We start from the raw sequence: 41,596 nt of genomic DNA, 5'->3' as shown, positions 1-41,596 counted from the left end.
GCGGAGCCTCTGCAGGCGAAGCTGACCAGCTCAAGCGAGACCTCGCTCAACTCAAAGAAGCTCACACTGCCGCAGAAAGAACTGCTGCTGAGCAAGCTGAACAAGACAGAGCTGCGATCGAAAAGCTCACCGCCGATCTTGCCGCTGCAAATAAAGCTGGCGAAACCTCTGCTGACGAAGCTGCACAGCTCAGAAACCAGATCGCAGAACTCCAAGCTGCTCAAACTGCCGCTGCTAGAAAAGCTGGCGAAGACCAAGTCAAAATCGAGCAGCTTACTGCTCAGCTGGACGATGCGAATCAAGCTAGCAAGAGAGCAACTGGCAGAGCCGAAGATCTCGAGAAAGAACTCACGCTGCTCAGGAAAACCCACGCTGCTGCTGCCGAGCAAGCCGATAAAGACAGAGTCGCAATTGCAGACCTTACAGCTAGGCTTGCCGCTGCTCAAAAAACTGCTACAGAGCAAGCTGAAAAAGACAAAGCTGCTATCGACAAACTCACAGCCGATCTTGCCGCTGCAAATAAAGCTGGCGAAACCTCTGCTAGTAGAATAGAGGAGCTCCAACGAGAGCTCGCTCAACTCAGAGAAGCCCAAGCAGCTGCTGCTGGGAGAGCTGGCGAAGACCAAGTCAGAATCGAGCAGCTTACTGCTCAGCTTGGTGAAGCTCAGACTGCCGCTGCTAGAAAAGCCGCAGAAGACAAAGCTGAGATTGAAAGATTGACTAAGGAAGCCAAAGATGCCGCAGAAAGTGAAGCATTTACGCAAAGATTCCTTTCAGATAGCACAAAACATGCAGAAAACCTTAAGGCAATCATAGAAGGCCAGGAAGAGAAGTTAAGACAGCTTGATGCTCTAAAACGAGCACTCGCAGAAAATTCAGACAAATTCACAAAACTCCAAACTGAAAGTGCTACTACTATCAATTCTCTTAGAAAGGAGCTGGATGAAGCAATGACCGCCTTGCTCCAGGCGGATGCAGCTAAGGAACAGAGCTCGCACACTGAGACAACTTTAAGAGCCACCATCATAACTCATGAAGGCGCACTAAAAATTCTGCAAGAAAAGTATAAAGCACTAGAGTTTGAAGCAGCACAAGCAAAGGCTAGAGCAAGAGCAGCGGAAGCCACCAAAGTAGAAGTAGATGCCCAAAACAAAGCATTAAGAGATGATGCACGTCCTCTCCTAGAAAGGGTAGCTAAAGCAGAAAAGAGAGCCCACGAGCTCGAACAAGCTGCCAGACCAGAAGTAGCCCAGCAACTTGCCGCAGCCGAAGAACGAGTCCGCGTACTAGAGAGAGCTCTGAGAGAAAGAGAGAACCGGATCGCAAGAGGGGAAAAGTGCAAAGATTGGGAAGCATATAAAACCTGGAGAAATGGAACGATTGGAAAGTTCACTCAGTGGCAAACTGAGGAAACCGATCATGATGAGTCTGAGGCGGGCGCAGCAGGCGCGGGCAACGGAGCTGGTGGCAAACCTGGTCCTCAACCAAAACAAGCATATGCGCCAAAGGGAGCGGCTCCAGCCAAAAAAGCTTAATCCCCTCTTTCTTTAACCGAGCAAAGAGAGCTTCTTTTTTGGAGTGCGGCGACTCGGCGCCGCTTTTTCTTAAAATCGACTTGTCGATTTTTCTCTAACAGAGCGCTACTCATCAAATTTGCTTTTGAAAAGGAGAGCTACTTTTAAAAAGCAATCTTGATGCTGGATTTAATTATTTTGTACACATTGCTAATTTAATTATTTTTATGTAAAACCTTCTCCTCAAAACATAAAAAGGATCGATTTATGACTTCTATCCCACAAATTACCCCCGTTGTCGTAGGCGAGAGCAACTGCACCTCATGCGTCGTCTCGCTTCTGCGCGCAGAAGATATGCACTGGGCAGTAAAAACTGCGCTCTACGCTATCGCGTTCTTTGTCGCTGCTGCGCTATTTGTCTCGGTCGTGGGCAACCTCCTTCTCTTCGATGTGGTAGAGGAGTTTAACACTCAAAAACTAAGAGATCAATTTGAGCGCGCTAACGCACCCAATCTCGAAGCGATCCGCACTCTTCAGGTTCAGCTAGATCAAGCTAGACAGCCTAAAGCACCTGTAGAAGACAGGGCAGCTCTTCAAGCAGCACAAGTCGATCGCGCCGCTCTCGAGAGACTTGAACTTGATAATCTCAATCTGCGGCAGCAGGTTGGCCGCCACCCCGCTGAGCTGGCAGGTTTACGTGAGCAACTACGCACACAAGAAGAAACAGCAGCAGATAGGATCTCTGCCTTAAGAGAAAAGCTTGTTGCCTCAAAAAGTGAACATGCAGATTTTGTTAGACAATCCTCTCCTCTCATCAGACGCCTCGAGAGTGCTTTAGAACAAGCAGAGATACATTCTTCTGGTATTCAAAGGAGGTATGAGTTTGCACTAAGCGACATTGAGCGTTTCAAAGGAGACATTAAGGCAGCTGCTGCAATTGAGAAGCAAAATGCTGAACAAATTCAAAATTTAAATGAACTGATAGAAGATCAAAGAAGGTGCACCCAAAGTTTTGAAGATCTTCACACAAATGCAAGATTAGAGCTTGAAACAACAAAAAAAACTCTCAGCGAATTGGAAGAGCGGTTTGCAGCAGTAAGTGAGAGCCTCCGAAAAAAAGAGACTGAAATCGAAGCTCTGTCCGGAGAGCTCAGCAGAACCCAAGAAAGCGAAAAAAGTCTTCAAGACATTATTAATGCACAAAAAAGAGAGCTCGATGCAACTGCTTCACTATCCGCTGATTGGCGCCTGAAATTTGAACAGGCCGACACTCTACGCATTGAGGCTGCCGCCTCAAGAGATTCATTCCAAGAACAGTTAAATGCTCTTCAGTCGTCCGCTCAGGGAGAGACTTCTGAGCTCTCACAGCGGCTTCTTTTAATAAGCTCTCAAAGGGATGATGCCCAAAGGCTAAACAGAACTTTGCAGACGGAGATTGATGGTCTGAAAAAGGAGCTTCTCGCGACAAAGCAAAGAGAAGATCAGCTACGCACCAAATGCGAAGATCTATCAAAAAGGCTCATAGAAGCAGCAGAAAGAGCTCAAAAGGTTGGAGAGGCCCATACTCAGCGAGTGCAAGATCTGGTAGCTCAACAGACGCTAAAAGCAGACCAGATTATGTCGTTAACAAACGATCTAATGAAGAAAACCAATGCAGCAGCATGGAACCGAGATCGCACACTTGCGCAAAATCTAGCGGCCGACAGAGCAATCAGTGCCGCTTCAGAACAATCTTCTTTTACCAGCCTTGGCTTAACTGCCTCTCTTCCACTCTTTCATACTGGCATGGCAGAGGCTGCAGAGCCTGCCGAAAGTGCAGCCAGCGCCACTCCATCTAGAAGGCTATCTGACGATCTAAAAGATGATCTATTAGAATTTGAAAGGGATTTCAACCCTCACCTTGGGCCAGCAGTTCAAGCTGTTTCAATGGATCTCCCAGCAGCAGGAGCAGGGGCTGGTGTAGGGGCAGGAGCGGGAGCTGGAGGTCAGTAAAAATTTTACAAGACAAAATGAATGAATTTATACCGATTGCTATTTTAAATATTTTTAAGTAGAATGTACGCATCAAAAAAATGAGAAAGGATTAACTTCTCATTCTCAACAAGAACAAGGAGCTTTTAACATGGCATCAGCAACACCAAGAATCGATCTAGCAGTAGCGCGTCTCGGACAAGCAAACTTCATGGAGCCGGTAGTGGATTTCATCCGCGCTGGCGAAAACATCGGCCTGAAAGCTGATGATCTCTTCGGCTTAGGCGAAGCGGCAAATACACTCGTAAAAGTAATCACCTACGTACTCACATTCTTCGTCATGGCAGCCCTCACACTCACAGGTGCTGGTATCGCCCTGAACGCTTACGGAATCCAAGAGTATGCACGTCAGAATGGAGTTGCCCTGCTCAAAACTGGAAACGACTTCTTAATACCTGCTGAGCAACAAGCACTGGCACAAGCGAACACAGCACATGCTGCCGCAATAGATCAACTCACTCAGCAGAAAGATGGTGAAATTGCAACACTTCGAGGTCAAGTGGGCACTCTCACTACACAGCTGGGTGCTGCTACACAAAAGAGAGATCAGTTGCAAGTATACGTTGACGCTGACATCGCAGCAAAAAGAAGAGCTGCCGAGCAGCATCAGAAAGATTTAGCAGCGGCTGCAGCACTCGGTAGCCCAGCTCCTCAAGACCCATAAGCACATACTGCTACTTTGTAGCTATAAGAGCACTTCGGCCTAGCCGAGGTGCTTTTTTTTGAATGCAAGGCATTTACGACAATTAAAAATTTTCATAGTTAAAAAGCATGAAATATTTTAATCATTGCTTCGCTAAATAGATTAGTTATAAAATAGATGCTCTTAACAAGAGAACTTAACATTAAGAAAACAAGAGGTTTTTATTATGTCATCAGCACCACTTCCACTTATTAACATTAATCCAGCTCAAGCTGTGCAGGAAGCTAATTGCACTGCAAGTATCGTGAGCTGCATCATCGCCCTGGAAGATTGTGGATGCGTCGGAACAGTAGCTGCATTTGCCCTCAAATTCTTCCTCGCTGTCGCTCTTACAGCGACCGGCGTTGGTTTCCTCCTCGTCCTTATGGGAGCAAGTGAATATGGCCGCCAGACCGAAGCCAAACTCATCGACACTAAAAACCGTGAAGTCACCGACCTTTCAGCTGAAGTTGTCCGCCTAAGAGCTCAAGTAGTTACTCTCACTGACGAGCGCAACGGAGCAGATGGCGTTGCAACTCTCAGAAATAGAATCGCAGATTTGGAAAGAGAGATCGATGGTCTTGAACTAATCCGCAGTCAAAACCAAGAGTTTATCGGTCAGATCCAACAACAAAAATCGGCATTTGAAGGTACAGCACAGCGTCTCGGCGCTGAACTCTCAGTTGCAGTCGCAAGAAACTCCGACCTGACAGCAGCAGCAGCTAGAACAGATGATACTATCGCGCAAGTTCAAGTTGAACTTGATAGGTTAAGGACTGAAAACACTCAATTTAGAGAGCGTAGCCAAGCTCTTCTGGCTGAACTCGAGGGGTTGAAAAAAACTATTGCTGAAGAGCCAGCTAGTCTTGCAGCTCGCGTGGTTGACCTCGAAGATAGATTGAAAGGTACGGAAACCAGATTGGCGCAATCTGATAAAGCTTCCAAGGCTATGATGGCCGCTTCACTTAAACAGGCAGCAGAAGCAAGTGCTGCCGGAGCTGCAAGCGAGCAGTCTAGCAAGCGTGTGGCTGAACTCGAAAGCCAGGTTGCCGCTTTAAGAGGCGAGATTGCTGCTATAAGAGCAGACTTGGAAGCCAGTGAAGAGACTGCTAGAAGCCAGGATGGTCTAATCACTGAGTTAAATAGCACGCTAGCTGAAAAAAATGTAACTCTTCAGAAGAGTGCAGCTTTTATCCAAGAACAAGCAGCTTCCATTAGAGAAAAAAAAGCTGAAATTGAAAGACTCGCAAGTAGAAATATTGATCTTTCAAAAGAACTTGAGATGCGCGAGACCGTATTTGACGATAGTTTTGCAGATCTAGAAGGCGATGATTCTAGCGCAAAACCAGCAGGCGCTGGTGCAGGCGCTGCAACTCCTAGCGGGCCGCTTACAGCTGCTCCTGTCGTTCAAAATGGCGACGATCATCACGAAACGTTCTAACCTCTAGTTAGATTTCTGGTTAAGCAGAGCGCTCTGGCCTTCGGGCCAGAGCGTTTTTCTTTTTTATAAAACTCTTTTTGAAGCTATCTTTTTTGGAGTGCGGCGACCTGGCGCCGCTTTTCTCGATATCGACCTGGCGATATCTTTCTATTCTCTCTGTCTAAGATCAAAAAGAGACGTCGCCGGGTCGACGTCGAAAAAAGCGGCGCCAGGTCGCCGCACTCCAAAAAAGAGATAGTACATGAGATCTTGGCCTCACGCCCCTCTTCACTCTTTCAATGAGAGCGGCACGTATATGGTAACTGGTGCAACTCTCAATAAAGCACCCTATTTTAAAGAGAGCCAAGAACTAGACCTTTTACACGATCTGCTGTTAGAACTTGCTCCGCAGTATGAGTGGAAACTTGAGGCGTGGGCAGTTTTTGCGAACCACTACCATTTTATCGCTCAATCTCCTGATAATTCCACTTCTCTAAGTAAGTTGATCTCGCACCTTCACGCCTCCTCTGCACGGCAATTAAATCTTTCGCACCAGACACCAGGTAGAAAAATTTGGTATCAATATTGGGATTCGAAAATCACTTTCCAAAACTCCTATTTGACAAGACTTAATTATGTGATGAAAAACCCTGAACGACACAAAGTTGCTATAGATTCAAAGCAGTACAAGTGGTGTTCAGCGAACTGGTTTGAAACGCACAGTTCTAAAGCCTACTATGACACTGTAACGAGCTTAAATAGCGATTCGATTAGCTTGCTGGACGATTTCTAGGAGTTTAGGGTGACGTCGCCAGGTCGCCGCACTCCAAAAAAGAAATTGTTTTTGCATGTTGAGATAATTGCGAATTTTGTTTTAAACTCTATGACAAAATTATTATTTCAAAGAGATTTATGACTGGTTATGTTCTTAGAGTTGTAGGGGAGCCGAACTTTTTGGAGCCGCTGGTGAGCCTGATACGCAGGGAAGCCGAGGCGGACACCTGCACAAAGATCATCACTTGGGCTTTGACCTTCTTTGCTATTCTGGTGCTGAGCCTTTCGGTGATTGGGATTCCTCTTGTGGTGATGGGCGTTATGGAGTACGCCCGCCAGGAGCACCAGAGAGCCTTTGATAGGCACACCGACGAGATAATTGGCGAAATCAATGCCGGTTTTGCACGGATAGAAGAACGAAGTAGAGTAGCACGCGAGCAGCTAGCGCTTCAGCCGCCGCCCCCTAGCCCACCCCCTACTGCCGAAGATCTGGAAATAGCAGAGATCATACGAGAGTTCACCTCTCCCCAAAAGTCCCCTGTCAAGCATCGGCCGGCTGGGACTCCTCTTTCTCTTCGGAAAGTTTGACATTTTGACCAGCTAGGACCTATATTCGCCTTCCAATCCAATTGGATGCCGCCATGCAAAATATGGTGCTGCCAAGCGGATCTCCACATACAAGGAAAAGGCGATGCTCGACATTAAACTACTGCGCAAAGATAGAGCCCACTGCGAGGCTAAACTTAAAACTAAAGACCCGTCTATTGATCTCTCGCCAACTTTAGCACTGGATGAACGCATCCGTGAAATCAAGGTGGAAGTTGAGGAGCTGAAATCGAAGCGCAACCAGCTCTCTCAAGAGATTGGAGAGAAGAAGCGAAAGAAAGAGGACGCCTCCGCCCTGATGCAAGAGGTCGCAGGCTTCGGGGAGAAGATCCGTCTGCTCGACCATGAGCTTGTGGAGATCGAAGCTGCCTTCATGCAGAAGTTCGCCTCTCTTCCCAATCTGCCGATGGATGATATCAAGGTCTCTTTAGAGCCGAAAGATAACGTCTGCATCAAGACTGTGGGTGAGAAAAAAACCTTCACCTTCCCATTTAAAAATCACGTAGAACTCAACGAGAAGCTGGGGTTATTCGACTTCAAGCGGAGCGCTAAAACCTCTGGAAGCGGCTGGACAGCCTATACCGGGATGGGAGCGAGGCTAGAGTGGGCGCTGATCAACTTTATGCTGGATACGCAGATTGAGAATGGCTTCAAGATGGTGATGCCGCCTCACCTTGTAAAGCCTGAGATCATGTTCGGCTCTGGGCAGCTTCCAAAATTTGAACAGCAGCTCTTTAAACTGCACGACGAGCAGTACAACCTCTACCTTATTCCGACTTCAGAGGTGGTACTAAACGGGATGCACTACGATGAGATCTTCCATGAGGAGGAGCTCCCACTTAAGTACTGCGCCTACACTCCCTGCTTTAGAAGGGAGGCGGGCTCTGCGGGCTCGCAAGAGCGCGGTCTGATTAGAACCCACCAGTTCAACAAGGTGGAGATGTTCTCTTTCACAACTCCCGAACAGAGCGAGCGCGTCTTCAATGAGATGCTCGCAAGCGCCGAGCAGGTGCTTCAGGGGTTAAATCTCCACTACAGACTAATGCTGCTTGTAACGGGCGACATGTCGTTTGCAGCAGCAAAGACGGTGGATATCGAGGTCTGGCTGCCTGGACAGAATCGCTACTACGAGGTCTCCTCGGTGTCGCACTGCACAGACTACCAGGCGCGTCGTTCAATGATCCGCTTTAAGAAGAACGAGGAGAAGCCAGAGCTCGTCCATACGTTGAACGGCTCTGGTCTTGCCACCTCTCGCCTCATGGTGGCTCTTCTTGAGAACAATCAGCAGCAGGATGGATCGGTTACGCTCCCTCTTGTGCTGCACAAGTATCTAAACGGGATGAAGGAATTAAAATAGATGGCTTACCTACTAGACGATTTATGCGCGTTTCTCGATAGTTCGCCCACAGCGTGGCATGCGACAGAGCAGATCGGCAACCGTCTAGCTCTACAGGATTTCACTCCACTTGCTGAAGACGAGCGCTGGAGCTTAGAGAAGGGAAAGAGCTACTTCGTGATCCGCGGCGGGTCGATCTGCGCCTTCTCTCTTCCTGCAAAAACGCCAAAAGAGGCGATGATCTTAGCATCGCATACCGACAGCCCTGCGCTGAAAATTAAGCCTAATCCTGAGGTGCAGAAAGAGAACATGACTCTTTTTGGAGTTGAGGTGTATGGCGCTCCTCTTCTCTCCTCTTGGCTCAATCGAGATCTTGCAATTGCAGGGCGCGTTGTGCTCTCTGACAATAAGGGGAAGCTAGAAGAGCGGCTTGTCTTCCTGGGAGATGTGCCTGTCTTTATTCCACAGCTCGCACTCCATCTTGATAGAGAAGTAAATGAGAAGGGGCTTCTTCTGAATAAACAGGATCACCTCTTTCCTGTAATTACGCTTCAAAATGTAGAAGAGAAGGAGAAGAAGACTTTAGAGCTTCTGTTAAGGCGCCACCTCTCCTTCCACTCTCTCCTCTCTTTCGATCTCTTCTTAGTGCCTATCGAGAAGAGCCGCTACATGGGAAGCGAGGGAGAGATGATCGCCTCCTACCGTCTAGACAATCTGTCGAGCGCGCACGCCTGCTTATCGGCACTTGCACTTGCAGATAAATCCCACTCGAAAGCGCTGCAGATGGCGATCTTCTACGATCATGAGGAGATCGGCTCGCGCTCATCCGAAGGCGCTGGCTCCCCTTTTCTCAGCGATGTGCTTAAGCGCATTGCACACTCCTACAAGATGGATGATGAAGATCTAGCGTGCATGAAGAGCCGCTCGCTCTGCGTGTCGGTGGACGTAGCGCACGCGCTCAACCCCAACTACTCAGGTAAACATGATGCGAGCCACGCACCGCTTCTGGGAAAGGGAGTTGTGCTTAAGTTCAATGCAGATCTTAAATACGCGACATCCGCCCTCTCTTCTGCAAGGCTGACACAGATCGCACAGAAGAACTCTCTGCACCTTCAATCCTTCGTCTCTCGCAATGATATCCCTTCAGGCGCAACGGTGGGGCCCCTCATTGCACAAGGCCTTGGAATTCCCGTGGTAGACATCGGCTGCCCAGAGCTCTCGATGCACTCTGCACGCGAGGTTATCGCCTGCCAGGATTATTTAGATCTCTGCTCTCTTCTCACACACCTGCTGCAGGATAAAAGCACATGAGTCCCACTCATACACCTGAAGACCACTTTCAAGGAAAGAGCGTGCCAGAGCACTTGAAGGAGGCGCGCAGAAAAGGAGCTCTCGCATCGAGTGAGATCCACGGCACAGAGATAGCCGGACACATCGGGGCGTTTGCAGATAGCGCAAAAGAGAGCGCCGTCTACCTGCTTCTTCTCTGGGTGGTACTGCACCAGATGCAGATGCCCTTCTCTCAAATGGTGGCGATTCTCTCTCTCTTCTCTTGCGGGCTGCTGATCTGGAAGGCTGGAAGGTCTGCGCTGCTGGGCTGGGCAAGGCTTGAGAGGCTCCACCGCGTGATCGAAGAGGAGCGCTGGGAGATCGAACACCACAGAGCACAGGAGAGAGAGGAGCTCTACGAGCTCTACCGCGCGAAGGGCTTCAGTGGAAAGCTTCTGGATGAGGTGATCGAAGTGCTGATGGCAGATGACAACCGCCTTCTAAATATCATGCTAGAAGAGGAGCTCGGTCTCACACTCGAGGTCTACGAACATCCTTTAAAACAGGGCGCGTTTGCAGCACTTGGCGTTTTAGGAGCTGCTGGCTCGCTTCTACTTCTACTCCTCGCTATCCCTTCGTTCGGCCTTCCACTTGGATCTCTCATCTGGATCTCACTTGCTGTTATCCTAGCTACAAGACAGGAGAAGAACCAGGCTTCGCCTGCACTGGTCTGGAATCTCGCTACAGTTGCGATGGTCGCGGCCTTCGCCTTTTTCCTCGTGAAAATACTATGAATACCCCCTATCTCTTTGATGAGTTCTTCGCCTCAGGTAGAGAAGAGAGCATCAGCCCCTTTTTAACACCGAGTTCGCGCAAGTGGGGAAGAAACCTTCCACTTAAAAGCGCAAGCCTATCAGCGCTGCTTCTCGCCCTCTCCTTTTCAGCCTCTTTTTTTAATCCTCTCCTCTCTTCACTCCTTCTCGTTGTCGTCTACTTTCTGGTGGGCACGCCCGCTCTTATCGGCACAGTAGATGACTTGAAGAACTTTGAGATCAATATCGATGTCTTGATGACGCTCGCAGCACTGCTCTCTGTGGTGATAGGCAGTGGAATGGAGGGAGCGCTCCTTCTCGTGCTCTTTGAATTCTCTGCTGCGATGGAAAGCGCAGTGACGCAGAAGACAAAAAGCGCGCTTGTCACGCTGAATCGTCTCTCACCTAGAACCGCTTGCGTAGTGCATGAAGATGGAAGCCTCTTCGAGCAGTCTGTGCGCGAAATCAGTAAAGGCGCAAAGCTTCTGGTAAAAGCCGGTGAGATCGTCCCGCTCGATGGGGTCGTGCTGCAGGGAAGGTCTTCGGTCAATCTCGCACACTTAACAGGAGAGAGCCAGCCCGTCTTCATGCAGCCAGGCGATGAGGTGGCAGCAGGAGCTCTCAATATCGAGGGGGCTCTTACTATCGAAGTCTCTCGAAGCTCTGCCGACTCGACTCTCAGCCGGATCATCAACCTCATCGCCCACGCGCAAGAGGCGAAGCCGCGCCTTGTCCGCCTCATCGACCGTTTTGGAAAAGGCTATGCGCTTATAGTGATGGGCCTCTTCTTCTTCTTTGCGCTTACACTTCCGTGGCTCCTCTCTATCCCCTATCTCGGAACAGAGGGGAGCATCTACCGCGCGCTCACCTTTCTTATTGCCGCGTCGCCCTGCGCACTAATCATCGCAACGCCAACCGCCTATTTAAGCGCGATCTCCTCGTGCGCCAAGCGCGGTATTCTGCTGAAGGGAGGCGTCATCTTTGATGGACTCGCCCGCTGCACGACGATGGCATTCGATAAGACGGGAACGCTGACAACGGGAACGCTGCAGTGCATCTCATTCTCGACTCTGTCTAAAAACTCACCCTACAGCGAAGAGCTCGCTCTCTCTGTGGCTGCTGCAATCGAGCGCAATGCGGTCCATCCGATTGCAGAGGCTATCTTGCGCCTTGCAGAAGAGAGAGGGGTCTCGCCTCATCAGATCGACCACTTTAAATCGACGCCCGGATCTGGTCTTGAGGCGGAGGTTACAACTCAGAAGGGAAAGGTCCACGCCTACATCGGAAATGCAGATTTTGTTCTATTCAGAGCTCCCGCATTTGAAACTCTTCTCTCTAACAAAAGTCTCGAAGGAGAGCTCTCTACTTTTCTCCTTCTTGGCGATGCGCTCTTTGTATTTAAATTTGTCGACGCGATCCGTCCTGGTGCACGCGAGGTTATGCGCACGTTGAAAGAGAAGCAGAAGCTCGACCTCATCATGCTAACAGGAGACCGCATTGAGAACGCGACATATGTAGCAAAGGCGCTTGGAATCGAAGAGGTTTTTGCAGCTCTTCGTCCCGAGCATAAACTTGAAAAGGTGGCCGAGCTTGCGCGCACGAAGGGGCTTGTGATGGTGGGAGATGGAATCAACGACGCTCCTGCTCTTACACGCGCAACGATCGGCATCTCGCTGGGGCGTGTGGCAAGTGCAACCGCGATGGATGCATCCGACGTGATCCTGCTGAGTGAAGAGCTCTCTCTTCTTCCCTGGCTCATCAATAAATCGCGCGATACCCTCTCGATCGTAAAGCAGAATCTATCCCTAGCGCTCGCCGTTATTCTCTTTGCAACCACACCTGCTCTTCTCGGCTTCATCCCTCTGTGGGCCGCTGTCCTCCTTCATGAGGGCGGTACCGTTCTTGTAGGTCTTAACAGCCTTCGCTTGAAAAAATAAATTGAATCGTGTCTAGTGTGGGAATGGCCGCACCACCACAAGACCGTCCCTTCTTAAGAGAACAGCTCAAACAGGCTCTTCAAAAGGAGAGTAAGCGTTTTGAGGAGTTCTACCTCTGGATCTGCGAGCACATGCCTCCCAGCTTTTTCGAGGAGGTTAGGGGCGATAATCTCCTGCTGATCACGCACAATCTGATGGGTCTTAACCTCCAGGAGTTCTTCTCCCACATCCACCTCAAAGGCGGCGCCATCTCCCTCTGCCTCGAGAGCACCGATGCAGACTTAAGAATTTTGAAACACTTCCGCCGTTTTGGCATTAAAGACTACCGCGCCTTTGTCTCTAATGCGGCGCCTCCGCTCCCCGGAACAAATAGCTTCCTCCGCATTGCAATCACAACCTTCACGGGCATGCCAAGCCAGCAGCCCGCTCCCGAGGAGATCATCTCGCAAGAGAGGCAGAAAGAGCTTTTAGAGCTTGTCAGAACGCGCAACCCTCAAGTGACCGATGCAGAGTTTAAAAAGCTGATCGAGGGGATGAATCCCCGCTTTCTAAAAGCGCTTGGGACCGAGAGGCTGATCGCAGCACTCGACATGTTCTTCCGCGCGGAGACGCGCGACCACTGCCAGTATGAGGTGAAGAGAGTTGAAGACTGGGAGAAGAGAAAAGACTCCCCTTCGCTCCAGATCGTGCTCGCCTGGCGCAATGTGCCCAAGCATGGCTTCCTCTACAGACTCGCTAAGATGATCCACAGGCACAGCCTTGCGATCAAACGCGTCAACACCACCTACATCGATCCCTACAGCAGCAAGAACGTTCTAATCATGTCCCTGGGACTCCATGGCATCAGCGGAAAAGCGGCATGGGAAGAGGCGGACGTCCTCGACTTCTTGCGCGAGCTCGTCACTCTAAAATATTTTGAAGGGATGGAGTCGATCGAATCGCTCTTTGTCGATTCGGGCCTCGTGCGCGGCAACATTGGCCATCTGATTAAGTCGATGATCTCCTTCGTCCACCAGGTGCTTGTGCATGAAGATGTGCACATGTACTCCCTCTCGCAAGTCGAAGAGGGGTTCAGCCGCCATCCCGAACTCATCGTGCAGATCTGCGAAGCCTTCGAATGGAAGTTCAATCCCGAGAAGCACAACCTCGTCAAATACGAGACGATCCGCGAGAGCCTTCTTAAGCTCGTTAACGAGCTAGATACTGGACAGGAGCTGAACGACAAGAGACGCAAAAACATCCTGAAACAGGCGCTCAACTTCGTCCACTTTACGCAGAAGACAAACTTCTATCGCAACAACAAGACGGCGCTCTCCTTCCGGCTAGATCCCAACTATCTTTCGCATGCGCCCTACGACTACAAAGAAAAATTCCCCGAGCTCCCCTACGCGATCTTCTTCATGAAAGGCATGTACTTCATCGGATTCCACGTCCGCTTTAAAGACCTCTCGCGCGGCGGACTTCGCACCGTCTTTCCAGAGAAGATGGAGCAGCTGCTCGTCGAGAGAAACAACGTCTTCGCAGAATGCTACGGCCTCGCCTACACGCAGCAGAAGAAGAACAAGGACATCCCAGAGGGCGGAGCCAAAGCGGTTATTCTGCTCGAGCCCTACGAGAGGCTCCTTGCCGAGGGAGAGATCTATGCAAAAGAGCTAGAAGAGGCGGGATTAAAACTCTCCGAGATTCAAGAGAGAACGCTCGCCTTCGATAAAGAGCATAAGCTCGAATACCTCCACCAGAGCCAGCGCGCCTACGTCGAGAGCTTCCTCACGCTCGTTAACTGCGAAGCAGATGGAACGTTAAAAGCTAAAGATGTCGTCGACTACTGGAAGAAGCCCGAGTATATCTATCTCGGACCAGATGAGAACATGCACAATGAGATGATCGTCTGGATCGCAAACTTCAGCAAGCGTCAAGGCTACAAGCCCGGAAGCTCCTTTATCAGCAGCAAGCCCGGCGCTGGCATCAATCACAAGGAGTATGGCGTCACCTCTCTAGGCGTTAACGTCTATGTAGAAGAGGTCTTACGCTATCTCGGCATCGACCCTACCAAAGACCCCTTCACCATTAAAATGTCGGGCGGACCCGATGGAGATGTCGCAGGAAATGAGATCTTAAACCTCGCGCGCTTCTATCCGAAGACTGCAAAACTCGTTGCCCTCACCGACGTCTCTGGAACGATCTTCGATCCTCAAGGACTCGACCTTCCTACCATGGAGAAGCTCTTTCACGAGGTGAAGGCGATTCGCTTCTATCCTCCAGAGAAGCTCTCAGAGGGGGGCTTTCTCCTCGACCTTCGCTCGAAGAGAGAGCAGACCGCTTATGCCCAGCAGACGCTCTGCTGGAGAAAGAAGGGAGGCAAACTGATTGAAGAGTGGCTCTCTGGAAATGAGATGAACCACCTCTTCCGCAGCAATGTGCACCAGACCAAGGCGGACATCTTTGTTCCGGGCGGAGGCCGCCCCCGCACACTTAACGATAATAACTACAAAGACTACCTCGATGCCGAAGAGCACCCCACCTCAAAAGCCGTTGTCGAAGGCGCCAACCTCTATATCACTCCATGGGCGCGCAAATCGCTTGAGAAATTGCAGCTGCTAATCATTAAGGATAGCTCTGCAAATAAAGGAGGCGTGATCTGCTCCTCATTTGAGGTCCTCTGCGGCCTCTGCCTCTCCGAAGAGGAGTTCATCAAGGAGAAGCCAGTCCTCATGAAGGAGATCCTCGAGATCATCCGCGGAAGAGCTAAAGATGAGGCGCAGCTCCTCCTTCGCACACACAAGCAGACCGGCTCCTTCTTAACCGATATCTCCGACTGGATCTCAGAGAAGATCAACTCGTTTACCTACGAACTTCTCGACTACCTGGTAACCCAGACCCTCAGTAACGACCCGGAAGACCCTCTTATCCGATGCCTCCTTAATTACTGCCCTCCGCTGCTTAGATCGCGCTATCAGAAGCGGATCCTACTGGAGATACCCGATATCCATAAGAAGGCGATAATCGCCTGCTATATCTCTTCCAGGCTGGTCTACAGTCGCGGGCTCGACTGGGCCCCCTCCGTGGTCGATGTCCTCCCCCTCATCGCACACGATCCTGCAATCATAGAGCCTTAATAATCAATACGATACAAAACAATCAAGCAGTCATCTTATCCGACTGCTAAATTTTTGTTGCGTTTACCTTTCACGCTTTGCTATAATCGGGGATAAATCAAAAAATCTCGGCAAAACAAGTGAAGAACATCACTCCTAAAAAGCCCCCTAAAGACCAGCGAGAGAAGCTCGTTCTTCTCGGGCTGGTCGAGCTCTATCTTAAAACGGGCTCCCCAATCGGCTCTAACACGCTTAGAGAGAACGGGTTTGAAAACATCAGCTCTGCCACCATCCGCAACTACTTCGTCCGGCTCGAGGAAGAGGGCTACTTGAAACAGCAGCACTCCTCTGGTGGACGCACTCCTACCTCCTTAGCATTAAAGCTTTACGCTCAATCCCACCTCGAATCTTCGGCCTCTCAAGATAAGGAGAACGAGCTCCTCTACGCCAAGCTGGTTAGACAGAGCCGAGGCATTGCCGCCTACCTGCAGGAAGCTGCCGAAATCATCAGCGAAAAGACGGGCTGTGCGGTCTTTCTGTCAGCTCCCCGTTTCGACCAGGACTTTGTTTTAGACATCAAACTGCTCAGCATCGACCAGAACCGCTGCCTCTGCGTCCTCGTTACAGACTTCGGGATGGTCCACACTGAGATCCTCCACACCGAGAAGAAGCTGAGCAACTTCAGCTTAAAACGCCTCGAAGCCTACTTCCACTGGCGCATTACTGGCATCGATAAGCCCGAGCTCTCTTCCGACGAGGAGAAGATCGCCACCCGCTTCTACCGCGAGATCATGCTGCGCCACATCGTCAGCTACAACAACTTCACCGCAGAAGACATCTACAAAACGGGCTTCTCAAAGCTCCTCAGCTATCCAGACTTTAATAACACGCTCTCTCTTGCAAGCGGCCTCTCCCTCTTTGAAAATCCAAACACGATGCGCACCATGCTCGGCGAGTGCTGCAAAGCAAACAGCCTGCTCTGCTGGATCGGCGACGATCTGCACGAGCACGCTCCGCAAGTCTCCTCCTGTTCTGTGATTGCGATCCCCTACCGCATCAACCAGACAGTAGTCGGCGCCCTTGCCATCTTAGGCCCGCTGCGCATCTCCTACCCTCGCCTCTTCAGCATCCTTAAAACAGCATCGGACGCGATCACAGAGACGCTAACGAGAAGCATGTACAAATTTAAAATCACATTCCGCCAACCAGAGGCGCCACACCTTGACTATAAAAAATCCGCTGGCCCGCGCGATACACCGCACGGCCTCCTTGTGGAAAATCAAACTGAAGAATTTGGAGCATTTCATGAGTGAAAACGAGACCCCAAAAGAAGAAAAAGAAGAGAGCTCCCCGGCGCCAGAACTAGATAAGACAGCGCAACTCGAAGCTGAGATTAAAGAGTGGAAAGACAAACATCTGCGCACGCTTGCAGAGATGGAGAATAGCCGCAAGCGCATGCAGAAAGAGAAGCAGGACTCTGTGCGTTACGCGATGGAGAACCTCTTTGCAGACCTGCTTGGACCTGTCGACAACTTGGAGAATGCTCTCGCATTCACAGACAAGATGTCGGACGAGACCAAGAAGTGGGCAGTAGGCTTTCAGATGATTCTTGGGCAGTTTAAAGAGCTGCTCACAGCAAACAACGTTCAGCCGTTTGAATCGATTGGCATGCAGTTTGATCCGCACAAACACCAAGCGATTGAGATGGAAGAGACAGAAGACAAACCCGAAGGAGTGATCCTTCAAGAGTTCGTTAAAGGATACAGATGCGGTGATCGCATCATCCGCCCAGCGCGTGTAAAAGTGGCGAAAAAGCCCTCTTCAGCGCCCGCGGAACCAAACTAAATTAAAAAAAAGGAGAAACACACTATGACCGAACAGAAAAGTTCTCAGAAAAAAGGCCGCATCATCGGTATCGACCTTGGAACCACAAACTCCTGCGTTGCGATCATGGAGGGCGGAGCCCCTGTGGTTATCGCGAGTGCAGAGGGCACACGTACAACACCTTCGATCGTCTCTTACAAAGGTGGAGAGCGCCTCGTTGGTATCCCTGCAAAAAGACAGGCAGTCACAAACCCAGAGAGAACGATCTACTCAGCTAAGCGCTTCATCGGCCGCAAGTTCTCTGAAGCACAGAGCGAGATCAAGACCGTTCCTTACAAAGTTACACAGAACGCCAACGGCGATGCGGTTTTTGAGATCGACGGCAAAGCTGTGAGCCCAGAAGAGGTTGCAGCACAAGTTCTGATCAAGATGAAAGAGACAGCAGAGGCCTACCTCGGCGAAAAAGTAACAGAAGCGGTTATTACCGTTCCTGCCTACTTTAACGACTCTCAGAGACAGTCGACAAAAGATGCGGGCCGCATTGCGGGCCTCGACGTTAAACGTATCATTCCAGAGCCGACAGCAGCAGCTCTCGCCTACGGACTCGATAAGCAGAGCGATAAGAAGATCGCTGTGTTCGACTTGGGCGGCGGTACATTCGATATCTCGATCCTAGAGATCGGCGATGGCGTCTTCGAAGTACTCTCAACCAACGGCGATACCCACCTTGGTGGAGACGACTTCGACAACGCAATTCTCCACTGGATTCTCGATGAGTTCAAGAGAGAGAATGGCATCGACCTCAGCAAAGATAAGATGGCGCTCCAGCGTCTTCGCGATGCTGCTGAGAAGGCGAAGATCGAACTCTCTGGCACACAGACAACAGAGATCAACCAGCCCTTTATCACAATGGATGCAACTGGTCCGAAGCACCTCGCCTTGACGCTGACACGCGCCAAGCTCGAGAGCCTCACTCACAACCTGATTGAGCGCACAAAAGAGCCCTGCTTAAAGGCTCTGAAAGATGCTGGCCTCACAGCTAGCCAGATCGACGAGGTCATTCTTGTCGGCGGTATGATCCGTATGCCAGCTGTAGAGAAGAAGGTCACTGAGATCTTCGGAAAAGAGCCTCATAAAGGCGTGAACCCCGACGAAGTTGTGGCCGTTGGCGCTGCAATTCAGGGCGGCGTTCTCGGTGGAGAAGTGAAAGACGTTCTCCTCCTCGACGTCATCCCCCTAACACTCGGTATCGAGACGATGGGCGGAGTGTTAACACCGCTTGTTGAGCGCAACACGACGATCCCAACTCAGAAGAAGCAGGTCTTTTCAACTGCCGCTGACAACCAGCCTGCAGTGACCATCGTGGTCCTCCAGGGTGAGAGAAAGATGGCAAAAGACAACAAAGAGATCGGTAGATTCGACCTCACCGACATCCCGCCAGCTCCGCGCGGCGTGCCTCAAATTGAGGTCGCCTTCGACATCGATGCCGATGGTATCCTTCACGTCTCTGCTAAGGACATGCAGTCTGGCAAGTCGCAGAAGATCCGCATCGAAGCTAAGTCGGGCTTAAGCGAAGCTGAAGTTAAGCGCATGCTCCGCGATGCAGAGGAGCACGCTGAAGAGGATAAGAAGGCCAAAGAGACGATTGAAGCGAGAAATGAGGCGGACTCACTCGCCTTCCGCGCTCAGAAGGCCCTCACCGACCATAAAGACCGCGTCCCACAAGATGTCGCAGCAAGCGTTCAGAGCAAGATCGACGCTGTGAAAAAAGCCCTTGAAGGCAGCGACATTGCGACCATTAAGGCCGCAACGGAAGAGCTGAATCAGATGATGCAGAAGATCGGTGGATCGATGCAGCAGCCTGATGCAGCAGCTGGTGCCGCGGCTGGCCCGCAAGCGGGCCCTTCTCAAGAGGCTCAAGGTAAGCAGGGCAAGCCTGATATCGAAGAGGCTGAAGTCGAGATCCTCGACGACGAGAAGAAGTAGTCCTTAACTAGACACTTTCTGAAAAGAGAGGGGAGGCCCAAAAGGCCTCCCTTTTTATTTATAATAATTAATTGACATTTAATTGCAAATTATATACAATTATCTTTAATTTTATTAAAAATAAGGATACAATGACTTCATTAAAGCCAGTTTCTTCTATTATTGCAGACTTTTGCGGCGATAATAACGGCTGGGACGCCGAAGGCCTAAGCCGCGCAGTTATCGGAGGAGTTCTTATCAATACGAACAGACCTCTACTTGAGATCGAAGGCAACCCCCTGCCCATACACCTCCAGCAGCTAGTCGTCTCTTTTCTCTTTTTTAAAAAAGATAAAGACAACGAGATGCTACGCATCTGGTGTAAATTCGACGTAGCGCCACCTTTTATTGAAGACTACTGCCTTAGAACCGGCCTCGCTTTTTCAAGGCATATGCAAGGGATCACCGGTTGCTGCATTGATGATAGCGACTCGCTCACCCTTTCCGGAAACTTCATAGAACTTGGAGGATTTCGAAAACGGTTTCCGGTTGTTGCTGCTTCTGCAGTTGAAGCATCTATCTCTCATGAATTTGCCCTCTCTCGTTGGCAAGATCAAGAGAAGCTCCATTTGAATAATCTTCCTGACCACACCGATGGGGATATCAGCAAACTACTCGCTCCTTGCGGCCAGATACGCAAACTCTCAATCAAGAACTCTCCTCGTCTTTTCTCATTGGGATTTTTGCCCGGCTTTCACCACTTAACCAGCTTAACGCTAGTACTTCCTCAGCTCAGAAATAAACAGCCCGCACATCTTGTTCCTTTGGAAGAGGTCGACCTCACGCCCGTTGATAAGACAGTTCCATCCTTTGATCTTTCAAAATTCCAGCTACCAGAATTAACAGATCTCACCGTCTCTTGCGGCCCCCACCTGTTTCAAGTTGATGCAAGACACTTCCCAAAATTAGATTGGGTGACCGTCACTCTAAATAGAATAAATGATGGAGATGAGTGTCCTACGGGCAGAAAGTTTCTCTTCCTCAACAAGGACCAGCAGTGCACGGTCGACTGGGTGCCTTCTAACATTACGATTAGCGGCAAGCCTGTCAGCGACTGGCTCACTGTTATCAGAGAAGAGCCCAAAAAAGAGGAGTCTAAAAACGACTCCGCAGCTCTCATACCTGCAGGCATGAGCCTCTCATAACAAGGAAAAATACTATGACTTCATTAAAGCCAGTTTCTTCGATCATTGCAGACTTTTGCGGCGATAATACCGACTTTAACGCAGCCGCAATGAGCTGCGAGCTGATGACCCAGTGCGTCATCGATGAGCATAGAAAGCCCCTGCTTGAGATCGAAGGCAACCCCCTGCCCATACATCTCCAACAGCTAGTTGTCTCTTTTCTCTACTCTGAACAGGAAAAGAGCAAGATAATGCGTCGCGTAATAAAACTAGAGATCGCACCACCCTTTATTGAAGATCTCTGCCGTCGAACCGGTCTTTCTTTCTCAAGGCATATGAGAGAGATACCCTGCTTCAGCCTAGCTGAGAGCAGCTCACTCTCTCTTTCCAAAAACTCTGTGGGATTTTTCAGGGCAGCTAAAAGCAATACCGTCTCTATTTCTCACGAGTTTGCCCTCTCTCGCTGGCAAAATCGGGATATGCTCACGTTGGATGATCTTCCTGAACATTCCGATGGAGATCTAGCCAAGCTGCTTGCGCCCTGCAGTCAGGTGTGCAGACTCTATGTTAGTAACGCTCCTCGTCTTTTCACTTTAGAATTTGTACCAAATTTTCAGCAGTTAACCAAATTGTCTCTAACGCTTCCTCAACTCCGAAATAAACAGCCTATCCATCTCATTCCTTCAGAGGAGATTGATCTGACACCTGTTGATCCAACTATTCCGCTTTTTGACCTTTCAAAAATTCAGCTGCCTCTATTAACGGCTCTCGATGTTGAGTACGGCCCTCAACTATTTCAAATTGATGCGAGACACTTTCCGAAATTAAACACAGTGGGCGTGGTTTTATATGGCATTATAGAAGACGGAACGGAGTGCCCAACCGGCAGAAAGGTTCTCCTGCTGGGAAATCAGCAGTGCACGGTCGACTGCGCACCTTCTTACATTAGAATTGGCGGTAAGACCGTCCACGACTGGCTCACCGTTATTCGAGAAGAGCCCAAAAAAGAGGAGTCTAAAGGCGACTTCAAAGCTGGCCTGTCTGCTGGCCTCAGCCTCTCCTAATTCTTCTTTGGAGCGCGCGACCTGGCGCCGCTTTTCTCGAGATCGACCCGGCGATCTCTCCCTTAAAGAACTCCTTCCTGAAGAAAGGAGATTCTCTTCGGCTAAGGATAAAAGAGAATATGAATCCCGCCTAGACCCGGCCCTGAAAGAGCCGGGATTGCGGCGAGGGGCCGTTCAAAGAAACATCGTCAAGCCGATGTTGAAAAAAGCGGAGACGAGTCTCCGCACTCCAAAAAGATCGTATTTTGAGGCCCAAGAGGCCTTCCTTTTTTATCCTAAAAAACCACAAATTAAAGTAATTTTTATAAATTACTTTAAAATAAAAAATGTGTTATAGTTTAACATATTTTAAATAAATTTGTGAGTTAATATGACTTCATTAAAGCCAGTCTCTTCGATCATTGCAGACTTTTGCGGCGATAATAACGGCTGGGACGCCGAAGGTTTAAGTCGCGCGGTTATCGGAGGAGTTCTTATCAATACGAACAGACCTCTGCTTGAGATCGAGGGTAATCCACTACCCGTACGCCTCCAACAGCTTGTTGTCTCTTATCTAAAATTTGATTGGGAAAAGTCGCCTATTAGAGCATCTGATCTTTTTGTTGAGGATCTCTGTCTAAGAACTGAAATAGCATCTTCTAGGCACTTTCAGAGCGTCTTTTTAACACGGTGGGAAGATGATTCGAGCATCGGCATTCACAACACCCTCTCAGCTCAACCAGAGCTAGAACCCGTACACTCGCTTACCCTCGGTTCGGAACTACGTTCGCGAATCAGCTGCATCGTTTCTCCTGAGCACGTATTAACACGGTGGAAAAAGCAGGATGTTCTCTGTTTAGAAAAAGTCGGTTATACCGATCAAGATCTGACTAAACTTCTTGCTTCTTGTGGTCAGTTGAGCAATCTTTATATCTTTGAATCTCCACGCCTTTTCACTTTAGAATTCTTATCTCATCTCACTGATTTGACCAGTTTAACATTGAAACTCCCTCAACTTAGAAACGAGCAGCCTGCGCATCTCGTACCTTTAAGAGAGGTCGACCTTACAAAATCTGTCGATGAGCCCCCCTCTTTCGATCTAGGAAAATTTAACTTACCAAAATTATGTTGGCTTCGAATTCAAGCGTGGGGACCCCAGCTCTTTGTCGTTGATGCAAGAAGATGTAGCAGATTGCACCATGTTGAGATAACTCTTGAAGGCGCAAGAAAAAATGGCGAGTACCCAACAGGCAGAAAATTCTTATACCTCAGCGCTACCGACTGCGTGGTCGATTACCTTCCTAAATCTATCAGAATTGAAGGAAAGATCACCCCTGACTGGCTCACCGTTATCCGAGAAGAGCCCAAAAAAGAAGAGTCTAAAAATGACTCCGCAGCTCGCCTGCCCGCAGGCATGAGCCTCTCCTAAGCCAAAGCTTCTTTCTTTGACCGAACGAAGAGAGGTCCCTGGGGTGCGGCGCTCCGCGCCGCCCTGACTTCTTCTTGAGCAGAACCGTCAGCGAAACCTTTAAAAAATTAAGGCGGCGCAGAGCGCACGCACTCCAGGGATTTCGCTCCGCTCAATCAAAGAAAGATTACATTTTGATGGGAAGGGAGCCGGTGGGGATGAGCTTGCCGTAGACAAGGTCGCGGGCGGCTTCAAAGGTGTCGGGATCCTCTTCGTAGGCAGCGATGAGCGCAGAGGTAGTGGGCAGGACGCGCAGAGCGTAGGGAGTGCCAAAGAGGATGAGTGTGGTGGGGGTCCTTAATTCTGAGAGGAGTTTTAGCTCCTCCTCTTTTAATCCAAAATTGGGCTGCTGCTGGTTGACGTTGCAAAGCGCAACGATCAGCATATCGTAGGCGCCCTCTCGCTCGGGAAGCTGGGTCAGATTTACTAGCTCTGCACCCTGAGCTTTAAAGAGATCGGTGAGAAGCTGACTCTCTCGCCCAATCTGAATAAGCGCTGCACGGGCATGAGGCTTAAGAGGCAGTGCGTGCCTCTCATTTCTAACAAGTGTGATCGCTTCGCGAAAGAGGCGGCGCTTCAACTGCTTGGCTTCAAGTGTCGTGATCTCTTCTTTTGAAGCGCGTTCTTCACGCATGTGAACTTTGAGCTCTTCCTTAAATTTTAAGACTTTTAGTACGCGCTGGTCGAGCTCCTCTTCCGAAAGGCTCTTACTCTCTACTGCTCTCTTGATTCCAAAAAATGCTTGAGGAAGCTGCACGCGCAGAATCTCATCGATATTGGGTGCGATATGATCGCCATAGAGGAGAAGGTCGTGGCCTGCGTTAAAGGCTCCAAGTGCGACCTTATCTGTCTCTGCAAAGAGGCTTATCGCCTTCATGTTCAGCGCGTCGCTGATGACTATCCCTTTGAAGCCCATCTTCTTTTTTAAGAGGTCTGTGACGATAGAGCGCGAAAGCGTGACGGGCATGAGATCATCGAGTTCAGGCACGAGAAGATGTCCGGTCACGAGAGTCATCGCTCCTTTATCGATCAGCTTCTGGAAGGGGTAGAGCTCCACACTTTCTAAACGGTCGAGGGTAAAGGGAATAGTAGGCAGTGCTTGATGAGAGTCGAGGTTAGTATCTCCATGCCCGATGAAGTGTTTGATGCTCGCAGCCACGCCACTCTCTTGCAACCCCTCCATAAAAAGGGCTGCGCGCTCTGCAACCTCTTGAGGATTATCTCCGAAAGAGCGCATGTGGATAATCGGGTTTTTGGGGTTGATATTCACATCGACAACAGGAGCAAAGTTGAGATGGAGTCCGACGATTTTACACTGACGTCCAATCTCTTTTCCAAGCTCGTAGATGAGCTGCTTATTCTGAATGGCACCGAGGGTAAGGTTCCTGGGAAAAGAGAGGGTGTTTTCAAGCCGCATCCCGAGGCCCCACTCGGCGTCTCCGGTGCAGAGAAGAGGGACTTTCGCAAGGTGCTGGAGAGTGCTTATCAGCTGTAGTTGCCCCTCTGAGCTCCCCTGCTTCAGAATGATGCCGCCGATGTGAAACTTCTCAATCGCCACTTGCAGGTCGGCAAGGTGATCCTCGCCTCGCAGCGGGCACGCTGGCATGATGAAGAGCTGGCCGATCTTCTCATCGAGGCTCATCTCCTCCAGCCTCTCCTCTGCCCACCCCGCATACAGCTGCGGCATCATGAGAACTAATAGCGCACAAACCAGCCTCTTCACAATCTCTCCCGATTCGACTTTAGAAAAATCTACTGAAGACGCGGATGAGGTCGTGGTAGGTGAGGTAGACGAAGAGAGCGACAAGCAGGACGATGAATGGGATGATGAGCTTCTCCATCGTCTTGGCCTTAATCGGCTTCTTCGTGACCATCTCGACAAGCGAGAAGCAGATGTGACCGCCGTCTAACACGGGGATTGGAAGAAGATTCAACAGACCGAGGTTTAAGCTGATTAGCCCCATCCAGAAGAGGGCTTCCTTAGCTCCGATGGTCCAGCTGTGGTGGATGACCTCGACGATTCCAACAGGGCCCGCCATCCATTTCGGATTTAGAGCGCCTGTGAAGAGGCCTGTGATCGTGCGCCAAGTATCTTGGAGAATCGTGCCAAAGATAGAGAAGGGCGAGGGATTGTAGCTGACAAAAACGTCTTGCAAAGTGATTCCAAGCTTAACGCGCTGCTGATCGTTCTCAAACTGGCGCATCGCCTCAGCTTTCTTCTTCGGATTTTCAATTGCTTCAATCTGCTTTCTCTGCTCGCTCTCTTTCTGTTCAAGCCAGCTTCTCTGTGCGCTTGTGAGAGGAAACTCGGAGAGCGGACGCGGTGTGATGGGAGAGAGGAGATAGAAGTTTTTTGCTTGCGAAACGGCCTTCGCAGTTCCCAGCGCTCCAGTGATTTCGGAGACAGCTTGCCAGTCGGTGTGCTTAATAAAATAGCTATCGGCATCTTTCCACGAGAGCGAAGGGTTTTCGCTCATGCGCTCTACAATGACGCGCACGCGTCTATTCTGTATCTCTTTGAAAAGATCAGCAGAAGTTGCAACTGCGATACCATCGACAGCTAAGATGCGATCTCCAACTTCAAGAGGAGCGGAAGCGGCAGAGCGCTGGGCATTCTGATATCTGCACTCTTTGGAGTTCTCATCGAGGTAGACGACCTCTCTCTCTACAACGGCGTTAGGGTCCAAGTTGTAAGGGATGAAAAAGAGCTGATCGACACGGGTTTTAAAACCGCCTGCGTGCTGCCAGTCGTCGAGCTCGGCTCTTTCAGCTGGTGTGAACTTGACATCGCCGACTTTTAAGCGAGGGATGCGGGTGAGAAAGGTCGTCTCTCCGCGCTGCACTGTAAGAAGGGTCTTTGGTTCGTTGATAAGCCCGCTAAGCTGGTTGAGAGAGAAGATAAGCTCGCCATCTACCCAGACGATGCGATCCTTATACTGGATTCCGCTGTCATACATGGGCGAGCCAGCTTGAAATGTGTTCTCGTCTCCGTTGCGCTGCCTGTCATAAACGAGAAAGCTTGCTGGGCTGAATATGCCGATCGTAGTAAACGAGGGGTCTGCTGAAAGAGGATTTGGATAGGTGGGAAGGTTGTAATCGAAGGGCTCCTTCTGGAGACTGGTGTAGTCGATCTTATTCCCCTTTATCTCGCAGCTCTTCTCTTGAGTCACAGAGGCGTAAAGGAGATCTTTGAAGCCAGTGAAGGGCTTGTTGTTATATTCGGTGATCTGATCGCCGGGTCTTACTCCTTTATCATAAATAGCAGAGCAGGAGTCCATCCAGCCGATCAGGCTTGTGAACTCGGCAAAGGGTTTATCTCTTCCTCCGGTTAACCAGATGGCGCTAAAAGCTGCGAAAGCGAAGATGATATTAAATACGGGGCCCATGACGGCGACCTTAATTCTATCGATGGGTCTCTTTCCAAAGAAGCCATCGGGGATCTGGTGGGGCTCCTGCGAACCCTTCTTCTCCATTCCTTTGATGCGAACGTAGCCTCCGAAGGGCAGCCAGCCGACCTGCCACTTCACTCCCTTATGTTCCCAGCTGAAGATCGCCTTGCCAAACCCGATGCTGAAAGCTTCGACGGTCATGCCGACGCGTCTTGCGACAAAGTAGTGGCCGAGCTCGTGGATGAAGACCAGAAGACCTAATCCGAAGGCCGCTAGAACGGCGTAAAAAATACTCTGAATCATTTTTTTACCTATTAGAGAGTGTCTGCAAATGCAAACAACATGCTTTTTTAGTCTTTCTTATATCTTCAACGCCTGCTCTTTTGCGAGCTCGTCGATCTCTAGGATCGTCTCTAAAGAGGGGCTGCTTTCAACTTGATGAGAGGATAGCAGCTGCTCGAGTTTATGTCCGATCTCTTGCCAGCCAAATGCTCCTTGCAGGAATCTAGAGACGAGGATCTCATTCGCCGCATTTAAATAACAGGGCATGCTTCCGCCCTGCCTAATCGCCTCGTAACCGAGCTGGAGGCAAGGAAATTTAGTGTGATCTGGAGGGAAAAACTGGAGGGAGAAGGCCTTTGAAAAATCGAATGGGCGCAGAAAGCCTTCGAGCCGCTCTGGATAGGTTAGCGCATATTGAATCGGAAGAGCCATGTCCGTCTCCGAGAGCTGGGCGAGCATCGAGCCATCGATCATCTCGATCATGCTGTGAATGGTGCTTTGGGGATGGATCACCACGTCGATCTTATCAACAGGGATTCCAAATAAGAAGTGGGCTTCGATCACTTCGAACCCCTTATTCATGAGAGTGGAGGAGTCGATGCTATTTTTGGGGCCCATACGCCAGGTAGGATGTGCGAGGGCCTGCTCGGCGCCCATCTTGGCAAGCTCTTCAGGCTTCGTGTGTAGAAAGGGGCCACCCGACGCCGTCACAATAACACGCCTGACATGCTCTCTCTTCTCTTTGCGTAGACACTGGAAGAGGGCGCTATGTTCGCTATCGATGGGGATGAGCTGCACCCCCTTCTTTCGAACAAGTTCCATGATGTACTCACCAGCGGAGACGAGCGCCTCCTTGTTGGCAAGGGCGACATCTTTTCCACAATTGATTGCTTGGACTGTCGGTTGAATGCCCAGAGTTCCCGTGATGGCAGAGACGACGAGATCGACAGAGTTAAGAGAAGCGGCCTCTAGCAGTCCCTCCATTCCCCCCACAACTCTGATGTAGGGAAGGCGGCGCTGAAGTTCTAGAGCTTTGTCCTTATCGTAGACGGCGATGAGTTCTGGATAGAACTCCTGGGCTTGCTCTTGTAGAAGATCGATCTGAGATTTTGCGGCAAGCGCTCTGATCTGCACTTTTGGGAAGAGATGTCGAACCACTTTAAGTGTGTTCTTTCCGATCGAACCGGTACTTCCTAAAACTGCAATTCTTTTTGGAAAACCATCTTTCTTAATCACGGATCTATCCAACAACTAAACTAAGTTCTCTGCATCTCCTCTACGCGCTTCTTCCATCTACTCTTTACCACCCACTGGGTGATAAGGCCGCGCTCTGGAGCAAAAAGCACAGCGAGAAGGTAGATGAGACCGATCATGGTAACCACCAGACCAGCCGTAGATAGAGGGAGATGATAGCAGGAAAGCAGATGTCGCGCTAGAGCTATTGATATAAGCGAGGAGAGGCTGCCGATAAGAGCGGCAATTAGAATAAGCTTAGGAAGGCGGTCTGTGAATAGACGCGCTGTCAAGACGGGACCGACGAGAAAGGCTAGGAAGAGGAGAACTCCGACCGCCCGAAAAGCGCCTATCGAAGTTGCAGAGACCAGGACCATGAGAAAGTAGGTGTAAAAGAGGGGGGAGAATCCCAGCGTCCGCGCGTGTGCAGAATCGAAAGAGACGAGCGTAAACTGTTTAAAAAAGCAGACGACGGTAATCAGGGTGATCAGTCCGACAGAAAACACGAGCTTGAGGTCGTCAACGTGAAGGGCGTCGATGTTCCCCATGATCGCCTCAACACCAAGGTGGACGTTGCGCGTAAAAAGGGTGACAAAGAGAATGCCAAGTGCAAAGAGCGTGTTAAAAACGAGGCCGATACTGGCATCTTCCTGAAGGCGCATCAGATGGGTCAGAATCTGAGTTAAGACCGTCGTTACAAGCCCTGTAATTAATGAGGCGCCAAGCAGTATTGGGAGGCTAAATCCCTCTGTGGTAATCGCCTGAGAGCAGATGAGGAAGGCGGAGACGATTCCCAGCAGGATTGTGTGCGAAAGAGAGTTGGCAAGCATCGTCATTCTTCTGAGGACGAGAAAGGTGCCGACAAGAGCCGAGCTGACTGCAATCGCGACTAGGACAAGCAGCTGGATCTCATCTGAGGCGAGGGGCCCCACTGAGGAGTCGAAAGTGAGCCATCTTCCAAGGCGGCCAAAGAGAACAGAGAAAAACTCAAAAAAATCTTTATTCCAATAGGGGTTAGACATGGATCCTCCCTGGAATTGGCTGCTGGTGCGGATCGTGCGTCGGATCTTCTAGGAACTCTGTGAGTTCTCTCTCTAAATGAGGGGTGAGAATGTGCTCCATCTCCTCGGCGCTATGGTGAACCTTCTCTACACCCTGGCCTAAAGAAACAAGATAGAGCTCCCACAGCCTGTGGAGGCGAACGATCTCGGCAGAGCGCCTTCTCCCCTTCTCCGATAAGCGAAATTGTCCCTTCTCCCCCTTCTCTACCCAGCCTTTGAAAAGAAGCCTATAGAGCTGAAAAGTGGAGACCTTACCGGATGCTCTCTGCCACCCCTCCCCTCCTCTCCAGAGCGCCTTAAGAGCATTCTCCAATCTACACTTATCTTTAAAGCGAGCGATGCGCAGGATGCGGCTAAAGAGCCCTGTCGTTGGAGAAAAGAGAAGAGAGAGCGCGCAGATCAGGGAGGCGCTAAGCAGGATCATGGGCCCCGTCGGGAGAGAGATCGCCTCTCCCTGATCAAAGAGCTTGGGGAGCTCCATTGAAAGAAAATTTCCAAAGAAACCACTTAATGCTCCAAACGCGCCAGCTAGCACGAAGAGAAGCCACATGCGGTGGGTGAGCTGCCTTGCGGCAACTGCGGGAGCAACGAGCATGCCCGACATGAGGACGACTCCTACGCTTCGGATCCCGATGACAATGGCGAGGACGAGAAGGAGAAAGAGGAGAGCATCGACAAGTTTAACGCGAGCACCAAGAGTCTTAGCGAGCTGTCGATCGAAATTAATAAGTTGAAGCGGCCGGTAGAGAAAAAAGAGAAAGAAAACGGTCGCAGCGAGCAGGATAGAGTAGATACCCACGTGAAGGGCGGTCATCGTCGCCACCTGTCCGTAAAGAAAGAGATGGATCTGATTGTACCAGAGAGGGTGGGTCATCTGGATGCGGCTTGCAATGAGTATTCCAATACCAAAAAGAACGGAGAGCGCAAAACAGAGCGCAGCATCGCTCTTCACCCCAAGACGGCGCTCCATGAACTCTACGAGCAGAAGACCTCCAAGAGAGGAGAGAAAAGCGCATCCGAGAATCACAAGACTTGCAAACTCACCAACTGAGGTAAAGACCGTCGCAAGAAGTAGAGCTCCGATAACGATACCTGGATAAGCCGAATGTGAGAGAGCCTCTGCAAGCAAGCAGCGCTTTCGAAGAAAGGCGACTACCCCAATGAGCGAAGAGGCGACGCACATCAGAATGCTGCCTATCGTTGGCGCCCATAAAAGAGGGTCTGTAAAATAATTCAGCATTACTTAAGTCCCGCCGTCGTATTCTGTGAGATTCTCGCAGCTTCATCGAGAAGCATGCTTCCCTTGCCGTAGGTGCGAAGAAGATGGTCGCGATGAAAGACCTCGCTCACGGGTCCGCTTGCAACGAGACAGGTATTGAGCATGAGCAGCCACTTAAAATAGCGATCGACAGTGCTCAGATCGTGATGGACAATGATCAGCGTCTTTCCTTGAGATGCAAGCTCTTCAAATAGAGCGACAAGCTCTTTCTCTGTTCCATTGTCTACACCTGCAAACGGCTCATCCATCATATAAATATCGGCGTCTTGAGCCAGTGCGCGTGCGATAAAAATTCTCTGCTGCTGCCCTCCGGAGAGCTTTCCGATCTGGCGATCGGCAAAAGAGAGCATTCCCACCCTCTCCATCGCCTCTTCCGCAATCTTATGATCCTTCTTGCTCTGCCATTTAAAGAGCCCGAGATGCCCATACCTTCCCATTAGAACCAGCTCCTTGGCTGTGATGGGGAAATCCCAGTCTACCGAGCTGCGCTGGGGAACATAGGCGATCTTCTTTCTAACTTCTGTGAAAGGCTTTCCAAAAAACTCTATGTTTCCAGAGAGAGGGGCGATCATCCCCAGAAGAGTTTTTAAGAGAGTGCTCTTGCCTGCACCATTGGGACCAACCACTCCCACTATCATCCCACGGTCGATCGTAAAATTGATATCCCAGAGGACGGGAGTCTTATCGTAGTTTACGGTGAGCTGCTCTACTTTTATTACTGGATTATCCCTATTCATGTTTGCTCCACTGCTCTACCATCACATTACAGTTATGCCTCAACATATTTAGGTATCCGTCTGAAACAGGCCCAGACTGCTGCATCGCATCCCCATAAAGAACGGCTGGGGAGATTCTCACACGGTGCCCCATCTCTTTGCATACGCTCGCGATCTTCTTCAATGAGTCGCGGCTTACATTAGACTCGGGAAAGACGACATCGATCTGGTGCAAGATGAGATGGTCGATGATCTTCTTAATATCTGTGTAACCGAGCTGACCATCTGGAGCTAGGCCTTCAGGTGCAGCAAAGCGCTTCTGCCACTCTCCACCTCTTCTCTCTTCGTCTCCCGCGAGATAGGCTCTTGCAAAGTAGTTAAATGCGTCGTGGCTTGCAACGAGATAGCGCTTCTCTTCGGGAGCTGTTTTAAATTTTTGAACTATCTCTTGATGGACTGCGAGCATCTTGTTCTTTAACGCCTCTCCATTTTGATAGTAGTAGTCGGCATGCTCTGCATCTATCTGAGATAGAGTCTCAACAATAGGATCGACGGCTCTAGCCCATAAAGAGATATCCATCCAGATATGAGGATCAACCTGGTTACCCACCATTAGGATCTCATCCGGCGCCCGTTTCTCCAGCTCACTGCCCAATGAGACTTTGCAGGGATGGCTCTCCAGTCTATAGCGCAGGCTGGCTCCGTGCTCTAGCCCAAGCCCATTATAAAAGACCACTTGCGCAGAGGAGATCTTCTCATCATCCCCTTTTACGAGCTCGTAGCTGTGAGGATCGATCTCTCCTAAAATGAGCTTTATATGGTCGACTCTCTCTTTTCCGATCTCTTCGACTAGATCATCGATCATTCCAGTGGTCGATAGAACCTTAACTTTCCCATTATTGGATGCCCAAGAGTCCAACTCCCTACTTTTACCTCTGCTATCAGAACAGCTAAATAAGGTTATTAAGAGGAGGGAGGGAATAATCCACTTTAAATATCTACGTAGAAATCTCTTGTATTTCATCCAATTTCCTATGAATTTATCCAATCATCAAATGATGCTCTAAAGTCGATCAAATCTCAATCAAATTATAGGAAAGAAATTCAATTGAATGACTATTTGTTGCAGAAAAAGAACCACTTTTCATAAACTCTGATAATTGAAAACAAAAAAGGGTTTTTTCGAGACAAAAGAACTTCCTTTTGCTGATTAAATTAGAGCCATCTTAGAAAGTTTTTCAAACATTTCTAAAGAAAAAAGAATCAGGAAGAAAAAATTTAACACCTTGGAACAAAAAAGGAATATTGAATATGTCAAACAAAGACGACCACCACGAGCCAAAAGGAAAGAGCATGAAAGAGATCGAAGAGGTCATTTCAAAAGCTATTAAAAAAGTTGGTGGCAAGAAAGAGAACGACCTGTGCAAATACATCCCGATGACCGGTGGTGGATACATGCACCATTTTACTCTCCGTAAAATGCGCATGAAACAGCCAGGCGAACTGAGCGCTCTGATTGAAAAATTCATTAACAATTCCGAAAGACCACACAGCGTTGCCCCAAAACAGCGCGCTGCACGAGGATCTCGCAAGCGCCGCGACCAGATCACCTTCACAAGAGGCCAACTAGAGCGCATGCTCACTATTGCTAGACTCGCTGGCGATAAAGAGATGGTTTCAGTTCTCAGCCCTAAAAAATCTCTTGCTACTTGCAAACGCGAGCTGATTGCTGCAATCCGCCACGGGCGAGTTGAGCAGGAACTCTGGAACACATATGTTGAGTGTGTGAATGTTATGCAATCCCTCTCTCCATCAGAGGCGATGCTCCAAGGTCTGACAAGATAATTTTTTTATCCGATATTCCTTTAAATACCCTCTAAATTTTTTAGAGGGTATTTTTTTATCTGGAAAGAACGCCCGCCTGGGAAAATGGACAAGAGAGAAGTAAAAAATTTCTTTCTTTGGCGCGTGTCCATTCTCGTCCGTTTCCTGTCCATTCTTGTCCGTTAATGTCTGTTTCTTTTCCGAGCGCCTCCCCAGGCGGACCTGATGTAAATAAGATTTTTTGATAGGCAAGAGTTCGGAAAAGAATGAAAGATCTTGATTTTTAACTAAAACCGATTATAATAGCCTCTCCTATTTGTTAACTTTGTTGAGGAAAAAACATGTCACAAACTGCAACTCGTGAATTCGGTAAATGGCGGTCCTTCTTCTGGCCCGTCCATAATTTTGAGCTCAAAAAGCTCCTTCCCATGTTCTTCTTATTCTTTTTTATTAACTTCAACTACACCATTCTCAGAGACACTAAAGACGCTCTGATCGTAACTGCGCCAGGTTCTGGAGCAGAAGCGATTCCCTTCCTAAAGGTTTGGGGTGTACTTCCAATGGCGATCTTGTTCATGCTGCTGTACGCAAAACTCAGCAACGTGCTCAGCAAGACTAAGCTGTTCTACACTACAATCTCTATATTTATAGCGTTCTTTGGGATCTTCGCCCTGGTTCTCTATCCGCTGCGTGACGTCCTTCACCCGACCGATATGGCAGATAGACTCCAAGCCGCACTTCCTCAGGGACTAAGCGGGATGGTAGCTCTCTTTAGAAACTGGACCTATGCTCTTTTCTACGTCATGTCTGAGCTCTGGGGTAGCGTAGCTATCTCTCTCCTCTTCTGGGGATTTGCGAACGACATTACTCGTATTAATGAGTCTAAGCGTTTTTACGCGATGTTCGGCCTTGGCGCTAACTTCGCAATGCTCTTCTCTGGTCCTGCAATTGTCTACTTCTCTGATATCCGCAGCAAACTACCTGCTGGTGTCGATGCTTGGGGCGTATCCCTCAACTACATGTTGAGCATGGTAATCCTCTCTGGCCTCATCATCATGGGTATCTACTGGTGGATTAATAAAAATGTTCTTACAGATGCTCGCTTCTACGATCCTAGCGAACTTAAAAAAGCTAAGAAAGAGAAGACAAAGATGCCTCTCAAAGAAAGCTTTAAGTTCCTAATGAAGTCTCCATACCTGGGCTACCTCGCGGTTCTCGTGATCGCCTACGGTGTTGCGATCAACCTCGTTGAAGTAACCTGGAAGAGCCAATTGAAACTTCAGTACCCAAATCCTAACGAGTATAGCGCCTTCATGGGCTACTTCTCTGCGATTACAGGTAGTGCGACAATCCTCATGATGCTCTTTGTGGGTGGTAACGTCATCCGCAGATTCGGCTGGGGCGTTGGAGCTCTGATCACTCCAGTTGTTCTCTTAGTAACCGGTATCGGCTTCTTCTCTTTCGTAATCTTTAGAGATAGTTTGACAGCTTTCATTAGCATTCTTGGCACAACACCTCTCATGCTGGCTGTAATCTTCGGAACAGCTCAGAACATCATGAGTAAGTCTGCTAAGTACTCTCTCTTTGATCCGACAAAAGAGATGGCTTACATCCCTCTCGACCAAGAGTCGAAAGTTAAAGGGAAAGCAGCGATCGACGTCGTTGGCGCTCGCTTAGGTAAGTCTGGCGGTTCTCTGGTGCAGCAAGGTCTGATCATCGCTCTCGGTTCGGTAGCAGCGATCACTCCTTACATCGCAGCGATTCTGTTTGGAATCATCTTTGCTTGGATCGGTTCTGCAAAAGCTCTAAGCAAGCTCTTTGCTAAACTGAACAAAGAGCGCGATGAGCAAGCAAAAGTAGCTGGCGAAGCCAAAGAAGCTATGGCGAAATCTGGAGCTCAACCAGAAGCTACAACCTAATCTTTCAGATTAGCTTGTTAAGGCGAAAAGCCCCCTTGAAAAAGGGGGCTTTTTTTATTTTTTGGAGTGCGGCGACTCGGCGCCGCTTTTCTCGAGATCGACCTGGCGATCTCTCTTAATTTTAAATAAATTTGACAAGAAGTGTTTCCTCTTAAAAAAAATCGACAAGTCGATTTTAAGAAAAAGCGGCGCCGAGTCGCCGCACTCCAAAAAAGAAACAAAGAAATAGAGGTTAGACGCGGGAGTAGTGGATGTTGTAGGCGTTTTGAAGCTCAGCTTCTGCTTCACGCTGAGTGAGTGGACGCACTCGATTATCATCGATCTCCCACCAGATGGATCTTCCGTTTGGAAGGGCTACTCTTCTGCAGGCGACGTAGTGTCCGCCTAGCAGACTTCCTCTATGAATGAAAAAGGAGTCCGCCTCGTAGGTTAAGGGTCTGCCATCACCAGCTGCAAAGTAGTTAGTGGGTAGCGTCACTCGCATGGGAGTGGGAATGGCATCGTTGATTTTAATGCGATTGTACTGAGCATCGTGAGTAAAGCGATTCAATTGAACAAAGAGCTCTTCTGAGGGCTGAGCAAATTTTCTAGTCGCACGGCCTCCTCGTCCATCCACATCAAAAAAGTAGGGGCGCATCACATAGTGGATAAAGATCTGCTCTTGCGTGAGCTCGCCATCGATCTCCCCTTTTTTAGAGAGGTAGTTTCCTAGACTTAGGAGAAGTCTTGGTTGGTGAGTTCTTCTTTCCATTGCTTCGCCATCTGCCGCCGTCCACTTTTGGACGATTGTCTGTCTAAACGCAGGAGAAGGCCTCTCCATTAACTGGTCGAGTAGAAGCAGAGCGTCTATAGCAAAGTCTAGAATCTCTCCGGCATCGGCTTGAGTGCCATGGGGTGGAATTGCAGGCCCTCCTCGGGGCTGCGCTGAATAGTCGGAGACCCAGGCTCTCACCAGTTGAGTATCAGCGACCGCAACACTCTTTGAACCCGCCTGAGCTGCGCGGTAGCCCTGCAGAATCTTTTTCAAGGAGTGCTCCGCCTCTTCAAGTGCATCGATTGCTTGCATGACGGAGGGAGAGGAGAATGCCACCTGCAAAGCGGCATTGACGCAGCAGTTGTTTGTTCTTAAGCCGTTGACCAGGCCAACAGGCTGATTCTGCATAAAATTGTTTGTTATGTTAGGGATGTGAAGTGAACCATCTGGCCAGAGAGTTGTACGGGAGAGGGCCGATCCGATCAGCCAGATTAGAACCGCTACAGGAAGGCCGAGAAGCATGTAGGGAGAGACCGAGACCGACCCCACGATGCAGGTAATGGCAGCTACAGGCACAATAATCCACTTGAGAAGCTGCCCCAGTATTACAAGGGTATACACACGGCAGTCCAGCTCATCTGCTTGACCCGGGGCCTGGGGAAGTAAGGGTTGCACTACGGCTAGAACCGCAGGTAAAACGGCTTCTTTACTTTCTAGTGATTGTGTCATACGGCTTACAAATATTTTAACAAATTAACTATAGATTTGCAATTGCCGAATATTTAAATTAAAAAAATATTTTTAATTGAAGTTTAACCAGATTTGCATTGTGATAGTCATTTTTTTCAGCGGATAGGTTCATGGCAGACGATAAGAGCTTTAAGTACCGTATAGAAAATATTCGAAACTTCTCGATTATCGCCCACATCGACCATGGCAAGTCGACGCTGGCCGATCGCCTTCTCGAGATCACGCGGACAATCCCTCAGCGAGAGATGCAGGAGCAGGTACTCGATGCGATGGATCTTGAAAGAGAGCGCGGGATCACGATTAAGGCCCACCCGGTTACGATGATCTATGAGGCTGAGGATGGGACGATCTACAAGATCAACTTCATCGATACTCCCGGACACGTCGACTTCTCCTACGAAGTATCGCGCTCGCTCTCCGCTTGCGAGGGTGCTCTGCTTGTGGTCGATGCAGCTCAGGGCGTTCAAGCACAAACTCTCGCCAACGTTCACCTTGCCGTAGATAGAAATCTGACAATTGTTCCCGTCATCAATAAGATCGATCTTCCCTCGGCAGACCCCGAAGGCGTGAAGCAGCAGATCGAAGATGTGATCGGCATCGACACCTCAAATGCTGTGCTCTGCTCAGCAAAAGCTAACATTGGCATCAAAGAGGTGCTTGAACGCATCTTAATCGACGTGCCTCATCCTGTGCCTCCTACTGATAATGTTCTGCGCGCACTGGTCTTCGACTCTCACTACGACCCCTACCAAGGCGTCATGGTCTACGTACGCGTGATCAGCGGTGAGATCTCGAAAAAGACGATGATTAAACTGATGGCGACCGACAAAATTTTCGAAGTCCTAGATGTTGGAATCTTTTCGCCAACCGCTAAGTCGGTCGATATCCTACGCCCAGGAGAGGTGGGATATCTTGCTGCCAATATCAAGAAAACTGCCGACGTCAAAGTAGGCGATACTGTGACCTCCGCAAAAGCGCCAGCTGAGACTCCCCTTCCTGGTTTTAGAATGATCGCTCCGGTGGTCTACGCGGGAATCTATCCCGTCGACACCTCCGACTTTGAAGCAGTTAGAGATGCTCTGGTTAAACTGCAGCTCAACGACTCTGCACTTCATGTTGAACAAGAGAGCAGCTTAGCTCTTGGCCTCGGTTTCCGCTGCGGCTTTTTAGGCCTCCTCCATCTCGAGATCGTCTTCGAGCGTCTCCAGCGAGAGTTCGACCTAGATATCATCACAACAGCACCAAGCGTTATCTACCAGTTCACACTGGGAGATGGCCAGGTGCTTAAGATCGACAACGTGGCTCACTATCCAGATCCTTCGATGATCGACTTTGTCGAAGAGCCTTGGGTGAAGTGCCACATCATGGTGCCTGCAGAGTTCCTCGGCGCTCTGATGAGCCTTGGAATGGAGAAGAGGGGCGAGCTAGTAAAAACTGAGACGCTAGACAGCAAGCGCCTGCTCCTCACCTACCGCTTTCCTCTTAACGAGATCATCACCGACTTCAATGACAAGCTGAAATCGATCACCCGAGGCTACGGCTCATTCGACTACGAGTTCGAGAAGAATGAGATCTCCGACATCGTTAAACTTGAGATCCGCGTCAATGAAGAGCCTGTCGACGCCTTCTCCTGCCTCGTTCACCGAACTAAAGCAGAAGCGCGTGGACGTGCGATCTGTAAAAAACTGGTTGAAGTGATCCCGATGCAGCAGTTTAAAGTGCCAGTTCAAGCAGCAGTGGGCGGTAAGATCATCGGACGTGAGACGATCCGTGCGATCACCAAGAACGTCACAGCCAAGTGCTACGGCGGAGACATCACCCGCAAACGCAAGCTGTGGGAGAAGCAGAAGAAGGGTAAGAAGAAGATGAAAGAGATTGGCAAGGTCAACATCCCTCAATCCGCTTTCATGGAAGTTCTAAAAGCAGGAGATTAGTGATGAAGTTAAAATTGGCCGCGCTCTTTCTAATTTGCACCTCTTTTGCCGCTGCAGAAATTAAGGAAATCGACCGCATCTCTTCAATTCTTCCCGATATCGAAGAGGAGACTCTCGTTCTTCTCGACATCGATGAAACTCTAATTGAAACACCTATTATGCTTGGAGGAAAGGCCTGGAGGCGCTACGCCAGAAACATCCTGAACAAGAGTAAAGGAGAAGAAGAGGCGACCAGGATTCACGACAAACTCACCTATTTCATTGCAGGGCAAGTTCCCTACATCGCCATTGAAGATGAGGTCTACGGCTGCTTTACAGAATTTAAAACAAAAAACGCCTCTGTCTTTGGCTTCACAGCGCGAGGAAGAGAGCACTGGTATGATATGCCTTCTCCTGATGGAGAAGCTTTGGGAGTTCTTCACTTAAAACAGGCGGGCATCGAGCTCTATCCATCTAGCGTGATTGCAGACGAGGCTCTCTTTCTCCATCCTAGCTATGGTCAAAACATTTTCTTTGCGTACCCGCTTGAAGACAAAGGAGATCTCATTTTAGAGCTCTTTGCAGGAACAAGCTACCGGCCTTCCAAAGTCGTCTTTGTGGATGATAAGCTGGATCACGCCCGCTCTGTAGATAGCGCTCTTAAATCGCTCGGCATCCCAGCAGTCTGCTTCCACTACACTCATGTGGATTCATACCGACCATTCGACGCGATGATCGCCCATATTCAATTAGAAAAGCTCCTCTTCGAAAACAGAACTCTCTCCAATGATGAAGCTGCCGCCCTAAAAAGCAAGTATGCGGACAAAAACCCCGACGAGTTCTTCCTCGAACTCATCAACCGCTTTCTAAGCAACTAAGCATTCTCTTTCTTTGATTGAGCGCAGCGAAATCCCTGGAGTGCGTGCGCTCTGCGCCGCCCTCGTTTTCAAGAGTAAAAAACAGGATCCGCTTCGCTGGCAGGATCGCCGCATACGCGGCGGCAGGATAGAAGAAATTTCCGGAATCCTGCCGCCCTGAAAGGGCGATCTTGCCAGCGAAGCGGATCCTGTTATTTTTTCTTCATACTCCCTCTAGTCCGCAAAGCGAAAACTTTTACTGCGCTCAATCAAAGAAAAACAAACTTTCACTGCATGGAGAGTTCGATGAGGAGAAGCTCTGTGCCTGGGTAGGTGGTGAGCGGAAGCTCGGTGGCATCAGTGACTGCGACGCTATCACCTGCTTTGATGTTAAATCCTCCAACTTTTGCCTTTCCGTGAATCAGGAAGACAAAGATCCCATGCTTTGGATCTGAGGGAGCGTGATAAAAGTCGGTCTCTTTATTCCACTTACCGAGGAAAAAAGAGGCGTCTTGATGGATGTAGAGAGTCTCAGCAGATTTTTTGGGAGCAACGATTGGACAGAGCCTATTCGTAAGCTGCTGATCTGTGAAACTCTTCTGCTCATAGCTGGGAGAGAGATCCTGCTCCGCTGGCAGCACCCAGAGCTGCAGAAAATGCACCTTTTCCGTCTTAGAGGGATTCATCTCAGAATGCCGAATTCCCGACCCTGCGCTCATGCGCTGAACATCGCCCTTTTTGAGACGGCCGTGATTGTTTAACGTATCTCGATGCTCGAGCTCCCCTTCTAGCACAATCGTGACGATCTCCATATTATCATGGGGATGCAGCGAAAAACCGCTATTTGGGAAGACGAGATCCTCGTTTAATACGCGCAGAGTTCCAAAATTATTGCGCTTGGGATGGTAGTAGTTAGCAAAGCTAAAACTATTCTTACTGATAAGCCAGGGAGTCTCTGTCGACCCGCGCTCATGAGAAAGATAGATATCTACTTCCATGGACTCTCACACATTATATGAAGATGAGGTGATGTTCCCGCCGGTGCCAGTCCAGTTAGTATGGAAAAACTTTCCACGGGGCTGATCCACTCTTTCATAGGTGTGCGCGCCGAAAAAATCCCTCTGCGCTTGAAGCAGATTGGCGGGAAGATTTGCGGTGCATAGTCCATCAAAGAAAGAGAGCGCTGTGCTAAAGCTCGGCACTGCGATTCCAAACTGTGTTGCTTGGACGACAACGCGTCTCCAAGCGGCCTCGGCGCCCTGTATCTCTTTCTTAAAGAAGTCGTCAAAGAGAAGGTTGTCGAGAGCGGGATGCTTAACATAGGCTGTTTTAATGTCGTTTAAAAAGCGGCTGCGGATAATGCAACCTGCGCGCCACATGAGCGCAATCGAGCCATAATCCAGCTTCCACTTATTCTCACTTGCAGCAGAAGCAAGCAGCATAAATCCTTGAGCGTAGCTGACAATTTTAGAAGCGTAGAGAGCCTGCTTGATATCTTCGATAAACGCCTTCTTATCGCCAGAGAAGCGCACTACAGGCTTCGGGAAGATAGAAGCTGCTTTTACGCGCTGATCCTTTAACGCAGAGAGGCAGCGTGCAAAAACCGCCTCGCCAATGAGTGTCACAGGCATGCCGAGGTCGAGCGCGCTGATCGCTGTCCACTTACCTGTGCCTTTCTGTCCCGCAACATCCAAAATCTTATCGAGCACGAGAGTGCCATCTTTCTCCTTAACACCAAAAATCTGGCTTGTGATCTCAACAAGATAGCTCTTTAAGACTCCCTTATTCCACTCGGCAAAAATACTCTGAATCTCAGCGGGTTTAAGGCCGAGCACCTCTTTCATGAGCTGATAGGCTTCGCAGATGAGCTGCATGTCGCCATACTCGATTCCATTGTGAACCATCTTGACGTAGTGTCCAGAACCACCGCTTCCAACCCAGTCGCAGCAAGGAAGGCCATCTTCTTCAGCTTTTGCAGCAATGCTCTGGAAGATCGGCTTGATGATAGGCCACGCTTCTGCACTTCCACCGGGCATGATCGAAGGGCCGTGTCTTGCTCCCTCCTCTCCTCCTGAGATGCCGGTTCCAATGAAGAAGATCCCCTTCTCTTTGAGGGCCTTCTCTCTGCGTTCAGAGTCAGGAAAGTGGCTGTTTCCTCCATCGATGACGATATCGCCCTTTTCGAGGAAGGGAAGACATTCGGCGATCAGCTCGTCAACCGGAGGGCCCGCTTTCACCATCAGCATCACCTTTCTTGGGCGCTTCAGTGTTTTGAAAAACTCTTCAAGGCTGTGAGCCCCGATCACACGGCTATTTTTTGCAGGACCTTGTATGAAGTCGTCTACTTTAGAAACTGTGCGGTTGAAGACGACTACAGTGAATCCGTGGTCGTTCATGTTCATCACGAGGTTCTGGCCCATGACTGCCAGGCCGATTAAACCGATATCTGCTTGTTTTTCTGCCACTTTTCACTCTCCGGATTTACTTGCGATCAAAGGCGCTAAACATCTAACATTTTTGGGATTTTGAGGGCTTTTGTCCTCGTAGCTCAGAGGATAGAGCGGTCGCCTCCTAAGCGACAGGTCGCGCGTTCAATTCGCGCCGAGGACGTTTTTTACGATTTAAAATATTTATCGACACCAATCGCAATTCCCTCTGC

At 49.6% G+C, this 41,596-nt stretch carries 32 protein-coding genes and 1 tRNA gene (1 of these 33 running past the window's edge); 22 read left to right on the top strand and 11 right to left on the bottom strand.

Translation table 11 applies throughout. From position 1 onward, the window contains the following. The 17 genes from HYX48_03310 to HYX48_03230 all read left to right on the top strand — a co-directional run. Positions 1-1,535, top strand: a 1,535-nt coding sequence (locus HYX48_03310; protein ID MBI2742925.1) for a hypothetical protein, incomplete at its 5' end; no start/stop codon positions are given. 246 nt (positions 1,536-1,781) lie between these two features. Next, entirely contained in the window at positions 1,782-3,506 is a 1,725-nt protein-coding gene (locus HYX48_03305) for a hypothetical protein (protein MBI2742924.1), read from the top strand. Between the two features lie 130 nt (positions 3,507-3,636). Next, positions 3,637-4,209 (top strand): hypothetical protein, encoded by a 573-nt coding sequence (locus HYX48_03300; GenBank protein MBI2742923.1) that lies wholly within the window; start codon positions 3,637-3,639, stop codon positions 4,207-4,209. Positions 4,210-4,414: 205 nt separating this feature from the next. Next, complete coding sequence (locus tag HYX48_03295) at positions 4,415-5,668, top strand: hypothetical protein (GenBank protein ID MBI2742922.1); 1,254 nt, start codon at positions 4,415-4,417, stop codon at positions 5,666-5,668. Positions 5,669-5,909: 241 nt separating this feature from the next. Continuing rightward, positions 5,910-6,440 (top strand): transposase, encoded by a 531-nt coding sequence (locus HYX48_03290; protein ID MBI2742921.1) that lies wholly within the window; start codon positions 5,910-5,912, stop codon positions 6,438-6,440. A 119-nt stretch (positions 6,441-6,559) separates the two neighbouring features. Then, the gene (locus tag HYX48_03285) at positions 6,560-7,009 is read left to right on the top strand and encodes a hypothetical protein (GenBank protein MBI2742920.1); all 450 of its coding nucleotides are present in this window, start codon (positions 6,560-6,562) and stop codon (positions 7,007-7,009) included. 103 nt (positions 7,010-7,112) lie between these two features. Then, the gene (gene serS / locus HYX48_03280; GenBank protein ID MBI2742919.1) at positions 7,113-8,384 is read left to right on the top strand and encodes a serine--tRNA ligase; all 1,272 of its coding nucleotides are present in this window, start codon (positions 7,113-7,115) and stop codon (positions 8,382-8,384) included. Then, on the top strand, positions 8,385-9,674 hold the full coding sequence (locus HYX48_03275) for a M18 family aminopeptidase (protein MBI2742918.1): 1,290 nt from the start codon (positions 8,385-8,387) through the stop codon (positions 9,672-9,674). Further along, complete coding sequence (locus HYX48_03270) at positions 9,671-10,426, top strand: VIT1/CCC1 transporter family protein (protein ID MBI2742917.1); 756 nt, start codon at positions 9,671-9,673, stop codon at positions 10,424-10,426. Before HYX48_03275 ends, HYX48_03270 begins: the two co-directional genes overlap by 4 nt. Then, positions 10,423-12,381: a heavy metal translocating P-type ATPase gene (locus tag HYX48_03265; GenBank protein MBI2742916.1), complete on the top strand. Its 1,959-nt coding sequence runs from the start codon at positions 10,423-10,425 to the stop codon at positions 12,379-12,381. Before HYX48_03270 ends, HYX48_03265 begins: the two co-directional genes overlap by 4 nt. A gap of 23 nt (positions 12,382-12,404) precedes the next feature. Next, positions 12,405-15,497 (top strand): NAD-glutamate dehydrogenase, encoded by a 3,093-nt coding sequence (locus tag HYX48_03260; GenBank protein MBI2742915.1) that lies wholly within the window; start codon positions 12,405-12,407, stop codon positions 15,495-15,497. 119 nt (positions 15,498-15,616) lie between these two features. After that, complete coding sequence (hrcA, locus tag HYX48_03255) at positions 15,617-16,789, top strand: heat-inducible transcriptional repressor HrcA (GenBank protein MBI2742914.1); 1,173 nt, start codon at positions 15,617-15,619, stop codon at positions 16,787-16,789. After that, complete coding sequence (gene grpE, locus HYX48_03250) at positions 16,782-17,321, top strand: nucleotide exchange factor GrpE (GenBank protein ID MBI2742913.1); 540 nt, start codon at positions 16,782-16,784, stop codon at positions 17,319-17,321. Before hrcA ends, grpE begins: the two co-directional genes overlap by 8 nt. A 24-nt stretch (positions 17,322-17,345) precedes the next feature. Next, on the top strand, positions 17,346-19,286 hold the full coding sequence (gene dnaK, locus HYX48_03245; GenBank protein MBI2742912.1) for a molecular chaperone DnaK: 1,941 nt from the start codon (positions 17,346-17,348) through the stop codon (positions 19,284-19,286). Between the two features lie 131 nt (positions 19,287-19,417). After that, positions 19,418-20,470, top strand: a complete 1,053-nt coding sequence (locus HYX48_03240) for a hypothetical protein (protein ID MBI2742911.1) — start codon at positions 19,418-19,420, stop codon at positions 20,468-20,470. A 14-nt stretch (positions 20,471-20,484) separates the two neighbouring features. Beyond that, positions 20,485-21,513 carry a hypothetical protein gene (locus tag HYX48_03235; protein ID MBI2742910.1) on the top strand — a complete coding sequence of 343 codons (1,029 nt, stop codon included), beginning with the start codon at positions 20,485-20,487 and terminating at the stop codon, positions 21,511-21,513. Positions 21,514-21,883: 370 nt separating this feature from the next. Beyond that, positions 21,884-22,921 carry a hypothetical protein gene (locus HYX48_03230; protein ID MBI2742909.1) on the top strand — a complete coding sequence of 346 codons (1,038 nt, stop codon included), beginning with the start codon at positions 21,884-21,886 and terminating at the stop codon, positions 22,919-22,921. Between the two features lie 166 nt (positions 22,922-23,087). Here the strand turns inward: HYX48_03230 and HYX48_03225 are convergent, their stop codons facing one another. The 7 genes from HYX48_03225 to HYX48_03195 are packed head-to-tail and all read right to left on the bottom strand — an operon-like array spanning position 23,088 to position 31,944. Next, positions 23,088-24,683 carry a hypothetical protein gene (locus tag HYX48_03225; GenBank protein ID MBI2742908.1) on the bottom strand — a complete coding sequence of 532 codons (1,596 nt, stop codon included), beginning with the start codon at positions 24,681-24,683 and terminating at the stop codon, positions 23,088-23,090. Positions 24,684-24,702: 19 nt separating this feature from the next. After that, a complete protein-coding gene (locus HYX48_03220) occupies positions 24,703-26,652 on the bottom strand; it encodes a site-2 protease family protein (protein ID MBI2742907.1) in 1,950 nt (649 codons plus the stop codon). A gap of 57 nt (positions 26,653-26,709) precedes the next feature. Next, positions 26,710-27,864, bottom strand: a complete 1,155-nt coding sequence (locus tag HYX48_03215; protein ID MBI2742906.1) for a 1-deoxy-D-xylulose-5-phosphate reductoisomerase — start codon at positions 27,862-27,864, stop codon at positions 26,710-26,712. 23 nt (positions 27,865-27,887) lie between these two features. Beyond that, positions 27,888-28,886, bottom strand: coding sequence for a metal ABC transporter permease (locus HYX48_03210; protein MBI2742905.1), 999 nt, complete (start codon positions 28,884-28,886; stop codon positions 27,888-27,890). After that, a complete protein-coding gene (locus HYX48_03205) occupies positions 28,879-30,165 on the bottom strand; it encodes a metal ABC transporter permease (protein ID MBI2742904.1) in 1,287 nt (428 codons plus the stop codon). The genes HYX48_03210 and HYX48_03205 overlap by 8 nt, the downstream gene beginning before the upstream one ends. Continuing rightward, a complete protein-coding gene (locus HYX48_03200) occupies positions 30,165-30,941 on the bottom strand; it encodes a metal ABC transporter ATP-binding protein (protein ID MBI2742903.1) in 777 nt (258 codons plus the stop codon). Before HYX48_03200 ends, HYX48_03205 begins: the two co-directional genes overlap by 1 nt. Further along, on the bottom strand, positions 30,934-31,944 hold the full coding sequence (locus HYX48_03195) for a zinc ABC transporter substrate-binding protein (GenBank protein ID MBI2742902.1): 1,011 nt from the start codon (positions 31,942-31,944) through the stop codon (positions 30,934-30,936). Before HYX48_03195 ends, HYX48_03200 begins: the two co-directional genes overlap by 8 nt. Before the next feature lie 287 nt (positions 31,945-32,231). Between HYX48_03195 and HYX48_03190 the strand changes: the two genes are divergently transcribed. Both HYX48_03190 and HYX48_03185 read left to right on the top strand, forming a co-directional pair. Then, the gene (locus HYX48_03190; GenBank protein MBI2742901.1) at positions 32,232-32,765 is read left to right on the top strand and encodes a hypothetical protein; all 534 of its coding nucleotides are present in this window, start codon (positions 32,232-32,234) and stop codon (positions 32,763-32,765) included. 320 nt (positions 32,766-33,085) lie between these two features. Next, positions 33,086-34,663 carry an NTP/NDP exchange transporter gene (locus HYX48_03185; GenBank protein ID MBI2742900.1) on the top strand — a complete coding sequence of 526 codons (1,578 nt, stop codon included), beginning with the start codon at positions 33,086-33,088 and terminating at the stop codon, positions 34,661-34,663. Positions 34,664-34,895: 232 nt separating this feature from the next. On the opposite strand, the gene HYX48_03180 is transcribed toward HYX48_03185, so the two are convergent. Continuing rightward, a complete protein-coding gene (locus HYX48_03180) occupies positions 34,896-36,146 on the bottom strand; it encodes a hypothetical protein (GenBank protein ID MBI2742899.1) in 1,251 nt (416 codons plus the stop codon). 131 nt (positions 36,147-36,277) lie between these two features. Between HYX48_03180 and lepA the strand changes: the two genes are divergently transcribed. After that, the gene (gene lepA, locus HYX48_03175) at positions 36,278-38,101 is read left to right on the top strand and encodes an elongation factor 4 (protein ID MBI2742898.1); all 1,824 of its coding nucleotides are present in this window, start codon (positions 36,278-36,280) and stop codon (positions 38,099-38,101) included. Positions 38,102-38,103: 2 nt separating this feature from the next. After that, positions 38,104-38,958: a DUF2608 domain-containing protein gene (locus HYX48_03170; GenBank protein MBI2742897.1), complete on the top strand. Its 855-nt coding sequence runs from the start codon at positions 38,104-38,106 to the stop codon at positions 38,956-38,958. Between the two features lie 266 nt (positions 38,959-39,224). Here HYX48_03170 and HYX48_03165 read toward each other — a convergent pair whose 3' ends face one another. Both HYX48_03165 and gnd read right to left on the bottom strand, forming a co-directional pair. Beyond that, complete coding sequence (locus HYX48_03165; GenBank protein ID MBI2742896.1) at positions 39,225-39,935, bottom strand: pirin family protein; 711 nt, start codon at positions 39,933-39,935, stop codon at positions 39,225-39,227. 6 nt (positions 39,936-39,941) lie between these two features. Further along, entirely contained in the window at positions 39,942-41,402 is a 1,461-nt protein-coding gene (gene gnd, locus HYX48_03160; GenBank protein MBI2742895.1) for a decarboxylating NADP(+)-dependent phosphogluconate dehydrogenase, read from the bottom strand. A 72-nt stretch (positions 41,403-41,474) separates the two neighbouring features. On the opposite strand from gnd, the gene HYX48_03155 reads away from it, so the two are divergent. Beyond that, positions 41,475-41,547, top strand: a tRNA-Arg gene (locus tag HYX48_03155). Positions 41,548-41,551: 4 nt separating this feature from the next. Here the strand turns inward: HYX48_03155 and HYX48_03150 are convergent. Continuing rightward, on the bottom strand, positions 41,552-41,596 hold the 3' end of the coding sequence (locus HYX48_03150) for an N-acetylmuramoyl-L-alanine amidase (GenBank protein MBI2742894.1). The gene runs 582 nt beyond the window's last position; only the last 45 of its 627 coding nucleotides appear in the window; its start codon lies beyond the right edge, outside the window; it ends in the stop codon at positions 41,552-41,554.

The sequence above is a fragment of the Chlamydiales bacterium genome (assembly GCA_016185065.1).
Classification (GTDB): Bacteria; Chlamydiota; Chlamydiia; order Chlamydiales; family Rhabdochlamydiaceae.
This window is presented reverse-complemented; position numbering and strand designations above follow the sequence as displayed.

Bases quoted from the DNA above. Each gene is read 5' to 3' on its own strand.
- HYX48_03305 (MBI2742924.1), top strand. From the start codon at position 1,782: ATGACTTCTATCCCACAAATTACCCCCGTTGTCGTAGGCGAGAGCAAC.
- HYX48_03300 (MBI2742923.1), top strand. From the start codon at position 3,637: ATGGCATCAGCAACACCAAGAATCGATCTAGCAGTAGCGCGTCTCGGA.
- HYX48_03295 (MBI2742922.1), top strand. From the start codon at position 4,415: ATGTCATCAGCACCACTTCCACTTATTAACATTAATCCAGCTCAAGCT.
- HYX48_03290 (MBI2742921.1), top strand. From the start codon at position 5,910: ATGAGATCTTGGCCTCACGCCCCTCTTCACTCTTTCAATGAGAGCGGC.
- HYX48_03285 (MBI2742920.1), top strand. From the start codon at position 6,560: ATGACTGGTTATGTTCTTAGAGTTGTAGGGGAGCCGAACTTTTTGGAG.
- serS (MBI2742919.1), top strand. From the start codon at position 7,113: ATGCTCGACATTAAACTACTGCGCAAAGATAGAGCCCACTGCGAGGCT.
- HYX48_03275 (MBI2742918.1), top strand. From the start codon at position 8,385: ATGGCTTACCTACTAGACGATTTATGCGCGTTTCTCGATAGTTCGCCC.
- HYX48_03270 (MBI2742917.1), top strand. From the start codon at position 9,671: ATGAGTCCCACTCATACACCTGAAGACCACTTTCAAGGAAAGAGCGTG.
- HYX48_03265 (MBI2742916.1), top strand. From the start codon at position 10,423: ATGAATACCCCCTATCTCTTTGATGAGTTCTTCGCCTCAGGTAGAGAA.
- HYX48_03260 (MBI2742915.1), top strand. From the start codon at position 12,405: ATGGCCGCACCACCACAAGACCGTCCCTTCTTAAGAGAACAGCTCAAA.
- grpE (MBI2742913.1), top strand. From the start codon at position 16,782: ATGAGTGAAAACGAGACCCCAAAAGAAGAAAAAGAAGAGAGCTCCCCG.
- dnaK (MBI2742912.1), top strand. From the start codon at position 17,346: ATGACCGAACAGAAAAGTTCTCAGAAAAAAGGCCGCATCATCGGTATC.
- HYX48_03240 (MBI2742911.1), top strand. From the start codon at position 19,418: ATGACTTCATTAAAGCCAGTTTCTTCTATTATTGCAGACTTTTGCGGC.
- HYX48_03235 (MBI2742910.1), top strand. From the start codon at position 20,485: ATGACTTCATTAAAGCCAGTTTCTTCGATCATTGCAGACTTTTGCGGC.
- HYX48_03230 (MBI2742909.1), top strand. From the start codon at position 21,884: ATGACTTCATTAAAGCCAGTCTCTTCGATCATTGCAGACTTTTGCGGC.
- HYX48_03220 (MBI2742907.1), bottom strand. From the start codon at position 26,652: ATGATTCAGAGTATTTTTTACGCCGTTCTAGCGGCCTTCGGATTAGGT.
- HYX48_03210 (MBI2742905.1), bottom strand. From the start codon at position 28,886: ATGTCTAACCCCTATTGGAATAAAGATTTTTTTGAGTTTTTCTCTGTT.
- HYX48_03205 (MBI2742904.1), bottom strand. From the start codon at position 30,165: ATGCTGAATTATTTTACAGACCCTCTTTTATGGGCGCCAACGATAGGC.
- HYX48_03200 (MBI2742903.1), bottom strand. From the start codon at position 30,941: ATGAATAGGGATAATCCAGTAATAAAAGTAGAGCAGCTCACCGTAAAC.
- HYX48_03195 (MBI2742902.1), bottom strand. From the start codon at position 31,944: ATGAAATACAAGAGATTTCTACGTAGATATTTAAAGTGGATTATTCCC.
- HYX48_03190 (MBI2742901.1), top strand. From the start codon at position 32,232: ATGTCAAACAAAGACGACCACCACGAGCCAAAAGGAAAGAGCATGAAA.
- HYX48_03185 (MBI2742900.1), top strand. From the start codon at position 33,086: ATGTCACAAACTGCAACTCGTGAATTCGGTAAATGGCGGTCCTTCTTC.
- HYX48_03180 (MBI2742899.1), bottom strand. From the start codon at position 36,146: ATGACACAATCACTAGAAAGTAAAGAAGCCGTTTTACCTGCGGTTCTA.
- lepA (MBI2742898.1), top strand. From the start codon at position 36,278: ATGGCAGACGATAAGAGCTTTAAGTACCGTATAGAAAATATTCGAAAC.
- HYX48_03170 (MBI2742897.1), top strand. From the start codon at position 38,104: ATGAAGTTAAAATTGGCCGCGCTCTTTCTAATTTGCACCTCTTTTGCC.
- HYX48_03165 (MBI2742896.1), bottom strand. From the start codon at position 39,935: ATGGAAGTAGATATCTATCTTTCTCATGAGCGCGGGTCGACAGAGACT.